This window comes from Streptococcus merionis DSM 19192 (assembly GCF_000380085.1).
Classification (GTDB): Bacteria; Bacillota; Bacilli; order Lactobacillales; family Streptococcaceae; genus Streptococcus; species Streptococcus merionis.
Genome location: NZ_KB904538.1, coordinates 346,029 through 387,334, shown reverse-complemented (window position 1 = coordinate 387,334; position 41,306 = coordinate 346,029). Strand labels below are relative to the sequence as shown.

Genomic DNA, 41,306 nt, shown 5'->3' with positions numbered 1-41,306 from the left:
GTCTCTGTCGTTGGGGCTTCCGTGGTAGTGATGGAAGCTTGATGAGTGTTGGTAATCACAAATCCATTGTCAGCGTCACCTGTGATATTTGTTTCATAGCCCTCAACTTTTTCTTCTTCAATAGTGTATTTAATTTTCAAAGGATAATTTATTTGAGGAAATGACGGATGACCAGCGTCAAAGTCATCACCTGCGTCATCATCGTTATCATTCATCTCATCATTATCAGCTGCGTCAGCACCGTTATCATTGGTTTCATCATCTTCGAACCATTCTCTTCGCTTTCCGGGACCGGTAACAAATTCATCTAGATCTTCAAAGGTATGCTTCCAACCAGTTTTCTTGGTTAATTTAATGGTTTGCACCTTTTCTTTTCGGGTTACAACTTCAAAGTCCCCTTTTTCATTGCTCCATTGTCGCGTTGGATATTCTTTATATAGGCTTACTGTTGCAGATTCCCCTTCTTTTCCAACCCATTTCTTTTTTACTGGGATATCAATCACAGACTTATTGATGATATAAAGGAATCCCTCTCCATGGTCTTCATATTCTGTTCTATAGCCTTTTACTTTATCTTCTTTTACCGAGTACTTTATCTCACGGCCGTCCGTTTGGTTAAATATTAGAAGGTCTTTAAAATCATATCTCCAGTTATTTTCTTTTGATAAGGTCCCCTTATCAATCTCTTTACCGTCTGCAAACAAACGAAATTTGATCGAATCTGGGATTGGATTCTTTGACAATTGGTTCTTTTCTCCTAAAGCAGGTAAACCACTAGAAGCACCTTCTGAATGCATTACCGCCTCAGGACCAGGTGCATCTTCATTCCAATACTTTACAACAGAGATATCTCTTTTAAGGATACAGGTATTTGTAATGACAAATCCATTTTCCATATCACCAGTAATCTTGCTTTTGTATATCTTCCTGTCATATTCATCCAGCTCTTCTTTGACGGTATAGATGATTTCTTTCCCGTTGTCGTCATATTTGGGTAGACCTTCAAAGATATGCTTCCAAACCTCGTTATCTTGTTCCCATCTTTTAAGTGTTACCTCATCTTTTTCCACACCGTTTGCCAAAAGCTTTATTTTAATATCATATCCAGTCGGACCAATCCATCTTTTTTCTACCGGAATAGAAATCTTCTCTTGATTATCTCCGTCAGCCGCTCTTCGTGACCTCTTATTTTTTACAGTATGGCCCCTATCTGGACTACTCTTTAGAGTTTCTTTAAGCTTGTAAGTGACGGTAGATGAGACAGCTTTTTCTTTGGCATAAGCATGATCAAGCCCAGTCAGTGTGGTAAAGACTATTAACAAAGCAATTAAAGATCTAATAATTTTCTTCATTTTTCATCCTTCTGTTATTTAAAATTAAAACTTACTCTTCACGATTGCTTCAAAATAGGATATTCTTGAAGCAATCGTAAAAAAATATCTTTCAAACCAGTTTACTATTTTACCATAAATTGTCTGTATCATCCATAGCTATATATGTTTTTTTGTAAATTTTATCACCCTTTCATTATAAATAAGGCCTGAGTGGACTCCATGATTCAGGTCAAACGCCTAACATAAATCGTTCGTTTACGTTTAATGATAGTGATTATAAGAGCCTGTATTCACAGCTAAGCACTTTCACTCACTACTTCTAACATACCATCAGTGTTCTTTCAAAAGCTAGCTCGATGCTCAAAAAAGATTTCCTGAATCAAAATGTTTTATAGGTGAATTCAAGCTCCTACAAAAAGAAGTCGACTCAAGAAGTCGACTCAAAAAATTATTGCTACCTGCAATCTTTCCTTTGATACAAATGTTTCAATCAACTGTAGTAGCAAGACTATCTTTATTGAACACTAGCTACTGATCAAGAGTTTGCCATTGCCTGTCATTAGGATGTTAAAAATCATCAGAACATCAAGGATTGTACAGTGATAGGCCTCTTTTGAGTAGACTTGTTCAGGCTATCATTGTAAGGTTTCACTATTACAATTGACTGTTTAGATGATGGGGAAACTGACTTTTAAAATATTTTCTTTTTATAAATAAGTCTAGTGAAACCAGGGGTTGAATGTCTTTTCATGGGCAATTGTTGTGTTCTGACCATGCCCAGGATGGACAGTATAATGTTTTGGAAGTGTAAAGAGATGTGTGATAATACTCTCTTTCAACTGACTTAACGATCCGGTAAACAAGTCTGTTCGACCGATGCTTTCTCTAAACAGAGCGTCTCCTGTGAGGACGCAATTTTCCTGCTCAAATACAAAGGATACCCCGCCGATAGAGTGCCCAGGAGTCGGTACAACGGTAAATTCAAAACCTTCCAAATTGTAAGGCTGCTGAAGGTCAAATGTTTTGACGGGAGCTTTGATGATCACATCTGCCATATCATCGTGACGGGACAGCCCTGACAAGTTGAGCTCAGGAGTCACTAGCCAATCTTTTTCTTCCTCGGCGACATAAATATCGGGTTGTCCAAAGGCATCGTAAATAGCATCTAAGCTCATAATGTGATCATAGTGAGTGTGGGTCAGCAAGATAGCTACTACAGGTTTGTTCAACTGATTTAACTTATTTTGAATCGTTTGGCGATTACTACCTGGGTCTACGACAAGCACATGGCTATCGTTTTCCAGAATGTAGGTGTTTTCGCGAGCAACGTCATTGACAATTTTGATAATGTTCATGAGGAATTCTCCATTTTCAGAAAAATGATTAAAAGAGGTAGGAGAAAATCTCCTCCTCTTTTTAGCTGGAACAGTTTAAGGGAAAGCCTAGCGTTTTCAGTGTTGATTGCCAATCACATTGGCGCGTTAGAATGCCCAATTACCATTACGAAAGACGGGTTCACGTGTGCCGTCTTCAAGGATCCCGTCGATATCCATATCTGCACAACCAATCATGAAGTCAACATGAGCAGCTGATTGGTTAATACCTGCTGCAGCAACTTCTTCAGGAGTCATGTCACCACCGCCCTCGATGTTAGTCGGGTAAGCGGCGCCAAGTGCGACGTGGTTAGCAGCATTCTCATCGTAAAGGGTATTGAAGAAGAGGAGCCCTGAGTTTGAAATCGGTGAATCATGTGGTACGAGAGCCACCTCACCAAGGAAGCGTGAGCCTTCATCCATTTCAAGCAAGTTCTTCAAAACATCGTAGCCCTGTTCGCATTCAAAGTCAACGACAGCGCCGTCCTTAAAGTGCAATTTGAAGCCGTCAATGATATTACCTTGGTATGACAACGGTTTTTTATTAGATACATAGCCGTTAACGCCTGTTTTTTCAGCAGCTGTGAAGACTTCTTCGGTTGGCATATTTGGTACAAAAGCAGTTCCTTTTTCGTTGTAGCCGCCAGCTGCGATCCAAAGGTGTGTCTTTGGTAACTCAATAGTCAAGTCGGTGCCTTCTGCAGTGTAGTGGAGGGTTTTGTAGTGCTTGTCATTGAGGTAAGTCGCTTTTTCACTGAGACGGGTGCGATGTTCTTGCCATTCTTTGACAGGGTCTTCTACATTGATGCGAGTTGCTTCTAGCATAGCATCTAAAAGCTTGGCAACAGCTGTCTCTTCGTCAGGCTCGTCTGGGAAGACCAATTTTGCCCAGGCTGGTGAGGGATAAGCAGCGATAGTCCATGAGTTCTTATCTGACATGACACGTGAGCGGTAGTAGGTCATTTTTTCACCAGTTACTTTAGCGGCAGCCGCTAATTTTTCTGAATCAATGCCAGCCAAAAGGTCAGGTGCAGATGAGTTAATACGGATCAGAACCACATTATCATCCAAGTAAAAGTTAATCTCATCAATGACATGCTGTGGTAATTCTGAGTAGTATTCTGTTGTTTTGTATTCAGCATGCAAACGCGTGATAGCATCATCGGTCAATTTAACATGAACGTCAGAAGCGCCAAGTTTGTAAGCTTCTTCAACCACGAGACGGGTCAGTGGAAGAGAGTCGGTGCTACAATTGATCCAAACACGTTGGCCGGGTTGTATGTTAGCACCTACCTGAGTGATAGCTTGCGCATATTTTCGTAAACGATCGTCGATAGTTGACATAATAATCTCCTTTTCGGCAAAGCCTTTTTCAATTGATACATCTTTCATTTTAGCATATTAACCATATTTTTTCAGATATTGCAATCGTTTTTTACTTAACTTTAAGGCTTGATCGAAGCGGTCAATGTTATAAAATTGATAAGAAATCTTGGAGATTAAAACAAGTAAGGTATTTTATAAAAAACGAACCATGAGTAGCGGAAAATTAGACTTAGAATGTATGAGTACAGATTCTGACAATGACGAGGCTCTTCATCGGCATGCTTTTTGGAAATAAAGGTGCCCTCCTCTGATTCAATCAAGGTTCTGACGAGAGAACTACCATTATTAGCTAAGATGCTTAACAATGGCTAAAAACGATAATTGAACATCTTTGATAACTATTTGTAATTAAAGAGGATTTCTTCTATAATCTTCTTAGAACCTATTTTTAAGGAGAGTTTTATGTTTACCAATCCCTACCCAATCAATCAGCTTATCGAGAAAACAGATGCTGCTTTTATCGCCATCCATGAACAAGTTAAGGATAACCAGCAACATGCTTTAAAGTTGCAAAATCCACTGACTAGCTCACAAGAGATTCGAGAAATTTTTGAAACCTTAACTGGGGACAGTCTGGACGACTCAGTATCTATCGCTTTACCTTTTTATACGGATTTTGGTTCTCACATCCGTCTTGGAAAGAATGTTTTTATCAATACTGGTGCTATGTTTGTTGATTTGGGTGGTATTATCATCGAAGATGATGTGCTGATTGCGCCCTTTGTTAAGATTGCCTCTGTCAATCATCCAGTATCACCGAAGAAGCGTCGCGGTGTTATTTTAAGCCCTGTCCACATTAAGAAAAATGCTTGGATTGGTGCTGGTGCGACTATTTTACCAGGTGTCACGATTGGAGAAAATGCCATTGTCAGCGCAGGAGCAGTGGTGACCAAGGATGTTCCAGCAAATACCATTGTTGCAGGAGTTCCTGCGAAAGCTATCAAGACCATTGATGAGGACGAGGTATAAAGTCCTATCCTGACAGTAAAAGCAGTGTCTTAAGGCCTGCTTTTACACTATCTATCATGAAGCGTGGAGAAAAGTTATAGTTCTTAGTGGGGGGTTAGCCATTAGACTTGTTCGAAAACTCGTTGAAAGGCTATTCCTTTAATAGATTATCGTTCTCAGTTTTCAAATTGTTGCTGCAACCAGCTCCCTCAGGCGGTAGAAAAGTCTGAACTCTGAAACCTCTTTTCGTTTCCGAACAAGTCTATATTAATTCGTCATCTAGCTTGTAAAGATAAATTGAAAGAGAAAAGCCCTTTCTAGGCTTTTAAATCTTTTGAACGAACGGTATTGCGAATAAAACGTTTCATGGATACTTGCTGAACAATGGTAATCGCGATGGTGATTGTAAAAGCTGTGATAAAGCTACTTTGCAGGTGTTCAATAGCTAACACTTCAGATCCTGTCAGGAAAAAATAGATGCCTCGGTAAAAACTCAGTCCAGGAATCAAGGGAAACATGCTGGTTGATAGAAAAATAGTTGCAGGACTCTTTCGTTTAATGGCTAAAATTCTGGATACAGCTGCTACGAGAAGAGCCGGTACAAAAACAGCCAAGGCTTCTATCTGGAAAAAATGCCAGAGAATCCGATAAAGACCCCATGTGAGTCCACCTAAAATCCCTAAATCAAGGAAGTGGCGTTTAGGTGTCTGGTAAAGAATGGAGAAGGCAACTGTCCCGAATCCAGCAGATAGAATCTGTACAAGGAGTTTGACAGGTGTCACTTCTGCTTGTGTAAAGGTACTAGTCATCTGGTCTGCAAAAGGCAAAAAAGCAATTGTAACAGCCACACCAGCAGAGATAGCACTGCAAGTCAAAAGAGCCGACATGGATAAGGACAAGCCTGTAAAATAATTATTCTGTGAGAATTCCCGAATCGCATTAACGAAGAAAGCGCCAGGAATCATGACCATGAGTGTCCCAAGAATTATCAAACTGCGATGCTGCCCCAATCCTCCAAAGTAGAGGAGATTAGCAATCAATGCTACAAAGCTTGCCCCAAAGATATTAAGGAGAAAGCGTGTCTGAATATAAGGGGTAATCATTTGAAAAAAACAGCCTAGAAGAGCGCCGGTCAGTGCAGAAGCTAGTGAATCGCCAGCAGTGCTTCCAAGCGCTAGGGAGAAGCCACCAGCTCCTGCAAAATAAGCTAAAATCACCTGCCAATCAGAGTGGTAATGGCTCGTCTCAATGTTTTGAAGTTCCTGATAGAGGCTGGGAATATCGTAAGATTTGTGTTGAGATAAATTCCGAGAAAAGGTGTTGACAGCTTCAAGACGGCCAAGGTTAATGCTAGTTTCGGCAACAGTCATCGTCCGAGACTCTGATATCCCTTTTGTGTTAAGGGCAGAAGTCACAATTGCTCGATTCACAACGTAGGTTCCAAATTGGTCTAATTCTAAAACCTCAGCCATTCGAGTCATCGTTTCCTCAACACGGTAAATTTCAGCACCACTTTCCAGAAGAATTCTACCAGCTAGAAGTAGAAGATCCATTTCAGAATGCTTTGTCTCTTTTTTCATCGTATCTCCATCAGAATCATTATTTCAAGAAAAAACTAACTTAAACTACGCAATTGACGTGCGCGCCTAGATTCTTCTATGACTTACTATCATTATAAAAGGTAATGTTGTTTTTGACAACATCAGATCGTAAAATTGATTAATCCTTAGCACATGTCTTGTCAAATGATATGAAATTTGATAGACTATAGTAGTTGCCACTCTTAGTGTAATGGATATCACGCAAGATTCCGGTTCTTGAAATGGGGGTTCGATTCCCTCAGAGTGGATACTATATTTTATAAGTTTTTCATTGTACAAAAGGAAATGGAGAAGTGACAGCCGTGATGCTTAAAATATTGGCTACACTTGTAGCAGTGGAATTTTTTACATCATGTATCTTGAAACGTTTGCGACGACATCACAAGCGACAGCGCGTGTCTTTAAGATGAGTCAAGAAGAGCTGGCTAATCCGACTGTTCAAACCCTTTTTAAGAATCAAGGTGTTTATAATGGCCTGATAGCAGTTTTAACGCTTCTAGCAGTGTTTGTTTTTCCAAGTATGATTTGGCTAAGGCTGCTGATGCTCTATATCCTCCTTGTAGCAACATATGGCGGAGTAACCAGTCAGCCGAGCATTATTTTCAAACAAGGCGGGTTAGCTTTTCTGACCTTAATTGTGTCTTTTTTATGAAAATGTTTTTATTCCTTGACAAATAATCAAAAGTCTAGTAACATAGAAAAGTAATATCTTTGAAATTGAAGGGAGTGAAAAGAATGTCAAAAACAGTCGTACGCAAGAATGAATCACTTGACGATGCCCTTCGTCGTTTCAAACGTTCTGTGACCAAAGCTGGTACGCTTCAAGAAGCGCGTAAACGTGAGCATTATGAAAAACCATCTGTGAAACGCAAACGCAAATCAGAAGCAGCACGCAAACGTAAGAAATTCTAATTTCTGAAATAAAACAGCCTTCGGGCTGTTTTTTGTGTCTCTTTGTCAAGTGTAGTGGGGTGAAAATTGTAAAGATGGCCTTTTATCTGGTGGAATTGATCCCATTACTCAAAAACAGTCCGACCCCTAGAATCAATGTAGTTCTCTTGTAACTACAGGTTTTTAGTGAAGTGTTCACTGTGACAAAGAAAAAAGCTTCCAAAAGAAGCCTCTTTCAATATTATTTGTTAGCTAAAAGATCACGGATCTCGGTAAGAAGCATTTCTTGAGTTGGTGCTTCAACTTCAACGACTTCTTCTTCAACTTTCTTAGGCATAGCTTTTTCAGCAGCTTTCACAATGAAAAAGAGTGATGTACCAATGATGAGGAAGTTAATGATAGCGCTCAAAAAGCTACCATATTTAACGCCATTCCATGCCAAATCAGCAATGTTTTCGACATTAGCAGCCTTTAAAGCTGGGTTAAGGATAAGTGGAGTGATGATGTCTTCCACTAGTGAAGTGATGATAGCACCAAAAGCGCCACCGATGATAACTGCCACAGCAAGGTCAAGAATGTTACCGCGGAATAAGAATGCTTTTAAATCTTTTAACATAGTGTTAAACTCCTTTTATTTTTTACTTCTCTAGTATATCTCAGTCTTAAGACCTAGTCAAGAGATATGAATTAAGGTGTTGAAAATTTCAAGCATTTTCAGCACAGATTTTCTGATTTACTTTCGATAGCAAAAATGATATGATGAATATGTTATACTGTGCTCAGAGTTTGCATCTAAGGAGGTGATGATATCGTGGATAAGGACTTGATCAATGAGATTAAGCGTCATGTCAATATCGTTGATGTCATCGGAGAAGTGGTTAGTCTGACCAAGACAGGTCGTAACTTTTTAGGTCTCTGCCCTTTTCATGGTGAGAAAACTCCTTCTTTTAACGTTGTTGAGGATAAGCAATTTTACCACTGTTTTGGTTGTGGTAAGTCTGGTGATGTCTTCAAATTTATCGAGGACTATCGTGACCTGTCTTTCTTAGACAGTGTCGCTGTTGTGGCTGAAAAGGCCGGTATCCAGATCGCTCAACCTCAACAAGCGGAGCGTCGTCAGGAAGTTAGCCCGCATCAACCGCTCTATGATATTCATAAGGCTGCTGCGGACTTTTACCATACGGTGTTGATGACGACAAAGCTAGGCGAGAAGGCTAGGCACTATCTCTACGAGCGTGGTCTTTCAGATGACATGATCAAGCATTTCCAAATCGGCTTGGCACCCAATGAGGCTAACTATCTCTACCAGGCCTTGTCTCAGCAGTTTGATGAACAGACCTTGCTTAACTCCGCCCTTTTTAACCCAAGTGAAAACCAGATGATCTATGATGCCTTTCAGAATCGGATCATGTTTCCTCTGGCGGATGAATATGGCAGAATCGTTGCTTTTTCTGGTCGGATTTGGACAGCAGAAGCTAGCGCCAATACCCAGCAAGCCAAGTACAAAAATAGTCGCGCTAGTCTAATTTTCAATAAGAGTTACGAACTCTACCATCTGGATCAGGCTAAGGCTTCTATCAAAAAACATCACGAAGTCTATATCATGGAAGGCTTTATGGATGTTGTTGCGGCCTATCGAGCTGGAGTGGAAAATGCGGTTGCCTCAATGGGAACTGCTTTAACACCAGAGCATGTCAAGCACCTGTCTCGCTTCACTCAAAAGGTCGTTCTGGTTTATGATGGTGATAAAGCAGGTCAGGCAGCAACAGCTAAGGCTTTGGAGGAATTACGAGACTTTGTCGTTGAGATTGTTCGTCTGCCGGACCAGATGGATCCAGATGAATTTATCATTAAAAATTCAGAAGAAGCTTTGGCAGAATTTCTGGCTAAGCAACGGCTGAGTCCTGTGGAATTTCTGCTTTATTATCTCAAACCAGACAATCTAGACAATTTACAGGCGCAGATTGCCTTTGTTGAGCAAATGGCTCCTGTTATTGCGCAGACGCCATCCATCACAGCTCAGAATACCTACATCCACAAATTGGCGGAGCTTTTGCCTGACTTTGACTATAATCAAGTAGAAGCAACAGTCAATCAAGTTAGAGTTCACCAGCGTCAAGAATTTGTGCAAGAAAGTAGACGTCCACAAGGCAAGCAGATCACGGAGATGCCCTTCTTGCGTCAAGTTAGCCCCTTGCAACGTGCGGAGAACCAACTCTTTAACCGTATGGTCCATCATGCCTATATCCTGAATGATTATCGGCAGAAGGAGGAATTTCAGTTTATTTCTCCTGAGTTGCAGACCCTTTATCAGTCCTTGTCACAGCAAGGCGAAATTACCTCAGTTGAGCTTAGTCAGATGGATGAGAGTGTTCAGCAGGCTTGGTACATGGCCATGGAAGAAGATTTACCTGAGGAAGTTGCGACTGATGAACTTTATCAAATCGAGCGAACCCGTCAGCGGGAGTTGCTCAAGCGCGACAATCGACAGACTGCCCAGCGCATTCGCGAGCAAGCCAATGCAGGTGATGAACTGGCTGCTTTAGAAGAGCTCAATCGGCTAATCGCCCTAAAAAGAAATATGGAGTAATATATGGCAACAAAAAAAGACACCAAAAAAGAAGTGACTACCTTTGACGTCCAAGTGGCCGAGTACATTCGTAGCCGCAAGCAGGATGGAAATGCTGTTGATGATGATATCAATGAAAAATTAGTTGTGCCTTTCGGGCTTGAAGCCGAAGCGATTGACGATCTCCTTCAACGGATACAGGACGCTGGGATTTCGATTATTGACAAGGAAGGTAACCCATCGGCTCGTGTGATGCAAAACGAAGAGGAAGTGCCGCTTTCAGACGAAGAATTGCTTGGTAGCAACTCTGCCAAGGTCAATGATCCTGTCCGCATGTATTTGAAAGAAATCGGTGTTGTCCCGCTTTTGACCAATGAAGAAGAGCAAGAGTTGGCTCTTTTGGTTGAAGCTGGTGATGTGGAAGCCAAGCAACGTCTGGCTGAAGCTAACTTGCGTTTGGTGGTGTCTATCGCTAAGCGCTATGTGGGGCGTGGTATGCAGTTTCTGGATTTGATTCAGGAAGGCAACATGGGGCTTATGAAGGCTGTCGATAAGTTTGACTACTCTAAAGGATTTAAGTTCTCTACTTACGCTACTTGGTGGATTCGTCAGGCAATTACGCGTGCTATTGCTGATCAGGCGCGTACCATTCGCATTCCTGTGCATATGGTTGAAACGATTAATAAATTGGTTCGTGAACAGCGGAATCTCTTGCAAGAATTGGGACAAGATCCAACGCCTGAACAAATCGCTGAGCGAATGGATATGACCCCTGACAAGGTTCGTGAAATTCTCAAGATTGCTCAGGAGCCCGTTTCGCTTGAAACGCCAATCGGTGAAGAAGATGACAGTCATTTGGGTGATTTCATCGAGGATGAAGTTATTGAAAGCCCAGAAGAGTACACCACTCGTATCGTCTTACGTGAGCAGTTGGATGAAGTCCTTGATACACTGACAGACCGTGAGGAAAATGTCTTGCGCCTACGTTTCGGTCTTGATGATGGCAAAATGCGCACTTTGGAAGATGTTGGCAAGGTCTTTAATGTGACTCGTGAGCGAATCCGTCAGATTGAAGCGAAAGCTCTTCGCAAACTCCGCCATCCAAGCCGTAGTAAACCTCTTAGAGATTTTATTGAGGATTAAGGGCAAGTCAGAAATCAGGACTTTTGGAAAATGCAGATCAGAAAGGAATGAGATGACAGAAAAGATTTACACACCAGAAGAAGTAGAAGAGATTAAGCAAAAAATCTTCGAAGCCTTGGAGCTGGTGATTGACCCAGAACTTGGCATTGACATCATCAACCTTGGCTTGGTCTATGAAATCCGCTTTGACCAAGGAAAGACGGAGATTGATATGACCTTGACGACTATGGGCTGCCCCTTAGCGGATCTTCTGACAGATCAGATCTATGATGTGGTTGCTCAAGTTCCTGAAGTGACGGACTTAGATGTGCGCTTGGTTTGGTCTCCTGCTTGGACAGTTGATAAAATGAGTCGCTACGCCCGTATTGCTTTGGGCGTTCGCTGATAAACACACTGACAGTTAGGGTTGCTCTAGAGTGACTTTAGCTGTTATTTTTTGCTCATCAAAGGTTAGCGGCTGATTTAAATTTCTGGTATAATAAGGAAACAAGCAGAGGACGTTTTATGAATATTCAACAATTACGATATGTTGTTGCGATTGCCAACAATGGAACATTTCGAGAAGCAGCTGAAAAAATGTACGTTAGTCAACCAAGTCTTTCCATATCGGTTCGTGATTTGGAAGAGGAATTAGGGTTTAAGATCTTTAATCGGACTAGCTCTGGCACTGTTTTGACTCAAAGAGGGATGATCTTTTACGAAAAAGCAGTCGAGATGGTTAAACAGTTTGACATTTTTGAAAATCAATACCTGCAAACGGACGATGACGAAGAAGAGTTTTCGATTTCTAGTCAGCATTATGATTTTTTACCACCGTTGATGGTAGAATTTTCAGAAGTTTATCCAGAGTATTCTCATTTCAGAATTTTTGAATCAACAACTGTTCAAATTTTGAATGAAGTTGCTCAGGGACTTAGCGAGCTTGGGATCATCTATCTTAATAAAACAAATGTCAAAGGGATTACCCAAAAGTTAAACAAATTGGAGCTTGAAATCGTTGATTTGATTGATTTTCAAACCCATATCTACCTGAGGAAAGGGCATCCATTAGCTCAAAAAGAATGGATTGATTTGGAAGATCTTAAAGGATTACCGATGGTACGTTTTGCGCAAGAAAAGGAAGAGTATCTCTATTATTCTGAGAATTTCTTTGATACCAGCGATGCCAGTGAAACCTTTAACGTGACGGATCGCGCGACTTTAAACGGCATTTTAGAACGGACAGATGCTTTTGCAACAGGTTCTGGCTTTTTAGACAGTGAAAGTGTGCACGGGATTACGGTTATTCCTGTTCAAGATGGGCAAGAGAATCGTATGGTTTATGTCAAGCGTAGAGATCAGGAGCTGTCGCCTGTCGCTGAAAAATTTGTTGCAGTCATGCAAGAGTATTTCGATAAAAAGAGGAAGAGATGAAAAAGAAAATCCTTGTCTTGGTAATTATACTGATGATCGCTCTGGATCAGTGGGTCAAATACTACACGGTCAAGCATATTGGTTTGGGTGAGACACAGAGCTTTATTCCAAATGTTTTGAGCTTGACTTATCTTAAAAATTACGGTGCTGCTTTTTCTATTTTGCAAAATCAACAATGGTTTTTCTTTCTGGTCACTCTGGTAATCATGACCATGGCCATCAGGTATTTGTGGCGAAACAGTGATGAAAGCCTCTTGCTGGTGTCTAGTCTAGTCTTGATTATTGCTGGTGGTCTAGGAAATTTTGTGGATCGTTTGCGTCTTGGTTATGTGGTTGATATGTTTCAGACAGAATTTATGGACTTTGCAATTTTTAATGTGGCAGACAGCTATCTGACCGTTGGTGTGGTGTTGATATTTATCTATATTTTGAAAGAGGAGTTTAATGGAAGTAGTCATTAAAAACGCCAACATACGCCTAGATAAGGCTTTGGCTGATGAGACAGCTTTGTCCCGAACGATGGCCAATGAGCAGATTAAGGCTGGTAAGGTTTTGGTTAATGGCCAAGCTAAAAAAGCTAAATACATGGTTCAAGAAGGCGATGTGATCAGTTATGAAGCTGTAGCAGAAGAAATTCTTGATTATATGCCTGAGAATATTTTACTTGACATCATCTACCAAGATGAAGATGTGGCTGTGGTCAATAAACCCCAAGGGATGGTCGTTCATCCTTCGGCTGGCCATGCCAGCGGGACCTTGGTTAATGCTCTTCTTTATCATGTTAAAGACTTGTCTGCGATCAACGGGGTCGTGCGTCCTGGTATTGTGCACCGTATCGACAAAGACACCTCAGGCCTTCTTATGATTGCTAAGAACGACCAAGCACACATTGCACTAGCAGAAGAATTAAAGGCACAGAAATCCTTACGTAAATACCTAGCTATCGTTCATGGGAACTTGCCAAATGATCGTGGTGTGATTGAAGCACCAATCGGTCGTTCTGAAAAAGACCGTAAGAAGCAAGCGGTGACTGCCAAAGGCAAGCCAGCTGTCACACGGTTTCAGGTTTTAGAGCGCTTTGGTGACTATACCTTAGTTGAGGTTTCTCTTGAGACAGGACGAACCCACCAGATTCGTGTCCACATGGCTTATATCGGTCATCCTGTAGCAGGCGATACCGTCTATGGCCCTAAAAAATCCTTGTCTGGAAATGGGCAATTTTTACATGCTCAAACCCTTGGCTTTACTCATCCAAGGACAGGAGAGCTGATGACCTTTACAGCACCTGTACCAGAAGTTTTTGAAAAGACCTTGGCAACTTTGAGACAGCATAATCAGTAGAATCAAAAGGGGAGTGGAACAGCTCCAATTAACAAAAGAAGAACTCACTAAAATAAAAACGCACTAAGTAAATCCCAAAGTTGAAAAGTTTTACTCGCAAAGCTAGGCTATAATTCTAAGAAGATACTCTACATAATCAGGTTTCAGTATATTGATAGAAAGCAAAAAACGGCAATTTGCCGTTTTTTCTTTTTTGCAAAATGTGTAAACTTAAATTATTTTAACTACTGAGTGTTATGCTTCTATTACCTTATGATTCATATTATCCAATCAGCCAGCTTCCGGTTAACCAAAACAAAACTAAGTCTATTGAAAAAACAGCGGCAATCAAAATAAAAATACCAGTTAAAACATTTCCTAAATTTTTCTTGTTTTTTTCATAAAAAGTATTAAACCTATTTATGAAAAACTCATGCTTATTAAGTAAAATAGTACCAACCAAAATAAAGAGGGGTGCTTGACTAACTAAAGTCCAAACAGCGCTAAAAATAAATTCCCAAAATATATTTTGTTGTCTACTAGACAAAGCAAGAACAGCTAAAAAAGTCGGGTCAGTAACTGCTGTGAAAACCATAAAAGCTATAGCTCCATACATACCTTTGTTACTTTTAGTGTTTTCAGGCTCTCCTTCATCTTTATTAGTTACTAATCTACGATAGGCTAAATAGCTAAATACAATGACAATAGCTACCCCAATCCAAACCCAAGCTGTATCGGGTAAATTATCGAAGATACTTGATAATTCTACTAAAGTTGAGCCAAGAACGCGTGATAGAGCAATGCCGAGTAGTGTTGTTCCTAAAAAAACTCCCAGTCCAAATATAATTGCTCTAGACTTAGAAAGTCCAACAGTCATAAACGATACCAAAATCATCATCCCAACAGGGTCAATACCAGCAATACCGAGTCCTAAAACAGTCAATAAATTGGCTAACAATTTCATTCTCCTTTATTTTTAAACTAATAAAATCTTATAAAATTCATCTTTTTAACGAATATTTTTATCAATGACCTCTCTAAGGTTTGAAATAATGCCATTAAGACAGTCTTCAACAGCTATCTCTCTATTTTGTGAGTTTATACTACATAATTTTAAAATATTGGTTTCAAAGTCTTTAGGGAGGATGTTTGCCTGCTCTTTAGCGTATGAGATCATCCTCTTTTCGCCGGGATGAGTCAGTTCATTAAGTGCAAATATAATATCAAAATAAGATTCCAAAAAAGCAGATACGCGATGATTAACACTCACGAAATCCTGCCTAGTGACGGCTTTTATAATTTGTCTATCATACGACGGTAATTTACCAGTTAGTAAGTTAAAGTTTCTCGAAATAATATTTTTTTTGAGCATTTCAGGATAAGGCACATCGAATCGTTCTTGCAGTTTCTTAAGTTTGTTTTGGGGGTCAAATAGTATTTTTGAAGGCATTAGGTTATGCCAGAAACAAGTTGTGTAACCATTTCCAGCAATAAACTTTTCGACGACGATTGCCACACCATTTTCGAAATCTTTCATTGAGCGGTAAAGAATATCAATATCTATCCCATCGTTTAGTGTACAGTCGTCTTCTGTTTCCCAGTATTGATTATTTATTTCAAAATAACGAAAGTGTCTTTCTATGATGTTTTGACGGTCTTCAATTGGAGGAATCGAAGAACAATAGATATATAGATCATAGTCAGAAGAGTGATCGTGATTTGTACCCGATCGTGAACCACCAAGAGCAATTACCTCCACTGGTGATAACTTAGTAAAATCACTACAAAGTTGTGAAAAGCTATCCATAGTTGTATTTCCTTTTCTAGGTATATTGCATTGATCCGATTTGAGAAGAGTAGCCGTGCGTCAAACTGTTCAAACTATAAAGAAAACGAGACTGAGTGCTTTTGCTCCCAGTCTCTGTAAGTTATTGATCTTCTACTGGCAAGTAGCTAATCTGCTCAAAAAACTTTCTATTCCCTTAAAATTTATTTTCTCAGAGCACTACTCAGTCGTCGGTACCGTTGTGCTAGAGGCTGTTGTTTCTTCTGAGCTTGAGGTGCTAGTAGTTGTTTGAGGTTCAAATTGTTCTGGGTGTAGTGCTCGGTAACTTGGTGAATTAAATAAGTCAACCGTGGACTTGTTGCCATTTTTCGTATAGATGCTGGTTGAAGCATCGCCCAATTCTTTTTCTCGTGCAAGTTCTTGTTTTAAAGAATTAAGATAAGAGATTTCCGAAATGTCAATCTTTTTCAATCCGCTTCCTTTGTAGAACCGCAACAAGTCACCTGTCTGTATGGCATCGGAGATTTTGAGCTGTAAAGCAGCAGTATCACGAGCGAGTTGAAGAGCAGCAGTTGTGCTTTCATCGGGAACGGTAATCTCCTCACCAGTTTCGGTGTAGTAATTTCGGCCACCGTAACTGGTATAGGTTGGCGTGATGAAATAACCAGAGGTCCGCAAGGCAACCACTTGGTTGTGGTCGGGAGAGAGGATATCTTGTCCGACCTGGAGATACTTACTAGAATCAATTCCGAGAAGGTGCAGCAAGGTAGGCAGGGCATCCACTTGGCCTGAATAGGTGTCAATAATTTTTCCCTTAGTCATTCCAGGGATGACGACCATGTAAGGCACGCGTTGGAGCATGGCATTATCATAGCCAGACCAGGTCTCTGAATTTTTCCCAAGAAGTGGTGCCAAATCAGGGTTTCGCGAGTTAGAGATCCCATAATGATCACCGTAAAGCACAATGATAGAATTTTCGTACACACCGGTTGCTTTCAGGTAATCAAAGAAAGCTTTGACAGCAGAATCTAGATAATTAGCTGTGGCAAAGTAACCGTTGATGGTTTCGTCTTCTGTTTTGGCTAGTGGAAAGCCGACTTCATCGCCAACCAAGCTCGTTGTGTAAGGGTAGTGGTTGGAAACCGTGATAAACTTCGTGTAGAAAGGTTGTTGCAAATGTTCTAAGTATTCGATTGAATCCTTAAACATGATTTTATCATTGAGTCCGTATTGGAAAGAATTTTCCTCGGTTTGTTTTGAGAAGTAAGAGGCGTCGAAGAAATAGTCATAGCCCCACTGTTTATACGTTTGGTTGCGATTCCAGAAACTGCCAGCATTACCGTGAAAAACCGCGCTACTATAGCCTTCAAGTTGCGATAGGATATTAGGCGCTGCTGCTTGCGTGTTGGTACCGCCATAGGTCACCATAAAGGAACCTTGGGAAAGACCGAAAAGGCCAGTGTCTAGAAGCGTTTCAGAATCCGATGTTTTTCCTGCCTTAACTTGGTTGAAAAAATTGGAAAAGGCCAGTGTTTCATTGGAATGATAAAGAGAATTTAGAAACGGAGTGACTTCATAGGATTGCCCGTCGCTTTCTAAACGGTAGTCGATCAAGAACTGCTGGAAGCTTTCCAAGTGCATATAGATAACGTTTCGCCCCTTGGCGATGCCGTAATACTCACTGTTGGGTTTAGCGTAATTTTCAGACACATAAGCCTCGACAGGAATTAGGTCTTCTTCAGTTGCACCGGCTCTGTCCTGACTAGCGCTATAGGTTTGATTGGCACTGTAAACCAAGAAAGCATTCGGGCCGAGAGCTCTGACAATGTAGGTATTTGAAAAGCCACGGCTTAATAGTTCAGGGCGATCGATCTCTGCTAAGAAGAGATTGACAGAAAACATCATAACTGATAAGGCAGTTACCGCAAAACTTGAGCGTTTGTCAAATGGTCTCTGGTCAAAGCTAATTTTCTTCTTAAACATCAAGTAACCAAAAAGGAAAAAATCAAAGAAGAACACCAGATCAATAAAACGAAACAGTTTAAGAGCAGCTTCACCTAAACCAGCAGAGACACTAGATGAGGCCAGCATTGTATTGACCGTTATAAAATCACTAAACTCCCTGTAATAAATAACATTTGAAAATAACCAAGCAAAGACAAGTATGTACAACAGCCAAGATGTAATGTAGAAGGCTTTTGTATTTTTGATGTAAAGTGCTAATCCGATGAAAAAAAGGGAGGTAGCAACTGGATTAATAAAGGCTAAAACATGCTGATAGACTCCTCCAAGGTCCAAATCAAAGACAAAGAAGTAGGCTAAGAGTGTCTTAAACCAAATCAAAAAAACGAGGGTCAGTACTAATCCGAATCGGGTACTGACAAATCTGTTTAGATTTTTAAAAAAAGTATTCACTTACTAAAATCCTTATCATGTGTGTAGGCTAAAACGTTTAAAATCTTATCTAAAATTATAACATATTTTGAAAAATAGGCTAAGATTGACCTATGCTTTGAGAAAAGAAGGAGAATTTGGTATACTTTTTAATATGGAGAAAATAAGCTTAAATCAGTCTGCCGAGCAAAAAGTTTTAAAAGGGATTAATCTGATTGAAAAAGGGGATTTACCCGACAATAATTTGGACAATATCTGGGTTGAGTTTCAAGGGTCTAGGGGGCAATTTTTAGCTAAAGGCTATCTTTCAGCTCAAAACAAAGGGGCTGGCTGGGTAATTACTCGTCAGCAAGAAGAACTTGATTTAGCTTTTTTCGTAACTTTATTTCAAATGGCTTGGAATAAACGTCAGGCCTACCATGAATCAAAGCTGATCACTGCTTATCGTATTTTTAATCAAGATGGTGATGGTTTTGGTGGGCTTACAATTGATTTTTATGATGGCTATTCAGTCTTTTCATGGTATAATGAATTTATATACAGTCAAAGAGCGGTCATCATAGAGGCTTTTCAAAAGGCACTTCCTCAGATCAAGGGTGGTTATGAAAAAATCCGGTTCAAAGGACTTGATTATGAAAGTCAGCACTTATTTGGTCAGGAAGCGCCAGAAACCTTTACTGTCTTAGAAAATGGTGTTTGCTATCAGGTGTTTTTGAACGATGGTCTCATGACAGGGATTTTTTTGGATCAACATGAGGTGAGAGGAAGCTTAGTTGATGGCTTGGCAGCTGGTCAATCAGTGCTCAATCTGTTTTCCTACACAGCAGCTTTTTCGGTAGCTGCGGCAATGGGTGGAGCGGCTGAGACGACGTCAGTTGATCTGGCCAAACGCAGTCGAGAGCTTTCCCAAGCTCACTTTGAAGCTAATCATCTAGAGCTGGATCATCATCGTTTTGTTGTTATGGATGTCTTTGACTACTTCAAGTATGCTAAGCGACATGACCTGAGTTATGATGTCATTATCCTTGATCCACCGAGTTTTGCTCGAAACAAGAAGAAAACTTTCTCGGTCGCAAAAGATTATCACAATTTGATTGCTCAAAGTTTGGAGATTTTGAACCCTAATGGCATTCTGATTGCCTCTACTAATGCGGCTAATCTGACCATCTCCAAATTTAAAGAACAAATTGAAAAAGGATTTGGCAGTCAGGCGCATAATTATGTGCAGACCTATCGCTTGCCTGCTGATTTTCAAATCAATAAAAAAGATGAAAGTAGTAATTACTTAAAGGTGTTTACTATTGGGATTTAAACTATGCAAATTGTTGTATCAATCATACCAACTTCGCTTGAAGAAGTTGAACAGTTAGACCTTTCTCGCTATGAACAAGCTGATTTGATTGAGTGGCGAGCAGACTATTTGCCAAAAGAGGAGATTCTTCATGTGGCTCCAGCGGTTTTTGAAAAATTTGTTGGTCGCGAAGTGATTTTTACGCTAAGAACAGTGGCAGAAGGTGGTCATATTGAATTGGATGGGCAAGAGTATGTTGATTTTCTAAAGGAAATCAATCAGATTTATAGTCCGGATTATATTGATTTCGAGTACTTTTCTTATCGACATGTCTTTGACCAAATGCTTGAGTTTCCAAATCTAGTCTTAAGTTATCATAACTTTGAAAATACGCCTGAGAATTTGATGGAAATCATGTCAGAGATGACCTCCTTAGCTCCTAAAATGGTCAAGTTAGCTGTGACACCTAAGCGTGAACAAGATGTTTTGGATCTCATGAATTTTACCCGTGGTTTTAAAGGCTTGAATCCTGAGCAAAATTTCGCAACTATGTCTATGGGGAAATTGGGAAGAATCACTCGCTTTTCTTCGCTATTAACGGGGTCTTCGTGGACGTTTGCCTGTGTGGATGAACCATCCGCGCCAGGCCAAGTAGACCTCAAAGATATGGTCAAAATCAGAGACATTTTAAATGAAGATTGATGGTTACACGCGACTGGCTGCAGTTGTTGCACGGCCCATAAGGCATAGTTTGTCACCGATGATCCACAATGCTGCGTTTGAAGCCACGGCTGTGAACGGAGTTTATGTTGCTTGGGATATTGCAGAGACCGATTTGCAAGCGACACTTGAAAATGTTCGTCGCTATGACATGTTTGGGATCAACTTGTCTATGCCCTATAAATCAGCTGTTATTCCCTACTTAGATGAATTGAGTCCTGAAGCAGCCCTGATTGGCGCAGTCAATACAGTTGTCAATTCTGGTGGTAAACTCATCGGTCATAATACCGATGGTCAGGGATTTTTGGTTAGCCTAGGTGAGTATTCAGTGGCTGGGCAGGAAATGGCTATTATCGGTGCAGGTGGAGCAGGCCTAGCTATTATCGCTCAGGCAGCTCTTAACGGTGCGCGTGCGATCCATGTCTTTAGCCGCCAACAATCTGTGACCAAAGTAAGCCGAAGCCTAGAGCCAATTGTGGCTCAGACTGGTGTTGAGCTGACAGTGACCGCTTTGAATGAGTCAGAAGAGCTCCAAAGGCTACTGAAGCAGTCTTCACTCTTGGTAAATAGTTCCAGTCTTGGTATGGATGGACATAGTTATCCCTTGCCTGCTGAGGTTCAATTGCCTGCCAATCTCTTAGTGGCTGATATCATTTACCATCCTTTCGAAACGCCGCTCTTAAAGCGTGCAAAGTCTGAAGGGTTGCCTACTATCAATGGCTTGGGAATGCTACTTCATCAAGCAGCTCTGGCCTTTGAACTCTGGACTGGTAAAGCGATGCCAGTTGATTTGATCTGGCCACAGCTAGAAGAAGTGGTCAAAACCAGAACCTAGGGAGATGCTTCCTAGGGTCTTTCCGTATTATGCTATGAGATAATGATGAATACGCGTCAAAATCAAATGTTAAAATAAAATTGTTCAGAAGCGAAAAAGGTTTCAGAGTTCAGGCTTTTCTAACGCCTGAGAGAGCTGATCGTAACAGCAATTTGAAAACTGAGAACGATCAATTATGAAAGGAAAATAGCTTTTTAACGAGTTTCCGAGCAAGTCAAGTATTACCTCTCTTGCTGAAATATAAGATATGAGAGTGTGAAAAGCCTTAAAGATATCTGTATTCGTAAGCGAGCAAAATTCGCAACTAGAGTTTAGGGCGTATTCCGCTCGTGAGATTTTGATTTTTAGAGAGTATAAATCAATCATTGTGTTGGAAATCTATGTTTGGTAAAACCCAAGGAGTTGTTATGAAAGTATCAGTAAATCTACCTCATCATCCTTATGATATTGTGATTGAAAAAGGCAGCATTGCTAAAGCAGGACAGTGGGCTGCCAATTTATGGAAGCCTCAAAAGGTAGTCATCATCACAGACAATCGTGTCAAGGGGCTCTATGCCCAGAAGGTGCAGGCTAGCTTTGAAGAATCAGGGTTTGAGGTGGCTGTTTTTGACTTTCCAGAAGGGGAAGCGCAGAAGAATTTAGTGACGGTTCATCAAGTTTATGAATTCTTGGTCAAGGCAGGTATGACTCGCTCAGATGGGATCGTTGCCTTAGGTGGCGGTGTTGTCGGGGATTTGGCTGGTTTTGTAGCTTCGACCTACATGAGGGGGATTCATTTCTTGCAAATCGCGACCAGCTTAACTGCCCAAGTGGATTCTTCGATTGGCGGTAAGACAGGTGTGAATACTCCTTTTGCGAAAAATATGGTCGGCACTTTTGCCCAGCCAGACGGTGTCCTGATTGATCCAGAAGTCCTTTCGACGCTAGGGCGTCGTGAACTAATCGAAGGGATGGGAGAGGTGATCAAGTATGGTTTGATTGCGGATAAGCAACTCTGGCACTTGTTAGAGAGCATGTCTGGTGTGGAAGATATTTTGCCTAATGCTGAACAGATCATTTACCATTCCTGTCAAGTTAAGCGTCAGCATGTGGTTGAAGATGAGCTGGATAATGGCATTCGTCTTTACCTCAATTTTGGCCATACGATTGGTCATGCGATTGAGCAGACTGCTGGTTATGGTAAGATCATGCATGGTGAGGCTGTGGCCATCGGCATGGTGCAGATTTCCCGTGTGGCTGAGAAAAAAGGCCTCATGCCTGTCGGAATAACAGATCAAATCATTGCCATGTGTCAAAAGTTTGGCTTGCCAACAGATTATGAACCTTGGGAAATAGACGCACTCTACAATGCGCTAGTACATGACAAGAAAGCCCGTGGTAGTAAGATTAAGACCGTTATCGTACCAGAACTTGGTCGTGCTAGGCTGAATGCGATTGACCTTGAAGAGATGAAAGAGTATTTGGAGAAATAGATGAGATATTTAACAGCGGGAGAGTCACACGGACCGCGTTTGACTGCGATTATTGAAGGTGTACCAGCTGGACTTCCTCTGACTGCAGAGGACATAAACCTTGAGCTCAAACGTCGTCAGGGGGGCTATGGGCGCGGTGGGCGCATGAAAATCGAGAGCGATCAGGTCGAAATCACATCAGGTGTCCGCCATGGACTGACTATGGGAGGCCCGATTACCCTAAATGTGACCAATAAGGATCATGAAAAATGGTTAGACATCATGTCTGTGGCCGATATTGAGGACAAGCTCAAGACTAAGCGAAAAATCACAAAGCCGCGTCCAGGTCACGCAGACTTGGTTGGTGGCATCAAGTACCGCTTTTCAGATTTGCGCAATTCCCTAGAGAGATCTTCAGCGCGTGAGACAACCATGCGCGTGGCAGTTGGTGCTGTTGCCAAGCGCCTTTTGGAAGAAATTGGTGTTGAGCTGGCTAGCCATATTGTCACCTTCGGAGGGATTGACGTTGAAGTGCCAGATGGCTTGACCGTTCGTCAAATCAAGGATTTGGCAGCGAAGTCTGAGGTTTCTATCGTTAACCAGGAGCGTGAGGAGGAAATCAAGGCCTACATCGATCAGATTAAGAAAGAAGGAGACACCATCGGTGGGGTCATCGAATGTGTGGTCGGTGGTGTACCTGTCGGCCTTGGATCCTTTGTCCAGTGGGATAAGAAGCTAGATGCCAAACTGGCTCAGGGTGTTGTTTCCATCAATGCCTTTAAAGGTGTTGAGTTTGGCGTCGGCTTCAAAGCGGGGCAGCTTAGAGGAAGCCAGGTCATGGATGAAATCCTCTGGTCTGAGCAAGATGGCTACACTCGCAGAACCAATAACCTCGGTGGTTTTGAAGGTGGCATGACTAACGGTGAACCATTGGTTATTCGTGGGGTTATGAAGCCGATTCCAACCCTCTATAAACCGCTCATGAGTGTTGATATTGCGACACATGAGCCTTATAAGGCAACAGTAGAGCGTTCTGATCCAACGGCTGTTCCAGCAGCAGCAGTTGTCATGGAATCAGTCGTAGCGACTATTATCGCAACGGAAGTGCTTGACAAGTTCTCGTCTGACAACCTAGAAGAGTTAAAAGCGGCAGTTCAAGCCCACGCAACTTATGTGAAAGAGTTTTAACATGACCAAAACTGTTTATATTGCAGGTTTAGGCTTAATTGGTGGTTCCATTGCTCTGGGCATCAAGCGTGACCATCCCGATTACCAGATTCTCGGTTATAATCGTGGAGAAAAATCCCGTCGTGTGGCTATGGAACGTGGCATGGTGGATGAGGTGACAGATGACTTTGCAGCTTTTGTATCTCAGGCTGATGTTATTATCTTAGCTGTTCCTATCAAGCAAACACTTGATTTTATGGAGCAACTGGCTCAACTCCCGTTAAAGCCAGATGTCTTGATAACTGATGCAGGATCGACTAAGTTAGCTATTGTTGAAAAGGCTGAGGAAGTTTTTGCTAACAAGGCTATTCGCTTTGTTGGCAGTCATCCCATGGCAGGTAGTCACAAATCTGGAGCGCATGCCGCTGATGTTAATCTGTTTGAGAATGCTTATTATATTCTTACGCCATCCAGATTGACAAACTCCGAAACCATTTCGGAGTTGGAGGACCTCCTTTCGGGTCTCCATGTGCGTTTTACTCAAATGGATGCGGCTGAGCATGATCAGGTGACTGGACAGGTTAGTCATTTTCCTCATGTCTTGGCGTCAAGTCTTATGCTTCAGGCGGGTGATTACCGTGATAGTCATGCCATGACCCAGCACTTAGCAGCTGGTGGTTTTCGCGATATGACACGGATTGCAGAGTCTGAGCCTGGCATGTGGACCAGCATTTTGGCGACCAATAAGGAACCAATACTGGAGCGAATCTCAGATTTCAAAAAACGCTTGGATCAGATCGCAGACCTCATTGCTACGAACAACCAAGAGGCTATCTGGGATTTTTTTGACCAAGGTCGTCAAATCCGTAAGGAAATGGAAATTCACAAGCGAGGTGGTGTAGATAGCTTCTTTGATCTCTATGTCAATATTCCTGACGAGGAGGATGAAATCCTTAAAATCATGGAATTATTACGTGGAACTTCTCTGATGAACTTGAGGATTAACGAAGAAAACCGTGAGGACATTCATGGAATCCTCCAGATTACGTTCAAAACTCAGGCTGATCAGCTCCGTTCTAAAGAAATCATCGAAAAAGCAACGGATTATCAGGTTTTTATAGATTGACTCGTGTTTATACTCTATAAAAATAACATCTAACGAAGGAAAAAAGAAACACAGTCTAAAAAGTCAGATAAAATTCAAAAATTTTCCAGAGTGTTTGCACTTGTCGTCAATTTTTTCATTTTCTACGCTTTTCCTAACGGACTTTGTATCTTAACAACTGAACACGGGCTAAAAAAGCTAAATGGAGTTTGGTATGGTTAGGGCCGTAGCCGTCTGGATTTCCTTCGATTTCATCTGTGGAAATCCTAGTCGTCTTGGCCGGGGTACGTCAACGTCATCGAAGATGACTGACTTACCGCCATTTTCCAACGCATTTCTAAACGCCCTTTGTATCTTAATAAAGGAGAGAAAATAATGCAAGAAAACATTTATGATTTGGCCAATGGCCTTGAGCGCGCTTTGCGTCAATTACCAGAATATAAGGCAGTCGCAGACGCGAAAGCTCAGATTGACGCAGATCAGGCAGCGAGCGATTTATTCAAAGAATACACGGCCTTTCAAGGTGAATTACAAGGCTTGATGCAAACAGGTCAAGCTCCAAGTCAAGACTTGCAAGAACGCATGCAGGCTATGAGTGCGCAATTACAAGAAAATCCTGTTGTGGCGGAATATTTTACCAAGCAACAGCAACTATCTGTCTATTTAGCAGACATCGAGCGCATTATCTTTAGCCCTTTACAGGACCTGCTCTAATCAAAAGTCTTAAAAAAGCCAAACCTTCAATGACAAGGTTTGGCTTTTTAGGTCTAAGATTATAATGTTAAACGTCGTAGTAGAGGCTCTCTGTGGCAAACTGAGGCTCGCTTGTAACCATGATACCAAGATCACGGAAAATTTCCTCATCTGCCTTTGGCAGGATAGCACTGCTGTGAGCTTGAAGGTTACGAAGTTTTTCAACTTGAAGGAGGGCTGCCTCAGCAGAAGGATTTGTCACTGCTGAGATACTTAGGGCAATCAAGGCTTCTTTGCAGTCCAAGATCTTACTAGTATTCTTGAGCTTATCGTGGTTGAGCTTGTTAATGGTATCTAAGATCACCGGTGGCATAAGGTGAAGATCCTCTCCGATATTAGCCATTTCTTTGAGGGCATTGAGGAGGCAGGCCGCAGCAGAAGTCATGGTGCTACTCCGCTTACCAGTAACGAGACGTCCATCGGACAGTTGGATCGAAACGACAGGTACCTTGATTTCGCGACTACGATCATTAGCTGCGGCAACGACAGGACGGTCTTTTGGACTGAGACCCATTTCATCCATGATAAGCTTGCCACGCTGGGCTGCTTCAAGGCTTGTGGTTCCTTTTTTGTAGTCACACTGCAAGGCATAGTAGCGACGAATAATCTCTTGTTTAGCCGCTTCTTGAACAACTGCGTCGTCAATAATAGCAGAGCCAACTCGGTTAACTCCCATGTCAGTCGGAGAGTAGTAAGGGATATCAGAACCGTTGATTTTGGTCAAAATCCGACGAAGGAGAGGGAAAGCTTCAATGTCACGATTGTAGTTAATCGTAGATACACCATATTTTTCCAAATGGTAAGGATCAACCAAGTTAATATCTTCAAGATCGGCAGTGGCTGATTCGTAGGCCACATTGACAGGGTGTTTGAGTGGCAGATCCCAGACTGGGAAGGTTTCAAACTTGGCATAGCCTGCTTTGCGACCGCGCTGCACCTCGTGATAGAGCTGGTTAAGGCAGGTCGCCAGTTTACCGCTATTGGCTCCAGGAGCAGTCACAATGACAAGCGGTTTGGTAGTCTCGATATATGCATTTTTGCCATAGCCATTTTCACTGACAATAGTGTCAACGTCAAAGGGATAGCCCTCAGTATGGCCGTGGGTGTAGACCTTGATACCATGACGTTCCAGTTTGGTCTTAAATTGACTAGCAGCAGGCTGACCAGAAAAACGAGTAATCAATACACTGTTGATTTGCAAATCCCAGTAGCGCAGATCATCAATCATTCGCAGGAGGTCACGATCATAGGTAATACCTAGGTCACCACGGACTTTGTTGGATTCTAAGTCACCTGCGTAAATACAGATAATGATTTCTGCTTGATCGCGCAATTTGTGGAGAAGTTTGACCTTACCATCAGGATCAAACCCAGGTAACACTCGCATAGCGTGGAAATCACCAATCAATTTGCCACCAAATTCCAAGTAAAGCTTATCGTGGGCGGTCACACGCTCCATGATGAACCGACTTTGTTCCTCGAGATATTTCTCGCTATCAAATCCTTTTTTCATTTGAGCCTTCCTTTCTTCATAAAGAAATAGTTTACTCTTTTTTAATCAAAATATCCAGTAAAAAATGAAATCTTTGAAAAATTGATCTGGGATCACGATTATTGATTTTCTTGGAAAAGAGCAGGTCAACTAAGACCTTAACAATAGTGATAACGGCAGAAAAAAACTACGGTCAAGTGAGAATGAGACGCTAAATAAGAAAAGGGAACGGGCATTTTGACCAACGAAGAACCCGCACTCACAGCAACGCTTTCATTTAAGGAGGGGGTCCGACAATCACCGTTCATTTTTACAAAATACAGTCAGTATTCTTTCAAAAAACGTCAATGATCGAAAAATGCTCTCCTGAATCAAAGTATCTTACTTGTGAACACAGGTTCTAAGATTAATCTTTTTTAGCTTTTACGAAACCAAGGCCAGACAAGATAGTCAACCCTAGAAGGGAGATAAAGGATGTTGTGCTGCCTGTATTTGGCAAAGTCTTAGCTGAAGACGAGCTTAGTTTAGTGTTGCTGACTTCTTTGTGACCATAACTTTGCCCTGCGGCATCATATCGTGGCAGGTTCATATTGATTGTTTTTGAGCTGCTTGTGTTCTTCTCAGCTTGAGATGGAGGAACTGTTTCTGGTTTAGGCTTAGGTTGTGGCTTAGGAGCAGCGGGATTGTCTTTGACAAACGGATCTCTGCCCTTATTAAGTTCATCGATATTTGACATACCGTCACCATCGCTATCAGCTTCAGGTGTCAATGGAATCACGCGTTCATTGCTATTAATAGCTGCGTATTTGCTGAGATCCTTGGTCTTAACAAGATAATCAGCGAAAACTTCGTCCATGGAAGGCCCCTCTTCACGAGCGCCACCCAACATATCATAGCCATCTCCACCAGCAGCGACAAAGTCATTGGTTGCAAGGTAGTAAGTCTTGTCAAGGTCCAAAGCATCGTAGCCGCCAGTCTCTCGATTGCGGATTTCAATTTTCAGAACGCGGTTATTTGCCTCGGCAAGTGGGTTATAGTAAACTTTAGCACCAGACACTTGGAGATAGAAACCAGCAGCACCAAAGAGTGGTTGGCCATTTTTATCTGTTATATAACTACCATCTTCATTCTTTTGGAGAGCGGAGCTCAGAGATCTTTCAAACATTGCTCGAATCTGGCTACCTTTGACCTCGATTTGAGAAATAATGTTACCAAATGGTAGAACGGCGATAATGTCTCCTTTGGTGATAGGCTTGCCAGCAGCGATCGTTTCACGAATACCACCACCGTTGGTGACGGCGAGATCAGATGGTTTGCTGAAACCAGTTTGACCGTAGTCATAAAGCGCATCGGTAATGATGTTACCGGAGTTGGTTTCACGCACACGCACGTTTTCACGTTGGCCATTAAGTTCAACCGTATTGTTTTCTATGATGACTTTAGCATTTTCAGCATCAAACTTAGCTTTAGACTCTGCCACGATAGCAGCAACTTTTTCGTTTGGTGTAATCGATTTTGCATCATTAGCAGAAATAAAGCTAGGCGTTACCACACTATCTTTAATGGTAATTTTACCGATGTTATTAAGGTAGCTTCCTGTTTGGCTGTAAGTCACATTGCTTCCAAAAGTGGCAGAATGCACTGTATGGGAATGGCCATCGATGACGATAACTTTTTTACCAGTCAACAATTCAAACTCTGAAAGAGCTTTAGCGAGTGTGTCACCACGCCACTCAACAGGTGTGCTCTCATCAATACCCAAGTGAGCTAGAATGATATAGTTGTTGTAGGATTTACCTTCAGCGCGGGCGTTGCTTTCCACTTGCTCGATAACTTTTTTTACTTCAGAGATAGGGTCAGCGAAGACAACATTTGTCACATTTCTAGGGTGCGTCTTAGTAGATGTTTCCGGTGTTGTGACACCGATAACAACAAATTCATCTCCAGACACATCTGGTGTCTTGTCAATAATCGTTGACGCTTCAAAAAGTCGCACATTATCAACATAAGTGTTGGCTGAAAGAATTGGAAACTTAAGAAGTTCTTTATAGGCTTTAGCTTGTTCGAGACTAAAGTCAAACTCATGGTTACCGACAGCCATGGCGTCATAACCAATCGCATTCATCGCCTTGGCAAGCTCAGCACCCTTGCTGGCGTTAGAAATCGGTAGCCCTTGGAAAGCATCTCCAGCATCAAGCACGAGTGTCTTTTGGTCTGTTTTTGCTTTTTCCTCTTCGACAACTGTGGCTAATTTAGCCATCCCGATGACACCGCGCTCTTCCAGCATGCGCCCATGTATATCGTTCGTATGCAGAATAGTTGTTGTATCACTGGCTGATGCCTCAGCAGGAGCGGTATTCTTGTTCGAAGTCTCAGATGCTGGTTCTGAGTTTTTAATACTCTCACCTGAGTTAGCAGTTGCTTCAACATCGGAGGTTGTTTCAGTGGGTGTTGAGGTAACTGGGCTGACACCTGAGCTTGGCTCAGCTGGTGTTGAAGTGTTAGCAGAAACTGTTGCCTGCCCCTGACTTAGCATAAAAGTTGAAAGTAAGAGAGCTGACGTTGTAACAATCGCAGGTTTCTTTTTCATAGGAACTCCTTTATTTCCTTAAATTGTGATAAGCCCATTATACCAAATATCGGATGAAATGGTTTTGAAAACGCTGTAAAAAAATCGTAAAATTGAAAAAGGCGAATAATGTTTAGACAGTTTAGGGAAAACTATTAGAATCAGCAGACACAAGTCAAGGCCCTTCGTTCAGGAGAGTTTTTTTCGATTGTCTAACCAGTGTTTGAGAGTAAGACAGACAGCTATGATGACTTTGCTCCCACCTCAAAATCTATAACCGCTAAAGATGGTGTATAAAATTTATTCAGAATACTTTAAAAATTCATTTAAAAAAGGTATAATGACCCTATTATATTATTTTGAAAACAAGTTGAGGTATGATATGGGATACACCGTTGCATTAGTCGGCGCGACAGGCGCTGTGGGAACACGCATGATCCAGATGTTGGAAGAGTCAAGCCTTCCTATTGATCAGGTGCGTTTTTTGGCGTCAGCCCGCTCGGCTGGTAAAACACTTCTTTTCAAAGGGCAAGAAATCTCTATTGAAGAAACAACTGAAAATGCCTTTGAAGGTGTTGACATTGCCCTCTTTTCAGCTGGCGGATCAACCTCTGCTAAGTATGCGCCTTATGCGGTCAAGGCAGGTGCGGTTGTGGTTGATAACACCTCTTTTTTCCGTATGAACAAGGATGTGCCTCTTGTGGTGCCAGAGGTGAATAGTCACGCGCTTGAAAAACACAAAGGGATCATCGCCTGCCCGAATTGCTCAACCATCCAGATGATGGTGGCCTTGGAGCCTATCCGTGAAAAATGGGGCTTGGAGCGCATTATCGTGTCAACCTACCAAGCGGTATCAGGTGCTGGACAGTCAGCCATCAATGAAACGGAAAACCAATATCGCCAAATTTTAAATGAAGGTGTTGCTCCTAAAGATACGACTGCGAATATCTTGCCATCAGGTGGCGATAAGAAACACTACCCGATCGCTTTCAACGCTCTTCCACAGATTGATGTCTTCACAGACAACGACTATACCTACGAAGAGATGAAGATGACCAATGAAACCAAGAAAATCATGGAAGACGACAGCATTGCTGTCTCTGCAACCTGCGTGCGAATACCAGTTCTCTCTGGTCACTCTGAGTCCGTCTACATTGAGACCCAAAAAGTGGCACCAATTGATGAAGTCAGAGCAGCAATAGCAAGCTTCCCAGGAGCTGTCTTAGAAGATGATGTATCAACACAAACCTATCCACAAGCGATCAATGCAGTTGGCAGCCGCGACACCTTTATTGGCCGTATTCGTAAAGACTTAGATGCTGAAAAAGGCATTCACATGTGGGTGGTTTCAGACAATCTCTTGAAAGGAGCTGCTTGGAACTCCGTTCAAATCGCAGAAGAACTGCATGCGCGTGGGCTGGTTCGTCCAACCAAAGACCTTGTATTTGACTTAAAATAAGCCAGTTTTGCAAGAGTAGAGTAAGAATGGAAAAAATGACATCACACGAAACTATTAGACTTACTCGGAAACCAGTAAATGTTTCAGAAGTCAGACTTATCTATCATCCAAGAGAGTCGGTTGTAACAGCAATTTGAAATTTTAGAATGACAATTAACGAATCTCCGAACAAATCTATTATCAAAGTCATAGTAACATAGGTGAGAAATGCGTTTGTGAACCCATGATGTTCTGAAGGGGATTCAGGCGGCAAGAATGCATGAAAAATCATCACTTTATCTAATACTATTTTCCTTTTTCTCTGTTAATCACTATGTTTAAATGAAAATTGCTCTAGTCTTGGTAGATGGTTGAGAGTAATCAAATGATACTAACCTTAAAGAAAGTTTCATGCGTTTGGTGTTTTACCCTGGAAAAATCCTTGACATATCAGGGATATAAGAGTAAAATGGTTCTGATATACACATTGAAGAATTGGAGTAGTGCATGACAGGGCGTTCCAGACATAGAAGAGGAAAAAATAAGTTTGAAAATGTGAATTGGTTAAATCTTTTTCTATTCCTCATCTTTACTACAACTGCTATAGCCTTTTTATATGTCGGCTATCAACATGGTTTTTTGGTCGTGAAGGGGATTTCTTTAGCTATTCCCCTTATTCTTTTGTTACTATTTATAACTTTTTTCCTATTAATTAAATTCCGAAAAGCAAGTCTCTTGACAGGAATATTTCTAACTGTAGCATCAGTTCTCCTTGGGTTTGGTCTTTATGCCCAAAAGACAGTAGTTGATGTCTCTGGTAAGCTCAACAAGTCTGCGACTTTCTCGGAAACTGTAATGAGTATTGTCGTTCCTGCGGATAGTGACATTAATGATATCGCTCAAGTGTCCTCAGCTTTTACAGCTAAGGATAGTGATGCTAGAAACATTGAAGTTTTACTAGCTCAGCTCAAGGCAGATAAAAATCTCGACCTTGAAAGTCAAGATGTAGCCTCTTATCAGGAAGCCTATGAAAAACTGTTGGCTGGTGAAGGACAAGCTATGGTGTTAAACAGCGCCTACGGTGACTTGTTAGAGACAGTTCACTCAGGCTATGCTGAAAAATTAAAAACCTTGTACAGTTACACCATCAAAAAAGATGTTAAGACGGGCCAGTCTGAAAAAACTATCTCAGCAAGTGACAGTTTTAATATCTATATCAGTGGGATTGATACTTATGGTCCGATTAGTTCAGTTTCGCGATCAGATGTTAACATCATCATGACAGTCAATCGTAGTACGAATCAAATCCTTTTGACAACGACCCCGCGTGATTCCTATGTGCGGATTGCTGGTGGTGGGAATAATCAGTACGACAAGCTGACTCATTCTGGTGTGTATGGGATCGAATCCTCTATCCAAACACTGGAAAATCTATATGATATTGACATCAGCTACTATGCACGTATCAATTTTACATCTTTCCTAAACCTGATTGATGCTTTAGGTGGTATCGAAGTCTATAATGACCAAGAATTTACCAGTCTACATGGGAATTATCATTTCCCAGTTGGCAATGTAAAACTGAATTCTGAACAGGCCTTAGGCTTTGTACGAGAACGTTATAGTCTTGCGGATGGTGATCGTGATCGTGGCCGCAATCACAATAAGGTTATTGCAGCGATCATTAATAAGTTAACATCTGTAAATGCTCTGGCAAGCTATACCAGCATCATTGACAGTGTAGGAACGTCTGTTCAGACGGACATGCCATTAAGCGTCATGCTAGCACTAGCAAACGATCAGTTAGCAAGCGGTAAACGCTACTCTATCGTTTCTCAATCCTTGGAGGGAACAGGATCAGTTGGACAATTGCCATCCTATGCCATGCCAAATGCTAGTCTATACATGATGTCTGTAGATGAAACCAGCTTGAATACAATCAAGACAGCTATTCATAAGACCTTAGAAGGGAATTAGGATGATTGACATTCATTCACATATTATCTTTGGGGTAGATGATGGTCCAAAAACACTTGAGGAGAGCTTAGAACTTCTCAACTTTGCCTATGATCAGGGAATTCGTACGATAGTGGCGACCTCTCATCGTCGGAAGGGAATGTTTGAAACGCCTGAAAATGTTATTTGGGAGCATTTTCAAATCCTGAAGGCAGAAGTGGCAGAAATCTTGCCAGATCTGACCTTGCTTTATGGTGGTGAGCTTTATTACACCGAGGATTTGCTATCTAAACTTGAGCAAAAAGAGGTGCCTACGATGGCAGGGACACGGTTTGCGCTCATTGAGTTTAGTTCTCGCACGCCTTGGAAAGAAATACATACGGCTCTTAGTAATGTCCTTCTTTTAGGGATTACTCCAATCGTAGCGCATATCGAGCGCTACCAAGCACTTGAATACGAAGCTGATCGCGTCGATGATTTGATCAAGATGGGATGCTATACTCAAGTTAACAGTCTCAGCTTGCTCAAACCTAAATTTTTCGGCGATGATGCTAAGCTGTTTAAAAAACGTGCGAAATACTTTTTGGAAAATAAACTCGTGCATATCATAGCAAGCGACATGCACAATACAGGTGTTCGTAGACCCTATATGAAAGAAGCCTATGCACAGATCGTTAAAGATTATGGTCAGTATTATGCGGACAATCTTTTTCATCACAATGCCCAAACTTTGTTAGAAAATAAATACCTCTAGGAGCAATATATGGAAACGATAGACAACAGTCAATTAGAAATTGATGTGTTACAACTACTGAAAAAACTCTGGAATCGTAAATTCTTGATTATTTTTGTGTCTTTAATTTTTGGAGGAGTGGCTCAGGGAGTAAGTGTCTTTTTAATGAAGCCAAGCTATACCTCGACCACTCGCATTTATGTAGTAAACCAAAAAGATCAAGCGCAAGGAATCAGTACCCAAGATTTGCAGGCAGGGGATTACCTGGTTAAAGATTATCAGGAAATCATTAGGTCTACTGATGTGATGCAGACGGTCGTTGCTGAAAAAGGATTGACAATAACACCATCAGCACTTGCTTCAAAGGTCCGAGTCAGTACCCCAACTGGCACACGGATTATCTCTATCAGCGTTGAGGATCAGGATCCTATTGAAGCAAGCAATTTGACCAATGCAGTCCGTGAAGTCGCTGCTGAGAAGATTAAAACAATCACTAAAGTAGAAGATGTCACGACTCTTGAGGAGGCAGAACCACCTACTGCACCGTCTTCCCCAAATATTCGACGCAATGTCTCGCTCGGTGTTTTGACAGGAGGATTTTTGGCAGTAGCGTTTGTCTTGATTAGTGAGTTACTGAATGATCGTGTGACTCGCCCTGAAGATATCGAAGAGGTTCTTGGAATGACGCTTTTGGGTGTAGTTCCAGAAATGGACTAATCAGTCGCGAAAAAAATCGATAATATAGGAGAATATAATGCCTCAATTAGAACTCGTCAGATCAAAAGTTCAACTGGCAAAAAACGTTGAAGAATACTTTAATGCCATTCGAACGAACATTCAGTTTAGCGGTCGTAACATTCGGACAATTGTCATTACATCGGTTCAGCCCAACGAAGGCAAGAGTACTACCTCTGTCAACTTAGCAATTTCCTTAGCGAATAGTGGCTTTAAGACTTTACTGATAGATGCTGACACGCGAAATTCTGTCCTTTCAGGGACTTTTAAAGTTAATGGAAAGACTGTTGGACTTAGCAGCTACCTGTCAGGCAACAGTGAATTGACGGATGTGTTATGCGACACCAATATCGAAAACTTGATGGTTGTCTTAGCTGGTCAGGTGCCGCCAAACCCAACAAGTTTACTTCAGAATGCTAATTTTGATAAGATGCTTAAGATGACACGTGAAGTCTATGACTACGTCATTGTTGATTCACCGCCCATTGGACTTGTCATTGACGCTGCGATTATCGCGCAACATTGTGACGGGGCAATCCTTGTGACAGAGTCAGGCGTTATTCGTCGTAAGTTTTTGCAAAAAGCCAAAGAACAATTGGAACAGAGTGGCACTCAGTTTCTTGGTGTTATTTTGAACAAAGTAGAGCAACGACTAGAAAATTATGGAGGCTATGGCTCTTATGGTCAATACGGTCAATATGGGAAGTAAGCCTTAATCGAGGAGAGTATGAAAAAGATAGGTCAGATACAATTAATATCTTTCCATTTACTATTAATTGTGTTTAGTCTTGCTGTTATTAGTACTTATTTTAAAACAAATTTCTCAGTTACTGATTTTATCATTTTAGGCTTGATAGACACAGTTGTCTTCTTTGTCAATGACTCAGAGCAAGAATTCTATAATAGAGGCTATTTGTTAGAGTTCATCCACACAGCAAAAAGTGAGATGATTTTTGTACTATTTGTCGTTTTTATTAACTTCTTGTTGAAAAATACTATCCCATTTTCAAGAAAAGATTTAATAGTATTTATCGTCTTGAAATTCTTAGGGACATACGGTTTAAATGTAATCGTAAAACGGTACAGATATTATATTTATCCCAAATTATTAAAAAGTAAAAAGTATGTAGTCCTTACCGTAAAGGCAAGGCTTCAAGATACGTTAAAGCGGCTAAACGGTTCAGGGAATTTAAATGGAGAGGTTGTTGGGATTTGTGTCTTAGATGATGCAAATGATGAGAGTTCTGGGGGGAAGTTTATTCCTAGAGCAGAGATGATAGCATTTGCCACATATCATGTTGTTGATGAAGTGTTTGCGAATCTACCAAGTGATAAGTATAGAGTAAGTGAGATTGTTTCCCAGTTTGAGAGCATGGGGATTGATGTTAGTTTTAATATTAACGCCTATGATCTCAACCCTGAAACTCAAAAGAAACTACAACGATTAGCAGATTTTAATGTTATAACTTTTTCGACCAGATTTTACAGCGAGACGCATATTATTGCAAAAAGAGCACTTGATATTATTGGCGCTATAGTAGGACTAGTCCTTTGTGCTATCGTTTCTATAGTACTGGTACCCTTAATCATAAAAGATGGTGGCCCTGCTATTTTTTCTCAAGAGAGGGTTGGAATGAATGGCCGGATATTCAAATTTTATAAGTTTAGGTCCATGGTTCCAAACGCTGAAGAATTAAAGAAAGAGCTCGAATCACACAATCAGATGCAGGGTGCAATGTTCAAAATGGATGACGATCCTCGGATTACAAAAGTTGGGAAGTTTATTCGAAAGACAAGTCTGGATGAATTACCCCAATTTTATAATGTTCTGCGAGGCGACATGAGTCTGGTAGGAACGAGGCCTCCGACTGTCAAGGAATATGAAACCTATACGCCAAGCCAGAAGAAGCGTTTGAGTTTCAAACCTGGTATCACAGGTCTTTGGCAAGTTAGTGGCAGAAGTAATATAACTGATTTTGATGAAGTCGTCAAACTTGATGTGGCCTATATTGATAGTTGGAGTATATGGTCTGATATTAAAATTTTATTGAAAACGATTAGAGTTGTTTTTCAAAGAGAAGGCTCGAAATAAATTTAGGGAATGATATATCGTTATATGATCAGCACAATATAATATGTGGTAGGGGGTAGTCGCATCGCGAAAGAATAAAATTTTTATCACTGCGTCCTATGATGGTGTAAAGTGGTATAAAATTCCCTAGATTTAATAATAAAACCATTTTAGAACCGAATAAACATCTCCCTGTCAAGTGGACAGTTAAATAATAGATTTGTTCTGAAACCAGCATATCTCAAACTTGATAATCCCACAAATTAACTCCGCTCTCAATTCAAATCGTCTCCTGCGGTTGCGATATGGTTGTGCCATTATTTGGAATATCTTAAATCGTGCCTTAAATAAAATGCTCAATTGGAAATGGTGAATGCCGAGATATCTCAAATTGACCAATAGCACTTTTCAGTTGGTAAGATAGCATACTGATTTTGAACAAGGTAAAATCGTACATGTGACCGTCTGAAAAAGCTAGCTGAATGGCCCAATGACTGGTTAAATCAAACAGGATTTGTGTTTTTATGGTGTGTCGTTTCTTTTTTGCTGAATAACTTTTACTTTGTTTTTTGTGGGGGACATTGAATAGACTATCGGAGCCATTTACCGCTACGTAAGCGCTAGGTATTTCTAATTGATCTAAATCAAATAAACCTGAGTTACGAAGAGTATCCACCACCCAAGTTAAGGTGGTATTGACAGTGACTGGACCAACACCGAAATCAAAGACTAGCAAGCGTTGTGTTGGATAATAGCAAAGGTAGCGTAGGGCATAAGCAATTGATCTTCCATAGTGAGACGACTACGACCTCCTTTTTGATGTTGTTTTTTTATAAGGAGTTTCCGAAGATTGTTTTTACAGGAATGATTGTTCAGTTCTTTAACTATGAACTAGGCTAGCTTGAGTACTGTAGTTTGCGCTTTGAAACAGAAATGCTCAATATGGAAAACTACCAAGGGAATGCTGTAGTCGACTACATGGATGCAGAAACGCTATATATTCGTATCATTGAGTATAAACACTTTGAATTTGATACACAAGAAAAAACTATCGTCACAAAAGAACACTCTAAAACTTTGGAAAAAGGTGATGAGCCATACTATCCAGTTAATAATGAGCGTAATAACCACCTTTGCAAAGAGTATAAAAAATTGGTTAATGTCCAGTCCAAGGCAATGTCATCTTTGGGGTTGTTTAGGTCAATACCGTTACACGATATGCACCAAGTTATTGCAGTAACTTTGCAATGTGTGAGAAATGAAGTTGATTAGGGAGAAAAATGAAAACAGTAGTATCTATTTTAGGAGTCAAAATCCATCCATTAACAATGAAAGAAACCATTGATGTAGTTGATACAGATTATATTCAAGGGAGGCGCCCACTTCATCTGATGGGAGTTAATGCAGATAAAATCAATCAATGTATAGATGATCCTGAGATGCTGACAATTGTAAATAATTGTGAAATTGTTAATGCTGATGGTGCTTCTGTTGTACTTGCAGGAAAGTATTTAGGAGTTGATATTCCTGAAAGAGTTGCAGGTATTGATTTAATGCAGGAGTTGCTGATGCTTGCAGAAAAGAAAGACTATTCAGTCTACTTTTTTGGAGCTAAAGAAGGGGTTCTTCAAAAAATGCTTGGGAATTTTGAAATTAATTATCCCAAGTTAAAAGTTGTTGGGCATAGGAATGGATATTTCTCATATGATGAGGTTGAGTTGATTTCTAAAGATATAGCTAATAAAGCACCTCAATTGGTTTTTGTTGGTATTACGTCGCCTAAAAAAGAATATTTGATTGAGCGTTTTATATCAGATGGCATTAATAGTATCTTTATGGGGGTAGGTGGTAGTTTTGATGTTCTTTCAGGCACAATACCAAGGGCTCCTAAGTGGATGCAAAATGCGCATTTGGAATGGTTATTCAGGGTGATGAATGAGCCACAAAGACTTTTTAAAAGATACTTTGTTGGGAATGTGACTTTTATTAGGAGAGTACTTACTGCAAAAAAGGATTAAGTAAATATTATTAAACCAATAAAAAATGACTTGTTCAGATACTCAGGGAAAGCGAATTTTGTCACGGTTGTTATTTACTTTTTGACTAGGTCTTTTTTTAGGTATATTGTAATAATGAGAATTTGTAGTTGTTCAAAAATACTGCGATATTTTTCTATCCTTTTCATAAAGTAACGAGCTCCAAAATAATACAAATCTCGTACAAAACCAATATCGGTTACGGATTTTATATAGGACATAATGGTCCTGTCGTAATTAACCCGACAGCAGTGATTAGTTATAATTGTACAATATTGTACAATTATGTAGTTCACGATAATTGGTAATGAAGTAAAAATGGCCGTATCTGTTGGTGATAATGTTTATATAGAATCTGGTGTTAGTACAGTAGAAGATGTTACGATTGGTTCAAATGTCACTAATGGTGCAGGGAGTTCTGTCACAAAAGATATTCCTATTGATGCAATAGTTGCTGGTAATCATGCTAAAATATTACATTATAAAATTCCTGAGAAGCTTGTTAAGCGAGTGTGGGCAATAGAATAGTGGATATGTAGAAAAGAGGAAGTGATGTCAAAAATATTGCATATATCTCGTACTATGGGGCAAGGTGGTGCAGAGAAAATAGTTTTTCAGTTATGTGAAGAATTTAAGGATGAATTTTCTGAAATATATGTAGCCTCAAGAGGGGGGCACTTGGTTAATGCTTTAGAAAAGCATGCAATTAATCATTTAACTATTGATGATATTGAAAAAAAAACCATCTCAGTACTGTTAAAAAATTTTCTTCAGCTCAACAAATTGATTAAAAAGCACGATATTGGGATTGTACATATCCATCACAGAATGGGATTAGTGTATGCACAGATGCTGCGCTTATTTAATCCTAAATTAAAAGTTATATATACAGCACATAATATTTTTAAAGATAATTACTTCCTCTATAAATTACTTTTGACCAAAGTCATATGCATTGCAGTAGGTAAAGGTGTAAAGGATAGTCTTCCTCTGAAAAACAAAAAGCATGTTATTGTTATTTATAATGGGGTTCGTAAACCAGAAGATGAGTATATCCCTACAGAATTAAAAGGTTTCGAAGGGACGAAAATTCTCTGTATTGCTAGATTAAGTGAGCAAAAGGGTCACAAATATTTGTTAGATTCAGTCAAGCAGCTGAAGGATGAATTACCTGAGAATGACTTTAAGGTTTATTTCTTAGGGGAGGATGAGCATGGGCATGAGCATGTTTTACGGGAATTAGTTGCAGAGTATAAGATTTCTAACAAAATTGAATTTTTAGGATATAAAAAAGATGTCCATAACTATATAAATGATTGTGATTTTGCAGTTTTACCATCACTTTGGGAAGGATTTCCACTAACACCCATTGAAGTATTTATGAATAAACGGACAATTGTTGCAACCGATATAAAAGGAACAGATGAGATTGTTAATGAATCTAATGGCATGCTAGTCACCCCAGCGGATGCTATTTCACTAAAAGAAGGAATGAAAAAATTGTTAGAGAATCTTGATTTAAGAAATGCCAAGGAAGAGCAAGCGTTCATTTCCTACACTAATAATTTTTCTTTTGAACGTTTTGTTTCGCAATACAGAGAAATATACAAAGATAAGGAGTAAGTATGTTGAAAAAAGTATTATTAGTTTTTGGGACTCGACCCGAGGCTATAAAAATGTGTCCACTTGTTAACGAATTGAAGCGTTCCAATACTTTCGAGGTTAGAGTATGTGTTACTGGTCAGCATAAAGAAATGCTTCAGCAAGTATTAGATGTTTTTAATGTAGTGCCCGACTATGATTTAGAAATTATGCAACCTAATCAAACGTTGTATACCATTACAACAAGTATACTAGACAAAATTAAGCTGGTTTTTGATGAGTTTGAGCCAGATGTTGTTTTAGTCCATGGTGATACTACAACAACATTTGCCGCTTCACTAGCTGCATTCTATTCAGGTATTAAGGTTGGGCATGTTGAAGCGGGTTTGAGGACTTATAATCTTCAAAGTCCGTTTCCTGAGGAATTTAATAGACAGGCTGTGTCAATTGTTTCTGATTTTAATTTTGCCCCTACAGAAATTTCAAAAGGTCACTTACTTTCTGAAGGAAAAAAAGAAGAAATGATATTTGTCACTGGAAACACGGCTATTGATGCGCTTAAAACAACGGTCGATGCAGATTACCATCATGATTTATTCGATTGGATTGGGAATAGCAAGTTAATCATGATTACGGCTCACCGACGAGAGAATCTAGGACAACCTATGAAAAATATGTTTAAGGCAATAAAGAGAGTATTAAATGAAAATCCTGACGTGAAGGCTATTTATCCTATTCATAAAAATCAACTAGTTCGTGAAATTGCAAATGAAATTTTTGGAAATAATGATCGAATAAAATTGATAGAACCACTTGAAGTTATTGATTTTCATAATTTTTTAAATAAGAGTTATCTTATTTTAACGGATTCCGGGGGTATTCAGGAAGAAGCACCATCACTTGGTAAACCCGTTTTGGTTATGCGTGACACAACAGAACGTCCAGAGGGAGTGGAAGCTGGAACATTAAAATTGGTAGGGACAGAAGAAGAGAGTATCTATAAAAATTTTAGTCTTTTACTTACAAATGATGAAGAATACTCGCGGATGAGTAAGGCAAGCAATCCGTATGGAGATGGAACAGCTTCTGAACAAATTGTTGAAATTTTGAAGGAAAATTTGTAAGATATGTTAAAAGAAAGAATGGGCTGGATTGATTCACTAAGAGGATTTGGAATCATACTCGTTGTTCTAG

At 40.5% G+C, this 41,306-nt stretch carries 36 protein-coding genes, 1 tRNA gene and 3 pseudogenes (1 of these 40 only partly in view); 29 read left to right on the top strand and 11 right to left on the bottom strand.

What is annotated here, in order from left to right; genetic code table 11:
• The 3 genes from A3I5_RS0101860 to A3I5_RS0101850 form a co-directional block, all read right to left on the bottom strand.
• On the bottom strand, positions 1-1,352 hold a 1,352-nt coding region (locus tag A3I5_RS0101860; protein WP_026216872.1), incomplete at its 3' end, for a Cna B-type domain-containing protein.
• Positions 1,353-2,053: 701 nt separating this feature from the next.
• Positions 2,054-2,689 (bottom strand): MBL fold metallo-hydrolase, encoded by a 636-nt coding sequence (locus tag A3I5_RS0101855; RefSeq protein WP_018372920.1) that lies wholly within the window; start codon positions 2,687-2,689, stop codon positions 2,054-2,056.
• Between the two features lie 126 nt (positions 2,690-2,815).
• Complete coding sequence (locus A3I5_RS0101850; protein ID WP_018372919.1) at positions 2,816-4,051, bottom strand: aminopeptidase; 1,236 nt, start codon at positions 4,049-4,051, stop codon at positions 2,816-2,818.
• Positions 4,052-4,495: 444 nt separating this feature from the next.
• On the opposite strand from A3I5_RS0101850, the gene A3I5_RS0101845 reads away from it, so the two are divergent.
• The gene (locus tag A3I5_RS0101845) at positions 4,496-5,062 is read left to right on the top strand and encodes a DapH/DapD/GlmU-related protein (RefSeq protein ID WP_018372918.1); all 567 of its coding nucleotides are present in this window, start codon (positions 4,496-4,498) and stop codon (positions 5,060-5,062) included.
• 296 nt (positions 5,063-5,358) lie between these two features.
• Here A3I5_RS0101845 and A3I5_RS0101840 read toward each other — a convergent pair whose 3' ends face one another.
• Positions 5,359-6,621 carry a threonine/serine exporter family protein gene (locus A3I5_RS0101840; protein WP_018372917.1) on the bottom strand — a complete coding sequence of 421 codons (1,263 nt, stop codon included), beginning with the start codon at positions 6,619-6,621 and terminating at the stop codon, positions 5,359-5,361.
• 197 nt (positions 6,622-6,818) lie between these two features.
• Between A3I5_RS0101840 and A3I5_RS0101835 the strand changes: the two genes are divergently transcribed.
• From A3I5_RS0101835 to rpsU, 3 genes and pseudogenes are all read left to right on the top strand, one after another.
• Positions 6,819-6,890 (top strand) — tRNA-Arg (locus tag A3I5_RS0101835).
• A gap of 57 nt (positions 6,891-6,947) precedes the next feature.
• A pseudogene (locus A3I5_RS11470) lies at positions 6,948-7,294 on the top strand (DUF1304 domain-containing protein).
• 83 nt (positions 7,295-7,377) lie between these two features.
• Positions 7,378-7,554: a 30S ribosomal protein S21 gene (gene rpsU, locus A3I5_RS0101825; protein WP_002884573.1), complete on the top strand. Its 177-nt coding sequence runs from the start codon at positions 7,378-7,380 to the stop codon at positions 7,552-7,554.
• A 220-nt stretch (positions 7,555-7,774) separates the two neighbouring features.
• Here rpsU and mscL read toward each other — a convergent pair whose 3' ends face one another.
• Complete coding sequence (mscL, locus tag A3I5_RS0101820) at positions 7,775-8,149, bottom strand: large conductance mechanosensitive channel protein MscL (protein WP_018372915.1); 375 nt, start codon at positions 8,147-8,149, stop codon at positions 7,775-7,777.
• 192 nt (positions 8,150-8,341) lie between these two features.
• Here mscL and dnaG point away from each other — a divergent pair, with 192 nt between their 5' ends.
• The 6 genes from dnaG (at position 8,342) to A3I5_RS0101790 (ending at position 13,999) form a co-directional block, all read left to right on the top strand.
• Positions 8,342-10,123 (top strand): DNA primase, encoded by a 1,782-nt coding sequence (gene dnaG / locus A3I5_RS0101815; RefSeq protein ID WP_026216871.1) that lies wholly within the window; start codon positions 8,342-8,344, stop codon positions 10,121-10,123.
• Between the two features lie 3 nt (positions 10,124-10,126).
• Positions 10,127-11,245 carry an RNA polymerase sigma factor RpoD gene (rpoD, locus tag A3I5_RS0101810; RefSeq protein WP_018372913.1) on the top strand — a complete coding sequence of 373 codons (1,119 nt, stop codon included), beginning with the start codon at positions 10,127-10,129 and terminating at the stop codon, positions 11,243-11,245.
• 52 nt (positions 11,246-11,297) lie between these two features.
• Positions 11,298-11,630 carry a metal-sulfur cluster assembly factor gene (locus A3I5_RS0101805; protein ID WP_018372912.1) on the top strand — a complete coding sequence of 111 codons (333 nt, stop codon included), beginning with the start codon at positions 11,298-11,300 and terminating at the stop codon, positions 11,628-11,630.
• Between the two features lie 119 nt (positions 11,631-11,749).
• Positions 11,750-12,658 carry a LysR family transcriptional regulator gene (locus A3I5_RS0101800; protein ID WP_018372911.1) on the top strand — a complete coding sequence of 303 codons (909 nt, stop codon included), beginning with the start codon at positions 11,750-11,752 and terminating at the stop codon, positions 12,656-12,658.
• A complete protein-coding gene (lspA, locus tag A3I5_RS0101795; RefSeq protein WP_018372910.1) occupies positions 12,655-13,119 on the top strand; it encodes a signal peptidase II in 465 nt (154 codons plus the stop codon). Before A3I5_RS0101800 ends, lspA begins: the two co-directional genes overlap by 4 nt.
• Complete coding sequence (locus A3I5_RS0101790) at positions 13,103-13,999, top strand: RluA family pseudouridine synthase (protein ID WP_018372909.1); 897 nt, start codon at positions 13,103-13,105, stop codon at positions 13,997-13,999. The genes lspA and A3I5_RS0101790 overlap by 17 nt, the downstream gene beginning before the upstream one ends.
• 262 nt (positions 14,000-14,261) lie before the next feature.
• On the opposite strand, the gene A3I5_RS0101785 is transcribed toward A3I5_RS0101790, so the two are convergent.
• The 3 genes from A3I5_RS0101785 to A3I5_RS0101775 form a co-directional block, all read right to left on the bottom strand.
• Positions 14,262-14,942, bottom strand: a complete 681-nt coding sequence (locus A3I5_RS0101785) for a hypothetical protein (protein WP_018372908.1) — start codon at positions 14,940-14,942, stop codon at positions 14,262-14,264.
• Positions 14,943-14,987: 45 nt separating this feature from the next.
• Positions 14,988-15,785 carry a DUF4037 domain-containing protein gene (locus A3I5_RS0101780; RefSeq protein ID WP_018372907.1) on the bottom strand — a complete coding sequence of 266 codons (798 nt, stop codon included), beginning with the start codon at positions 15,783-15,785 and terminating at the stop codon, positions 14,988-14,990.
• Positions 15,786-15,983: 198 nt separating this feature from the next.
• Entirely contained in the window at positions 15,984-18,179 is a 2,196-nt protein-coding gene (locus A3I5_RS0101775; protein ID WP_018372906.1) for an LTA synthase family protein, read from the bottom strand.
• 133 nt (positions 18,180-18,312) lie between these two features.
• On the opposite strand from A3I5_RS0101775, the gene A3I5_RS0101770 reads away from it, so the two are divergent.
• From A3I5_RS0101770 to A3I5_RS0101735, 7 genes are all read left to right on the top strand, one after another.
• A complete protein-coding gene (locus A3I5_RS0101770) occupies positions 18,313-19,470 on the top strand; it encodes a class I SAM-dependent rRNA methyltransferase (RefSeq protein ID WP_018372905.1) in 1,158 nt (385 codons plus the stop codon).
• Positions 19,471-19,473: 3 nt separating this feature from the next.
• A complete protein-coding gene (locus A3I5_RS0101765; protein ID WP_018372904.1) occupies positions 19,474-20,151 on the top strand; it encodes a type I 3-dehydroquinate dehydratase in 678 nt (225 codons plus the stop codon).
• Positions 20,141-21,004: a shikimate dehydrogenase gene (locus A3I5_RS0101760; RefSeq protein ID WP_018372903.1), complete on the top strand. Its 864-nt coding sequence runs from the start codon at positions 20,141-20,143 to the stop codon at positions 21,002-21,004. Before A3I5_RS0101765 ends, A3I5_RS0101760 begins: the two co-directional genes overlap by 11 nt.
• Positions 21,005-21,411: 407 nt before the next feature.
• Positions 21,412-22,476: a 3-dehydroquinate synthase gene (gene aroB / locus A3I5_RS12540; RefSeq protein WP_018372902.1), complete on the top strand. Its 1,065-nt coding sequence runs from the start codon at positions 21,412-21,414 to the stop codon at positions 22,474-22,476.
• Positions 22,477-23,643 (top strand): chorismate synthase, encoded by a 1,167-nt coding sequence (gene aroC / locus A3I5_RS12535; protein ID WP_018372901.1) that lies wholly within the window; start codon positions 22,477-22,479, stop codon positions 23,641-23,643.
• A 1-nt stretch (position 23,644) separates the two neighbouring features.
• On the top strand, positions 23,645-24,748 hold the full coding sequence (locus tag A3I5_RS0101745) for a prephenate dehydrogenase (protein ID WP_018372900.1): 1,104 nt from the start codon (positions 23,645-23,647) through the stop codon (positions 24,746-24,748).
• A 354-nt stretch (positions 24,749-25,102) separates the two neighbouring features.
• A complete protein-coding gene (locus A3I5_RS0101735) occupies positions 25,103-25,441 on the top strand; it encodes a YlbF/YmcA family competence regulator (protein ID WP_018372898.1) in 339 nt (112 codons plus the stop codon).
• Between the two features lie 67 nt (positions 25,442-25,508).
• Here A3I5_RS0101735 and A3I5_RS0101730 read toward each other — a convergent pair whose 3' ends face one another.
• Positions 25,509-26,993 (bottom strand): DUF1846 domain-containing protein, encoded by a 1,485-nt coding sequence (locus tag A3I5_RS0101730; RefSeq protein WP_018372897.1) that lies wholly within the window; start codon positions 26,991-26,993, stop codon positions 25,509-25,511.
• Between the two features lie 385 nt (positions 26,994-27,378).
• A complete protein-coding gene (gene nt5e / locus A3I5_RS0101725) occupies positions 27,379-29,562 on the bottom strand; it encodes a cell surface ecto-5'-nucleotidase Nt5e (RefSeq protein ID WP_018372896.1) in 2,184 nt (727 codons plus the stop codon).
• Positions 29,563-29,923: 361 nt separating this feature from the next.
• Here nt5e and A3I5_RS0101720 point away from each other — a divergent pair, with 361 nt between their 5' ends.
• From A3I5_RS0101720 to A3I5_RS0101695, 6 genes are all read left to right on the top strand, one after another.
• Positions 29,924-31,000: an aspartate-semialdehyde dehydrogenase gene (locus A3I5_RS0101720; RefSeq protein ID WP_026216870.1), complete on the top strand. Its 1,077-nt coding sequence runs from the start codon at positions 29,924-29,926 to the stop codon at positions 30,998-31,000.
• Between the two features lie 486 nt (positions 31,001-31,486).
• Positions 31,487-32,956 carry an LCP family glycopolymer transferase CpsA gene (cpsA, locus tag A3I5_RS0101715; protein ID WP_018372893.1) on the top strand — a complete coding sequence of 490 codons (1,470 nt, stop codon included), beginning with the start codon at positions 31,487-31,489 and terminating at the stop codon, positions 32,954-32,956.
• A gap of 1 nt (position 32,957) precedes the next feature.
• Positions 32,958-33,689 (top strand): capsular polysaccharide biosynthesis protein Cps4B, encoded by a 732-nt coding sequence (gene cps4B / locus A3I5_RS0101710; protein ID WP_018372892.1) that lies wholly within the window; start codon positions 32,958-32,960, stop codon positions 33,687-33,689.
• A 9-nt stretch (positions 33,690-33,698) separates the two neighbouring features.
• Entirely contained in the window at positions 33,699-34,385 is a 687-nt protein-coding gene (locus tag A3I5_RS0101705; protein ID WP_018372891.1) for a Wzz/FepE/Etk N-terminal domain-containing protein, read from the top strand.
• Between the two features lie 37 nt (positions 34,386-34,422).
• Positions 34,423-35,112, top strand: coding sequence for a tyrosine-protein kinase (locus A3I5_RS0101700; protein WP_018372890.1), 690 nt, complete (start codon positions 34,423-34,425; stop codon positions 35,110-35,112).
• Positions 35,113-35,130: 18 nt separating this feature from the next.
• On the top strand, positions 35,131-36,495 hold the full coding sequence (locus A3I5_RS0101695) for a sugar transferase (RefSeq protein ID WP_018372889.1): 1,365 nt from the start codon (positions 35,131-35,133) through the stop codon (positions 36,493-36,495).
• A 186-nt stretch (positions 36,496-36,681) separates the two neighbouring features.
• Here the strand turns inward: A3I5_RS0101695 and A3I5_RS12860 are convergent.
• Positions 36,682-37,299 (bottom strand): annotated as a pseudogene (locus A3I5_RS12860) (transposase family protein); the annotation flags it as partial.
• 3 nt (positions 37,300-37,302) lie between these two features.
• Between A3I5_RS12860 and A3I5_RS0101685 the strand changes: the two are divergent.
• From A3I5_RS0101685 to A3I5_RS0101660, 6 genes and pseudogenes are all read left to right on the top strand, one after another.
• Positions 37,303-37,746 (top strand): annotated as a pseudogene (locus A3I5_RS0101685) (UDP-galactopyranose mutase); the annotation flags it as partial.
• An 8-nt stretch (positions 37,747-37,754) separates the two neighbouring features.
• Positions 37,755-38,492, top strand: a complete 738-nt coding sequence (locus A3I5_RS0101680) for a WecB/TagA/CpsF family glycosyltransferase (protein ID WP_018372886.1) — start codon at positions 37,755-37,757, stop codon at positions 38,490-38,492.
• A 336-nt stretch (positions 38,493-38,828) separates the two neighbouring features.
• Positions 38,829-39,038 (top strand): LbetaH domain-containing protein, encoded by a 210-nt coding sequence (locus A3I5_RS11465; RefSeq protein WP_018372885.1) that lies wholly within the window; start codon positions 38,829-38,831, stop codon positions 39,036-39,038.
• A 24-nt stretch (positions 39,039-39,062) separates the two neighbouring features.
• Positions 39,063-40,133, top strand: coding sequence for a glycosyltransferase family 4 protein (locus A3I5_RS0101670; RefSeq protein ID WP_018372884.1), 1,071 nt, complete (start codon positions 39,063-39,065; stop codon positions 40,131-40,133).
• A 5-nt stretch (positions 40,134-40,138) separates the two neighbouring features.
• Complete coding sequence (gene wecB, locus A3I5_RS0101665; RefSeq protein ID WP_026216867.1) at positions 40,139-41,236, top strand: non-hydrolyzing UDP-N-acetylglucosamine 2-epimerase; 1,098 nt, start codon at positions 40,139-40,141, stop codon at positions 41,234-41,236.
• A 3-nt stretch (positions 41,237-41,239) separates the two neighbouring features.
• A protein-coding gene (locus A3I5_RS0101660) for an acyltransferase family protein (RefSeq protein WP_018372882.1) crosses the window boundary here: on the top strand, positions 41,240-41,306 show its 5' portion. 854 nt of this gene lie beyond the right edge of the window; 67 of the gene's 921 nt are visible here — the first part of the coding sequence; it begins with the start codon at positions 41,240-41,242; its stop codon lies beyond the right edge, outside the window.

Excerpts from the sequence above, each read along its gene's own strand:
- A3I5_RS0101855 (WP_018372920.1), bottom strand. The coding sequence starts at position 2,689 with ATGAACATTATCAAAATTGTCAATGACGTTGCTCGCGAAAACACCTAC.
- A3I5_RS0101850 (WP_018372919.1), bottom strand. The coding sequence starts at position 4,051 with ATGTCAACTATCGACGATCGTTTACGAAAATATGCGCAAGCTATCACT.
- A3I5_RS0101845 (WP_018372918.1), top strand. The coding sequence starts at position 4,496 with ATGTTTACCAATCCCTACCCAATCAATCAGCTTATCGAGAAAACAGAT.
- A3I5_RS0101840 (WP_018372917.1), bottom strand. The coding sequence starts at position 6,621 with ATGAAAAAAGAGACAAAGCATTCTGAAATGGATCTTCTACTTCTAGCT.
- rpsU (WP_002884573.1), top strand. The coding sequence starts at position 7,378 with ATGTCAAAAACAGTCGTACGCAAGAATGAATCACTTGACGATGCCCTT.
- mscL (WP_018372915.1), bottom strand. The coding sequence starts at position 8,149 with ATGTTAAAAGATTTAAAAGCATTCTTATTCCGCGGTAACATTCTTGAC.
- rpoD (WP_018372913.1), top strand. The coding sequence starts at position 10,127 with ATGGCAACAAAAAAAGACACCAAAAAAGAAGTGACTACCTTTGACGTC.
- A3I5_RS0101805 (WP_018372912.1), top strand. The coding sequence starts at position 11,298 with ATGACAGAAAAGATTTACACACCAGAAGAAGTAGAAGAGATTAAGCAA.
- A3I5_RS0101800 (WP_018372911.1), top strand. The coding sequence starts at position 11,750 with ATGAATATTCAACAATTACGATATGTTGTTGCGATTGCCAACAATGGA.
- lspA (WP_018372910.1), top strand. The coding sequence starts at position 12,655 with ATGAAAAAGAAAATCCTTGTCTTGGTAATTATACTGATGATCGCTCTG.
- A3I5_RS0101790 (WP_018372909.1), top strand. The coding sequence starts at position 13,103 with ATGGAAGTAGTCATTAAAAACGCCAACATACGCCTAGATAAGGCTTTG.
- A3I5_RS0101785 (WP_018372908.1), bottom strand. The coding sequence starts at position 14,942 with ATGAAATTGTTAGCCAATTTATTGACTGTTTTAGGACTCGGTATTGCT.
- A3I5_RS0101780 (WP_018372907.1), bottom strand. The coding sequence starts at position 15,785 with ATGGATAGCTTTTCACAACTTTGTAGTGATTTTACTAAGTTATCACCA.
- A3I5_RS0101770 (WP_018372905.1), top strand. The coding sequence starts at position 18,313 with ATGGAGAAAATAAGCTTAAATCAGTCTGCCGAGCAAAAAGTTTTAAAA.
- A3I5_RS0101765 (WP_018372904.1), top strand. The coding sequence starts at position 19,474 with ATGCAAATTGTTGTATCAATCATACCAACTTCGCTTGAAGAAGTTGAA.
- A3I5_RS0101760 (WP_018372903.1), top strand. The coding sequence starts at position 20,141 with ATGAAGATTGATGGTTACACGCGACTGGCTGCAGTTGTTGCACGGCCC.
- aroB (WP_018372902.1), top strand. The coding sequence starts at position 21,412 with ATGAAAGTATCAGTAAATCTACCTCATCATCCTTATGATATTGTGATT.
- aroC (WP_018372901.1), top strand. The coding sequence starts at position 22,477 with ATGAGATATTTAACAGCGGGAGAGTCACACGGACCGCGTTTGACTGCG.
- A3I5_RS0101745 (WP_018372900.1), top strand. The coding sequence starts at position 23,645 with ATGACCAAAACTGTTTATATTGCAGGTTTAGGCTTAATTGGTGGTTCC.
- A3I5_RS0101735 (WP_018372898.1), top strand. The coding sequence starts at position 25,103 with ATGCAAGAAAACATTTATGATTTGGCCAATGGCCTTGAGCGCGCTTTG.
- A3I5_RS0101730 (WP_018372897.1), bottom strand. The coding sequence starts at position 26,993 with ATGAAAAAAGGATTTGATAGCGAGAAATATCTCGAGGAACAAAGTCGG.
- nt5e (WP_018372896.1), bottom strand. The coding sequence starts at position 29,562 with ATGAAAAAGAAACCTGCGATTGTTACAACGTCAGCTCTCTTACTTTCA.
- A3I5_RS0101720 (WP_026216870.1), top strand. The coding sequence starts at position 29,924 with ATGGGATACACCGTTGCATTAGTCGGCGCGACAGGCGCTGTGGGAACA.
- cpsA (WP_018372893.1), top strand. The coding sequence starts at position 31,487 with ATGACAGGGCGTTCCAGACATAGAAGAGGAAAAAATAAGTTTGAAAAT.
- cps4B (WP_018372892.1), top strand. The coding sequence starts at position 32,958 with ATGATTGACATTCATTCACATATTATCTTTGGGGTAGATGATGGTCCA.
- A3I5_RS0101705 (WP_018372891.1), top strand. The coding sequence starts at position 33,699 with ATGGAAACGATAGACAACAGTCAATTAGAAATTGATGTGTTACAACTA.
- A3I5_RS0101700 (WP_018372890.1), top strand. The coding sequence starts at position 34,423 with ATGCCTCAATTAGAACTCGTCAGATCAAAAGTTCAACTGGCAAAAAAC.
- A3I5_RS0101695 (WP_018372889.1), top strand. The coding sequence starts at position 35,131 with ATGAAAAAGATAGGTCAGATACAATTAATATCTTTCCATTTACTATTA.
- A3I5_RS0101680 (WP_018372886.1), top strand. The coding sequence starts at position 37,755 with ATGAAAACAGTAGTATCTATTTTAGGAGTCAAAATCCATCCATTAACA.
- A3I5_RS11465 (WP_018372885.1), top strand. The coding sequence starts at position 38,829 with ATGGCCGTATCTGTTGGTGATAATGTTTATATAGAATCTGGTGTTAGT.
- A3I5_RS0101670 (WP_018372884.1), top strand. The coding sequence starts at position 39,063 with ATGTCAAAAATATTGCATATATCTCGTACTATGGGGCAAGGTGGTGCA.